General features: G+C 67.3%; 54 protein-coding genes and 1 tRNA gene (2 of these 55 cut by a window edge). 38 read left to right on the top strand and 17 right to left on the bottom strand.

Annotated features, from left to right (window positions below; genetic code table 11):
• Together NUV79_RS07820 and NUV79_RS07825 are read right to left on the bottom strand one after the other, a co-directional pair.
• Nucleotides 1-902, bottom strand: partial view of a DMT family transporter gene (locus NUV79_RS07820; RefSeq protein ID WP_257732506.1) — the 5' portion only. It extends 34 nt beyond the left edge of the window; only the first 902 of its 936 coding nucleotides appear in the window; the start codon lies at nt 900-902; its stop codon lies beyond the left edge, outside the window.
• 91 nt (nt 903-993) lie between these two features.
• Entirely contained in the window at nt 994-1,656 is a 663-nt protein-coding gene (locus NUV79_RS07825) for a glutathione S-transferase family protein (protein ID WP_257732507.1), read from the bottom strand.
• A 329-nt stretch (nt 1,657-1,985) separates the two neighbouring features.
• Between NUV79_RS07825 and mgtE the strand changes: the two genes are divergently transcribed.
• Nucleotides 1,986-3,353, top strand: a complete 1,368-nt coding sequence (gene mgtE, locus NUV79_RS07830; protein ID WP_257732508.1) for a magnesium transporter — start codon at nt 1,986-1,988, stop codon at nt 3,351-3,353.
• Between the two features lie 60 nt (nt 3,354-3,413).
• On the opposite strand, the gene NUV79_RS07835 is transcribed toward mgtE, so the two are convergent.
• On the bottom strand, nt 3,414-6,401 hold the full coding sequence (locus NUV79_RS07835; protein WP_257732509.1) for a PAS domain-containing sensor histidine kinase: 2,988 nt from the start codon (nt 6,399-6,401) through the stop codon (nt 3,414-3,416).
• A gap of 224 nt (nt 6,402-6,625) precedes the next feature.
• Here NUV79_RS07835 and NUV79_RS07840 point away from each other — a divergent pair, with 224 nt between their 5' ends.
• From NUV79_RS07840 to NUV79_RS07860, 5 genes are all read left to right on the top strand, one after another.
• The gene (locus tag NUV79_RS07840; protein ID WP_257732510.1) at nt 6,626-7,021 is read left to right on the top strand and encodes a phasin; all 396 of its coding nucleotides are present in this window, start codon (nt 6,626-6,628) and stop codon (nt 7,019-7,021) included.
• A 93-nt stretch (nt 7,022-7,114) separates the two neighbouring features.
• Nucleotides 7,115-7,975, top strand: coding sequence for a phasin family protein (locus NUV79_RS07845; protein ID WP_257732511.1), 861 nt, complete (start codon nt 7,115-7,117; stop codon nt 7,973-7,975).
• Between the two features lie 150 nt (nt 7,976-8,125).
• Nucleotides 8,126-8,202, top strand: a tRNA-His gene (locus NUV79_RS07850).
• Between the two features lie 184 nt (nt 8,203-8,386).
• Entirely contained in the window at nt 8,387-8,815 is a 429-nt protein-coding gene (locus tag NUV79_RS07855) for an Hsp20 family protein (RefSeq protein WP_257732512.1), read from the top strand.
• Between the two features lie 110 nt (nt 8,816-8,925).
• Nucleotides 8,926-9,192 (top strand): BQ00720 family protein, encoded by a 267-nt coding sequence (locus tag NUV79_RS07860; RefSeq protein WP_257732513.1) that lies wholly within the window; start codon nt 8,926-8,928, stop codon nt 9,190-9,192.
• Between the two features lie 18 nt (nt 9,193-9,210).
• Here the strand turns inward: NUV79_RS07860 and NUV79_RS07865 are convergent, their stop codons facing one another.
• Nucleotides 9,211-9,987 (bottom strand): alpha/beta hydrolase, encoded by a 777-nt coding sequence (locus NUV79_RS07865; RefSeq protein ID WP_257732514.1) that lies wholly within the window; start codon nt 9,985-9,987, stop codon nt 9,211-9,213.
• Nucleotides 9,988-10,093: 106 nt separating this feature from the next.
• On the opposite strand from NUV79_RS07865, the gene NUV79_RS07870 reads away from it, so the two are divergent.
• Together NUV79_RS07870 and infC are read left to right on the top strand one after the other, a co-directional pair.
• Nucleotides 10,094-11,311 carry a glycosyltransferase family 4 protein gene (locus NUV79_RS07870; RefSeq protein WP_257732515.1) on the top strand — a complete coding sequence of 406 codons (1,218 nt, stop codon included), beginning with the start codon at nt 10,094-10,096 and terminating at the stop codon, nt 11,309-11,311.
• Nucleotides 11,312-11,378: 67 nt separating this feature from the next.
• Complete coding sequence (infC, locus tag NUV79_RS07875; protein WP_257732516.1) at nt 11,379-11,972, top strand: translation initiation factor IF-3; 594 nt, start codon at nt 11,379-11,381, stop codon at nt 11,970-11,972.
• A gap of 58 nt (nt 11,973-12,030) precedes the next feature.
• On the opposite strand, the gene NUV79_RS07880 is transcribed toward infC, so the two are convergent.
• Complete coding sequence (locus tag NUV79_RS07880) at nt 12,031-12,627, bottom strand: TetR/AcrR family transcriptional regulator (protein ID WP_257732517.1); 597 nt, start codon at nt 12,625-12,627, stop codon at nt 12,031-12,033.
• A gap of 105 nt (nt 12,628-12,732) precedes the next feature.
• Between NUV79_RS07880 and NUV79_RS07885 the strand changes: the two genes are divergently transcribed.
• The 3 genes from NUV79_RS07885 (at nt 12,733) to rplT (ending at nt 14,738) form a co-directional block, all read left to right on the top strand.
• Nucleotides 12,733-13,941, top strand: coding sequence for an MFS transporter (locus NUV79_RS07885; RefSeq protein WP_257732518.1), 1,209 nt, complete (start codon nt 12,733-12,735; stop codon nt 13,939-13,941).
• Nucleotides 13,942-14,134: 193 nt separating this feature from the next.
• Nucleotides 14,135-14,335, top strand: a complete 201-nt coding sequence (gene rpmI / locus NUV79_RS07890) for a 50S ribosomal protein L35 (protein WP_047575639.1) — start codon at nt 14,135-14,137, stop codon at nt 14,333-14,335.
• A 28-nt stretch (nt 14,336-14,363) separates the two neighbouring features.
• The gene (rplT, locus tag NUV79_RS07895) at nt 14,364-14,738 is read left to right on the top strand and encodes a 50S ribosomal protein L20 (protein WP_047575636.1); all 375 of its coding nucleotides are present in this window, start codon (nt 14,364-14,366) and stop codon (nt 14,736-14,738) included.
• 74 nt (nt 14,739-14,812) lie between these two features.
• On the opposite strand, the gene NUV79_RS07900 is transcribed toward rplT, so the two are convergent.
• On the bottom strand, nt 14,813-15,532 hold the full coding sequence (locus NUV79_RS07900; protein WP_257732593.1) for an LOG family protein: 720 nt from the start codon (nt 15,530-15,532) through the stop codon (nt 14,813-14,815).
• Between the two features lie 171 nt (nt 15,533-15,703).
• Here NUV79_RS07900 and pheS point away from each other — a divergent pair, with 171 nt between their 5' ends.
• The 7 genes from pheS (at nt 15,704) to NUV79_RS07935 (ending at nt 23,865) form a co-directional block, all read left to right on the top strand.
• On the top strand, nt 15,704-16,786 hold the full coding sequence (gene pheS / locus NUV79_RS07905) for a phenylalanine--tRNA ligase subunit alpha (protein ID WP_257732519.1): 1,083 nt from the start codon (nt 15,704-15,706) through the stop codon (nt 16,784-16,786).
• Between the two features lie 28 nt (nt 16,787-16,814).
• Nucleotides 16,815-17,996, top strand: a complete 1,182-nt coding sequence (locus NUV79_RS07910; protein WP_257732520.1) for a ceramide glucosyltransferase — start codon at nt 16,815-16,817, stop codon at nt 17,994-17,996.
• Nucleotides 17,986-18,411 (top strand): ASCH domain-containing protein, encoded by a 426-nt coding sequence (locus tag NUV79_RS07915; protein WP_257732521.1) that lies wholly within the window; start codon nt 17,986-17,988, stop codon nt 18,409-18,411. The genes NUV79_RS07910 and NUV79_RS07915 overlap by 11 nt, the downstream gene beginning before the upstream one ends.
• Nucleotides 18,408-20,831 carry a phenylalanine--tRNA ligase subunit beta gene (gene pheT / locus NUV79_RS07920; RefSeq protein WP_257732522.1) on the top strand — a complete coding sequence of 808 codons (2,424 nt, stop codon included), beginning with the start codon at nt 18,408-18,410 and terminating at the stop codon, nt 20,829-20,831. Before NUV79_RS07915 ends, pheT begins: the two co-directional genes overlap by 4 nt.
• Before the next feature lie 234 nt (nt 20,832-21,065).
• Nucleotides 21,066-21,968: an alpha/beta fold hydrolase gene (locus NUV79_RS07925; protein ID WP_257732523.1), complete on the top strand. Its 903-nt coding sequence runs from the start codon at nt 21,066-21,068 to the stop codon at nt 21,966-21,968.
• On the top strand, nt 21,965-23,041 hold the full coding sequence (locus NUV79_RS07930) for a tartrate dehydrogenase (protein ID WP_257732524.1): 1,077 nt from the start codon (nt 21,965-21,967) through the stop codon (nt 23,039-23,041). Before NUV79_RS07925 ends, NUV79_RS07930 begins: the two co-directional genes overlap by 4 nt.
• 80 nt (nt 23,042-23,121) lie before the next feature.
• Nucleotides 23,122-23,865, top strand: a complete 744-nt coding sequence (locus tag NUV79_RS07935; RefSeq protein ID WP_257732525.1) for a TerC family protein — start codon at nt 23,122-23,124, stop codon at nt 23,863-23,865.
• A gap of 10 nt (nt 23,866-23,875) precedes the next feature.
• Here the strand turns inward: NUV79_RS07935 and NUV79_RS07940 are convergent, their stop codons facing one another.
• On the bottom strand, nt 23,876-24,370 hold the full coding sequence (locus NUV79_RS07940) for a 4'-phosphopantetheinyl transferase family protein (protein ID WP_257732526.1): 495 nt from the start codon (nt 24,368-24,370) through the stop codon (nt 23,876-23,878).
• A 227-nt stretch (nt 24,371-24,597) separates the two neighbouring features.
• Here NUV79_RS07940 and NUV79_RS07945 point away from each other — a divergent pair, with 227 nt between their 5' ends.
• The 4 genes from NUV79_RS07945 to NUV79_RS07960 all read left to right on the top strand — a co-directional run bounded on the left by NUV79_RS07945 (nt 24,598) and on the right by NUV79_RS07960 (nt 27,627).
• Complete coding sequence (locus tag NUV79_RS07945; RefSeq protein WP_257732527.1) at nt 24,598-25,329, top strand: AzlC family ABC transporter permease; 732 nt, start codon at nt 24,598-24,600, stop codon at nt 25,327-25,329.
• Nucleotides 25,316-25,633: an AzlD family protein gene (locus NUV79_RS07950; protein WP_257732528.1), complete on the top strand. Its 318-nt coding sequence runs from the start codon at nt 25,316-25,318 to the stop codon at nt 25,631-25,633. Before NUV79_RS07945 ends, NUV79_RS07950 begins: the two co-directional genes overlap by 14 nt.
• 126 nt (nt 25,634-25,759) lie before the next feature.
• Nucleotides 25,760-26,632 carry a branched-chain amino acid aminotransferase gene (locus tag NUV79_RS07955; RefSeq protein WP_257732529.1) on the top strand — a complete coding sequence of 291 codons (873 nt, stop codon included), beginning with the start codon at nt 25,760-25,762 and terminating at the stop codon, nt 26,630-26,632.
• Between the two features lie 17 nt (nt 26,633-26,649).
• Nucleotides 26,650-27,627 carry an NAD(P)H-dependent flavin oxidoreductase gene (locus NUV79_RS07960; protein WP_257732530.1) on the top strand — a complete coding sequence of 326 codons (978 nt, stop codon included), beginning with the start codon at nt 26,650-26,652 and terminating at the stop codon, nt 27,625-27,627.
• A 1-nt stretch (nt 27,628) separates the two neighbouring features.
• Here the strand turns inward: NUV79_RS07960 and murJ are convergent, their stop codons facing one another.
• The gene (gene murJ / locus NUV79_RS07965) at nt 27,629-29,155 is read right to left on the bottom strand and encodes a murein biosynthesis integral membrane protein MurJ (protein ID WP_257732531.1); all 1,527 of its coding nucleotides are present in this window, start codon (nt 29,153-29,155) and stop codon (nt 27,629-27,631) included.
• A 6-nt stretch (nt 29,156-29,161) separates the two neighbouring features.
• Nucleotides 29,162-30,121, bottom strand: coding sequence for a glycosyltransferase family 2 protein (locus NUV79_RS07970; protein ID WP_374678998.1), 960 nt, complete (start codon nt 30,119-30,121; stop codon nt 29,162-29,164).
• Between the two features lie 272 nt (nt 30,122-30,393).
• Here NUV79_RS07970 and NUV79_RS07975 point away from each other — a divergent pair, with 272 nt between their 5' ends.
• Nucleotides 30,394-31,227 carry a ChbG/HpnK family deacetylase gene (locus NUV79_RS07975; RefSeq protein ID WP_257732532.1) on the top strand — a complete coding sequence of 278 codons (834 nt, stop codon included), beginning with the start codon at nt 30,394-30,396 and terminating at the stop codon, nt 31,225-31,227.
• 114 nt (nt 31,228-31,341) lie between these two features.
• Entirely contained in the window at nt 31,342-33,027 is a 1,686-nt protein-coding gene (locus tag NUV79_RS07980; protein WP_257732533.1) for a methyl-accepting chemotaxis protein, read from the top strand.
• A gap of 216 nt (nt 33,028-33,243) precedes the next feature.
• Here NUV79_RS07980 and NUV79_RS07985 read toward each other — a convergent pair whose 3' ends face one another.
• Nucleotides 33,244-33,840 (bottom strand): superoxide dismutase, encoded by a 597-nt coding sequence (locus tag NUV79_RS07985; RefSeq protein WP_257732534.1) that lies wholly within the window; start codon nt 33,838-33,840, stop codon nt 33,244-33,246.
• A 287-nt stretch (nt 33,841-34,127) separates the two neighbouring features.
• Here NUV79_RS07985 and NUV79_RS07990 point away from each other — a divergent pair, with 287 nt between their 5' ends.
• On the top strand, nt 34,128-35,480 hold the full coding sequence (locus tag NUV79_RS07990) for a hypothetical protein (protein WP_257732535.1): 1,353 nt from the start codon (nt 34,128-34,130) through the stop codon (nt 35,478-35,480).
• Here the strand turns inward: NUV79_RS07990 and NUV79_RS07995 are convergent, their stop codons facing one another.
• Nucleotides 35,481-37,652 carry a S9 family peptidase gene (locus NUV79_RS07995; RefSeq protein ID WP_257732536.1) on the bottom strand — a complete coding sequence of 724 codons (2,172 nt, stop codon included), beginning with the start codon at nt 37,650-37,652 and terminating at the stop codon, nt 35,481-35,483.
• Nucleotides 37,653-37,980: 328 nt separating this feature from the next.
• On the opposite strand from NUV79_RS07995, the gene NUV79_RS08000 reads away from it, so the two are divergent.
• The 3 genes from NUV79_RS08000 (at nt 37,981) to NUV79_RS08010 (ending at nt 39,804) form a co-directional block, all read left to right on the top strand.
• Nucleotides 37,981-38,397 (top strand): Ros/MucR family transcriptional regulator, encoded by a 417-nt coding sequence (locus NUV79_RS08000; protein ID WP_257732537.1) that lies wholly within the window; start codon nt 37,981-37,983, stop codon nt 38,395-38,397.
• A 247-nt stretch (nt 38,398-38,644) separates the two neighbouring features.
• A complete protein-coding gene (locus tag NUV79_RS08005) occupies nt 38,645-39,013 on the top strand; it encodes a helix-turn-helix domain-containing protein (RefSeq protein WP_257732538.1) in 369 nt (122 codons plus the stop codon).
• Nucleotides 39,010-39,804 (top strand): DUF6456 domain-containing protein, encoded by a 795-nt coding sequence (locus NUV79_RS08010; RefSeq protein ID WP_257732539.1) that lies wholly within the window; start codon nt 39,010-39,012, stop codon nt 39,802-39,804. Before NUV79_RS08005 ends, NUV79_RS08010 begins: the two co-directional genes overlap by 4 nt.
• Nucleotides 39,805-39,810: 6 nt before the next feature.
• Here the strand turns inward: NUV79_RS08010 and NUV79_RS08015 are convergent, their stop codons facing one another.
• Together NUV79_RS08015 and NUV79_RS08020 are read right to left on the bottom strand one after the other, a co-directional pair.
• Nucleotides 39,811-40,239: a SufE family protein gene (locus NUV79_RS08015; RefSeq protein WP_257732540.1), complete on the bottom strand. Its 429-nt coding sequence runs from the start codon at nt 40,237-40,239 to the stop codon at nt 39,811-39,813.
• 39 nt (nt 40,240-40,278) lie between these two features.
• The gene (locus tag NUV79_RS08020) at nt 40,279-40,548 is read right to left on the bottom strand and encodes a hypothetical protein (RefSeq protein WP_257732541.1); all 270 of its coding nucleotides are present in this window, start codon (nt 40,546-40,548) and stop codon (nt 40,279-40,281) included.
• Nucleotides 40,549-40,874: 326 nt separating this feature from the next.
• Here NUV79_RS08020 and NUV79_RS08025 point away from each other — a divergent pair, with 326 nt between their 5' ends.
• Genes NUV79_RS08025 through NUV79_RS08035 form a run of 3 tightly spaced genes read left to right on the top strand, consistent with a single transcriptional unit; the run spans nt 40,875 to nt 43,619 of the window.
• On the top strand, nt 40,875-42,683 hold the full coding sequence (locus tag NUV79_RS08025) for a PAS domain-containing sensor histidine kinase (protein WP_257732542.1): 1,809 nt from the start codon (nt 40,875-40,877) through the stop codon (nt 42,681-42,683).
• A 15-nt stretch (nt 42,684-42,698) separates the two neighbouring features.
• On the top strand, nt 42,699-43,268 hold the full coding sequence (locus NUV79_RS08030) for a hypothetical protein (RefSeq protein WP_257732543.1): 570 nt from the start codon (nt 42,699-42,701) through the stop codon (nt 43,266-43,268).
• Between the two features lie 15 nt (nt 43,269-43,283).
• Complete coding sequence (locus NUV79_RS08035; protein WP_257732544.1) at nt 43,284-43,619, top strand: DUF1491 family protein; 336 nt, start codon at nt 43,284-43,286, stop codon at nt 43,617-43,619.
• A 24-nt stretch (nt 43,620-43,643) separates the two neighbouring features.
• Here NUV79_RS08035 and NUV79_RS08040 read toward each other — a convergent pair whose 3' ends face one another.
• A complete protein-coding gene (locus NUV79_RS08040; protein WP_257732545.1) occupies nt 43,644-44,774 on the bottom strand; it encodes a DUF2336 domain-containing protein in 1,131 nt (376 codons plus the stop codon).
• A gap of 169 nt (nt 44,775-44,943) precedes the next feature.
• On the opposite strand from NUV79_RS08040, the gene NUV79_RS08045 reads away from it, so the two are divergent.
• Both NUV79_RS08045 and NUV79_RS08050 read left to right on the top strand, forming a co-directional pair.
• A complete protein-coding gene (locus NUV79_RS08045) occupies nt 44,944-45,153 on the top strand; it encodes a hypothetical protein (RefSeq protein WP_257732546.1) in 210 nt (69 codons plus the stop codon).
• Nucleotides 45,150-45,914 (top strand): hypothetical protein, encoded by a 765-nt coding sequence (locus NUV79_RS08050; RefSeq protein ID WP_257732547.1) that lies wholly within the window; start codon nt 45,150-45,152, stop codon nt 45,912-45,914. The genes NUV79_RS08045 and NUV79_RS08050 overlap by 4 nt, the downstream gene beginning before the upstream one ends.
• A gap of 1 nt (nt 45,915) precedes the next feature.
• On the opposite strand, the gene NUV79_RS08055 is transcribed toward NUV79_RS08050, so the two are convergent.
• From NUV79_RS08055 to NUV79_RS08065, 3 genes are all read right to left on the bottom strand, one after another.
• Nucleotides 45,916-46,548, bottom strand: a complete 633-nt coding sequence (locus NUV79_RS08055) for a DUF1254 domain-containing protein (RefSeq protein ID WP_257732548.1) — start codon at nt 46,546-46,548, stop codon at nt 45,916-45,918.
• The gene (locus tag NUV79_RS08060) at nt 46,545-47,120 is read right to left on the bottom strand and encodes a DUF1214 domain-containing protein (protein ID WP_257732549.1); all 576 of its coding nucleotides are present in this window, start codon (nt 47,118-47,120) and stop codon (nt 46,545-46,547) included. The genes NUV79_RS08055 and NUV79_RS08060 overlap by 4 nt, the downstream gene beginning before the upstream one ends.
• A gap of 75 nt (nt 47,121-47,195) precedes the next feature.
• Nucleotides 47,196-49,418, bottom strand: coding sequence for a transglycosylase domain-containing protein (locus NUV79_RS08065; protein WP_257732550.1), 2,223 nt, complete (start codon nt 49,416-49,418; stop codon nt 47,196-47,198).
• Nucleotides 49,419-49,652: 234 nt separating this feature from the next.
• Here NUV79_RS08065 and NUV79_RS08070 point away from each other — a divergent pair, with 234 nt between their 5' ends.
• The 5 genes from NUV79_RS08070 to NUV79_RS08090 form a co-directional block, all read left to right on the top strand.
• Complete coding sequence (locus NUV79_RS08070; RefSeq protein WP_257732551.1) at nt 49,653-50,147, top strand: YcgN family cysteine cluster protein; 495 nt, start codon at nt 49,653-49,655, stop codon at nt 50,145-50,147.
• 187 nt (nt 50,148-50,334) lie between these two features.
• Complete coding sequence (gene ppdK / locus NUV79_RS08075; RefSeq protein WP_257732552.1) at nt 50,335-53,019, top strand: pyruvate, phosphate dikinase; 2,685 nt, start codon at nt 50,335-50,337, stop codon at nt 53,017-53,019.
• Nucleotides 53,020-53,028: 9 nt separating this feature from the next.
• Nucleotides 53,029-53,739 carry an HAD family hydrolase gene (locus tag NUV79_RS08080; RefSeq protein WP_257732553.1) on the top strand — a complete coding sequence of 237 codons (711 nt, stop codon included), beginning with the start codon at nt 53,029-53,031 and terminating at the stop codon, nt 53,737-53,739.
• A 228-nt stretch (nt 53,740-53,967) separates the two neighbouring features.
• A complete protein-coding gene (locus NUV79_RS08085) occupies nt 53,968-54,177 on the top strand; it encodes a cold-shock protein (RefSeq protein WP_047578161.1) in 210 nt (69 codons plus the stop codon).
• 281 nt (nt 54,178-54,458) lie between these two features.
• Nucleotides 54,459-55,331: the 5' portion of a DEAD/DEAH box helicase gene (locus tag NUV79_RS08090; protein WP_257732554.1), read on the top strand. It continues 621 nt past the right edge of the window; only the first 873 of its 1,494 coding nucleotides appear in the window; its start codon is at nt 54,459-54,461; its stop codon lies beyond the right edge, outside the window.

Below are 55,331 nucleotides of genomic sequence, written 5' to 3' on the forward strand. Positions count from 1 at the left end.
CGCATGATGCGGCCGTCGATGAGGGCGAGTCCGACGAAGATCGCCGCCATGCCGGCGAAATGGCGCGGCAGCAGGGCTTCGCCCAGAAGGCTCGAGCCGAGCAGGATCGCGCTGACGGGAATCAGGAAGGTGACGAGCATGACATTGCTCGGCCCGGCCGTGCGCATGATCCGGAAGAACAGCAGATAGGCCAGCGCCGTCGAGATCAGCGCCAGTCCGACGAGCGCGAGCAGGGCTTGCTGGGACGGCACCGGCAGCGTCCAGGGCGGGTGCATCACGAAGACGATCGGGATCATCATCAGCGTCGAGGCCGAAAGCTGGCCCGTTGCGGCGACCAGCGGCGACACCCCGCGGAAGCGCCGGCCGAGCAGTCCGGAGAAGGCGTAGGAGACCGCGGCGAGGATGCAGGCGATCTGCGCCGCCAGGTTGAAGCCGAGGCCGCTGATCGCGTCCGGCCCCATCAAGATGGCGACGCCGACTAGGCCGGCCAGCACGCCGCCGAGCTTCAGGCCGGTCGCCTTCTCGTTGCCGAAGCAATGCATCACCAGCACCGCGAAGATAGGTGTCGTCGCGTTCAGGATCGAGGCGAGCCCGCTCGCGATCTGCTGCTGGCCCCAGAGAAACAGGCTGAACGGGATCAGGTTATTGAGGATGCCCATGCCGAAGAAGGCGAGCCAGAGCTCGCGTCCGACTGCCATCGACTGCCCGGCGATGCGTACGGCCAGAAGCAGCGCCATCGCAGCGAGGCCGACGCGTACCTGCACCACCGCGAAAGGCGGCCATTCCGCGACGGTGAGCTTGTTGAAGAAGAACGAGCCGCCCCACAGGACCGATAGGATGATCAGCAGGAGCCATTCGAGCGGACCCATGCGCAGCGCGGGAGTGGGTGTTGGCTGTGTCATGGCGGAAGCTCTGCTCTTTGGCCGGGTCATCCCGCGTCAGTAGGTGGCCGGACAAGACCCGGCCACCCGTATTCTGCTGGCGTCGATCCGCTCAGGCGGCTTCGGCGTCGCGCGCTTGCCACATCGCCTGGAAGGCCGGGCGCGCATGGCAGGCGTCGAGCCAGGCCTTCACGCGCGGCGCGGCATCGAAGAGCTGGGTGGCGGGCTTCGCGTAGCGGATGATCTCCGCGACATTGATGTCGGCGACGGTGAAGCGGTTGCCCATCACGTAGCCGCCGTTCTCGGCCAGCGTCTTGTCGAGCACGGCGAACGGGCCGGGCAGGGCGGCGAGAGCAGCCTCGACCAGCTCCGGCTTGCGCTTCTCCGGCGGATAGGCCGCAAGGTGGAACTGCAGGTTGAGCGCATGGGTCTCGCATTCGGTCGCGGCCCAGAGCGACCACATTACCGCCAGCCCTTCCTCCTGCGCGTCCTTGGGCGCGAGCGGGCCGCCATGCTTGCGCGCGAGGTAGAGGTTGATCGCCAGCGATTCGTGCAGCTTGAAGCCGTTATCGTCGATGCTCGGGATATGGCCGTTCGGGTTGATCTTCAGGAAATCGGCGCTGCGGGTATGCAGCGGCACGCCCGGCGCGTTGGGATCGGGCAGGCGATAGGCCTGGATCACCGGCACATGGTTGAAGGGCAGGCCGAGCTCGTTGGCGAGCCAGACGACGCGCGTCGCGCGCGAGCGGTAACAGCCATAGATGGTCAGGGACATCGGCGGGATCCGGCGAGAGAGAGCGAATGGGAACGCCTCCGGCAGGGGCCGGTGCGTCGCGGCGACAATAGGCCGAGCGCGTTGCATCGGCCAATGCCAATCATCGTCGGATGCGGAGCAAAAAACCGTTTGACGCGCGCGCCTTGCGGGTGCATTGGCCTCCTGCTTCCGGCCTCTGCGGCCGGCTGCTCACAGGAAACCCCGACCCGATGCCAAGCGACAGTCCCAGCCGACAGTCGAAGCCGTCCGCCGCCGTCTCGCGCGCCTGACCGGGTCCCCCGGCTCGCCTGCGATCCGGCCACGACGGCCCGATCGCAAGGAACAGAGCCATGAATGATACCGCCGCCACCACGGACCTCCTTGCCGTGACGCTGGCCCAGACGCTGGCGCAGGAACACGTCGCCGACATCGTCGAGACGTTGAACGACCAGGACGACGCGACCATCGCGCATGTCCTGGCGGAACTGCCGTTCGAGCGCGCCGTCGAGGTGCTCGACCAGCCCGAATTCACTGCCGCCGCCGAAGCCTTGGCGCTGCTGCCGGACCGACGCGCCGGTGCGCTGCTCTCCGCCATGTCGGCGGATCGTGCGGCCGACGTCTTCCAGGAGTTCGACGAGGAGGTTCGACAACGGCTGAGCGGCCGCATCGACCGCCAGACCCGGTCCGACCTCAAGAAGCTGCTGGCCTATCCCGAACACAGCGCTGGCTCGATCATGACGACCGAGTTCGTCAGCGTGCCCTCGAACTGGACGGTGCAGCAGACGCTCGACCATATCCGCCGCGTCGAGCGCTCGCGTGAGACGGTCTACGCGATCTATGTGCTCGATTCCGTCACCCGCAAGCTGGTGCGTGCCGTTTCGCTGCGTCGCCTGATCAGCGGTGACCCGGAGGCTCCGGTCGAGTCGGTCGTGCCGGCGCACAAGCCGATCTGCGTCACCGCCGAGATCGATCGCGAGGAGGTCGCCCGCCTCATCACCAAATACGATCTGCTGTCCGTTCCCGTCGTCGACGCGGACGAACAGGTCATCGGCATCGTCACCTTCGACGACGTCATCGACGCGATGATCGCCGAGACGACCGAGGACGTGCAGAAGCTCGGCGGCATGGAGGCGCTCGACCAGCCCTATAACGAGATCGGCTTCCTCGCGATGATCCGCAAACGCGCCGGCTGGCTCTCGATCCTGCTGGTCGGCGAGATGCTGACGGCCTCCGTCATGCAGTTCTTCGAGGGCGAGCTGGAGAAGGCGCTCGTGCTGACGCTCTTCATTCCGCTCATCATGAGCTCGGGCGGCAATTCCGGCTCGCAGGCGACCTCGCTGATCATCCGGGCGCTGGCGCTGCGCGAGGTCACGCTGAAGGACTGGTGGCGGATCGCGCTGCGCGAACTGCCGACCGGCCTGACCCTCGGCAGCATTCTCGGCCTGATCGGCGTCGTCCGGATCATCGCGTGGCAATGGCTCGGCCTCTACGATTACGGGCCGCACTGGATCCTGATCGCGGCGACCGTCGGCGGCGCGCTGGTCGGCATCGTCACCTTCGGCTCGCTCGCGGGTTCGATGCTGCCCTTCGCGCTAAAACGGCTCGGCTTCGACCCCGCCAGCGCCTCGGCGCCCTTCGTCGCGACGCTGGTCGATGTCACCGGCCTGGTAATCTATTTCGGCGTGGCGGCGCTGATCCTGACCGGGACGCTGCTCTGACCAAATGAAAAAGCCCGGGGCATCCGCTCCGGGCTTTTTCGTATCAGCATCGCTGTTCGCTCAGCTCGCCAGCACCCGCTGCGGCGGGAAGGTGATCTCGACCAGCGTGCCCTCTTTCTTGACGCTGGTGATCGCCATCGCGGCGCGGTTGGCTTCGACCAGCGCCTTGGTCAATGGCAGGCCGAGGCCCGTGCCGCCGGCACGGCGCGTCGTCGGCACCTGCCGGAAGGGTTCGAGCGCGAGCCTGAGCTCGTCATCGTCCATGCCGATGCCGGTGTCGCGCACCCTGAGGATCGCCTCGCCCTGGTCGCCGAGCGCCGTCGAGATGATGACCTGCCCGCCGGCATCGGTGAACTTCACCGCGTTGGACAGCAGGTTGATCGCGATCTGGCGGATCGAGCGCTCGTCGGCGACGACCGGAGGCAGCTTCGGCGAGAGCCCCGAGCGCAGGACGACGCGGCCACGCTGCGCCTCCGGCTGGAGCAGCGACACCGTCGAGAGCGCAATGTCGTTCAGGTTGACGCTGACGAAGTCGAGATCGAGCTTGCCGGCCTCGATCTTGGCGAGGTCGAGCAGGTCGTTAACGAGGCTGATAACGTAGCCGCCCGACTGATGGATGTCGCGCAGGTATTCCTTGTAGCGCTCGTTGGCGATCGGCCCGAAACGCTCCTCGGCCATCACCTCGGCGAAGCCGATGATCGCGTTGAGAGGGGTGCGGATCTCGTGGCTGATCTTGGCGAGCACGTCGGATTTCTGGGCGCTCGCCGTCTCCGCCGCCTTGCGGGCTTCGACCAGCTCGCCCTCGGTCTTCTTCCAGGCGGTCAGGTCGCGCAGCACGGCGCAGAAGCGCGGCTCGCTGCCATGGGCGATCTGGCCCATGGTCATGAAAAGCGCGATCTTGCCGCCTTGGCGCACGCGGCCCTGCACCTCGCGCCCGTCGTTGAGCACCGAGGCGACGCCGCCGCCCTTCAAGCCTTCGAGATAGTCGAGCGCGGGCGCATGGCTCTCGCCGGCGAAGAGCAGGGTGAACAATTCGCCGGTGACCTCGCGCTGGTCATAGCCGAACAGCGCCTCGCCCGCCTTGTTCAGCGAGAGGATGCGGCCGCGATCGTCGACGGTGACGACGCCGTCGGTCGCGGTGTCCAGCATGGCGGTGAGCTCGCCGATACGGGCATCGCGCGCATCGGCATCGAGCCTGAGCGCCTCGACCCGTGCCGCCGACTCGGCTTCTTCCGCCGCGAATTCGGCCGCGAGCTCGGCTTCCTCCGCCTCTTCCGGCGTCAGCTCCTTTGCTTCGCTGCCATCCTCGCTGGGGCGGCGGAAGGCCATCAGCGTCGCCGGCTCGTCCTGCCAGCTTACGCTCGACAGCACGGCATCGACATGGACCAGATGGCCGAGCCGATCGATCAGCGTCATCGTGCCGCCATCGGTGCGGGCGGCCTCCTTGATCAGGCGGCTGACGTTGCCGCCCGCCTTCAGGTCGGCGAGGTCAGCATAATCCAGCAATTCGAGCAGCGTGCGGTTGGCATAAAGCGCCTCGTCGCCGCGATTGACGAGAACGGCGATCGGCAAACGGTCGAGCACGTCGGCATGCGAGTTGCGTTGCCGGGCAGGCGCAAGGCCTGGCTCCGACTCCGCGGCAACCTTCGCAGCCGGGGCCTCTTCCCTTTCCTTGACCTGCAGCGGCGCGACCGGCGGCAGGCGCGGCGCGCTCGGCTCGTCATCGCCGGCAAGCCTGGCGCCCAGCGCCTTGGCGATCTCGCGGAAGGCGTTGCGCTCGGCCGAGCTCAGATGCGATTTTGACGGTTCGAGCACCGGCCGGATCGCTGTCAGATGGCCGTTGCGCAGCGGCACGATCTTGCCGGGCGGCGAATCGGGCTCGGGCTCGGGCAGGGCAGGCGCTTCGGGAGCCGGCTCCGCCGCAGCTTCCTCCTGGGTTTGGTCGAGATCGGTCGACGCGGTGGCTTCGTCGGCCTCCTCGTCATCCTCGGCCAGATCCGGCAGGTCGCCCGTTTCAGGCTCGTCGATCGTCAGGTCTTCCTGATTCTCTCCGGCGGACGGTGCGAGCGTGCTCGTATCCTCTCCGATGGGCGGGGCTGCCGGGACAGTTTCGTCCATGGCGGCAAGATCGATCGCTGGCTGCGCAGCGTCGTCCCGAACCGCCTCGGCCACTGCCGGAGCGAGCTCCCCTTCCGCCGCGATATCGCTATCCGGCGCTGCGGCTTCCGCCTCGACCGCCGGGAAAGGACAGCGCTCGTTGAGCCGGGCGATGCCGAAGCCGCGGAAGCCGGCAAGCTGGCGCGTCGCATCGAGCACTGGCACGCCGGACAGCTCGACCGGCGCGGCCTCTCCGGGCGAATCGGTGCGCCAGAGCACGCTGTGGCCGCTCCAGGTCGCGGCCTTGGCGAATCGCTCGGTCAGCCCGCCGTCGCTGTCGGCGAAGGCGGAGCCGAGCAGGTCCTGCCAGCGCTGGCCGATCAGCCCGGCCGCCGCCTGTCCGGTGAGGCTGGCGATGTTGTCGGAGAGCTTGGTCAGCCGGCCGTCGCGGTCGCTCTGCCAGAGGAAGCGCACCATGGCCGGCTTGACGGGCGAGGGGGCCTCGTCGCGGGGAGGAGCCTCGACGGGCGCCGCAACGGCGGCGGGGGCAGGCTCGGCCTGGGCTGCCTGCGGAACCGTGATGCCGAGACGGCGCAATTCGGAAGCCTGCACGGCGATGGCGAGCGCGGTGCATCCGTCGGCGAGCGAAACCAGCTTGCTGCCGCAGGTGACCGGCACCGCGGCGAAGCTCGCGGTCAGACGCAGGCGTTCCAGGCGGATGCCATTGGCCGAGGCCAGGCCGCCAGCCAGCATGTTCAGGCGTTGCCGGGTCGGTGCCGGCAGGCTCGCTTGCCCACCGAGAAGGGCTTCGGCTGCCGCATTGACGAAATGGGGCTTCTCAGTGGCCGGGTCCCACAGCAGCAGGGCGCCGCCGGCGGCAAAGGATGCAAGGGCGGCGTCTTCAGCCGCCGCCACGCTCCACTTCGCCCAGTCCTCTCCGGCTTCGCTCATGCCCGCCTGCTCGTTTGATCCGTGCCCGTTATGCCTAACAAAGCCTTAATAGACCCCAAACGGCGGCAAATCCATGGAACCGAAGATCGCTCTCCCGCTTCTCATCGAAACAGCGTTAACATGGCCATCGTGGCCGATTGTCACGCTGTTGTCATTGCGCTGCAACAATGATATTGCAGTGCACAATGATCTAGGGATGGATCACCACACCACAGGAGGATTCGATGAACGGCAAGCTGCCTTATGAAGTGCCCACCGAAATGCGCGAGTTCGCCGAGCGCAGCGTCGAGCAGGCCCGCAAGGCGTTCGACGGCTTCATGGGCGCTGCCCATAAGGCTGTGGACAATGCCCACGGCTCGGCCGAGAGCGCCCGCGCCAACACCCAGGACGCGACCCGCAAGGCCATCGCCTATGCCGAGAACAATGTCGCGGCCGCGTTCGATTTCGCCCAGAAGCTGGTGAAGTCGAAGGATCTGACCGAGGTGATGCAGCATCAGTCCGACTTCCTGAAGTCGCAGGTCGCCGCGCTCCAGGGTCAGCTCAAGGACCTCGGCACCGCCGCGCAGGACGCCGCGACCAAGGCCGCCGAGACCGTCAGCAAGGCGACCAAGGGCCGCTGAGCCGAGACTGATTCGGCGCCGCATGGCGCCGCCATCGCTTTTGGCCGGACCCTGTGTCCGGCCTTCGCTGTTTGCCGCTGAAGGAGAGCTGTCATGGTCAAGCCTGCTCCGACCCGGACCAAGTCCAAGGTTCCGGTCAGCCTGTCCCCGGTGAAGGCGCTGACGTCCGCGCCCGCCGCGACGCCGCCATCCGCCGCGGCACCCGAGAAGCCGAAGGTCCCCGCGCAACCCGTTGCCGCCGCGCCTGCCAAGCCCTCGCCTGTGAAGGTTGCGGCCCCCGCGCCGTCGCCGGCTCCTGCCGCCGCGGCCAAGCCGGATCCCGTCAGCAAGCCCGCCCTCAGCAGCGCCCCGAAGAAGGTGGCGCCGGGCAAAGTCCGAGTCGAGAAGCCAGCGGCGAAGGTTGCCGGGCCTAAGGTCGCCGCGAAGGCAGCCAAACCTGCGGCAGCGGTGCCCAAGCCCGTCCCGGCGGTGTCCGCCCCCGCGGCCGCGAAGCCTGCGCCGATCAAGCCGGCAGTCGCCGAAGCGGCGCCCGCCAAGCCAGTCGTCGCCAAGCCTGCGCCTGTCGCGGCTGCGCCGGTTGCATCTGTCGCGAAGCCTGTGGAACCCGCGCCTGCTCTCGCACCGGTTGCCAAGGCGCCGCCTCCGCAGCCCGCCTCCCTCGATTCGCTGCCTTTGCCGCGCCCGCCCGAGGCGGCTGCCGTCATGACGGAAACGGCGATGAGCCAGGCTCTGACCATGGCGCGCGCCTTCGGTGCCTTGCAGGCCCGCATGCTCGACCATGCCTGCGCCGAGCTGGAAGCGACGCTGGGCGATGCGCAGACGCTCGCTCGCAGCAACAGCGCCTCCGAGGCGATCGCGCTGCAGGCCAAGGCGGTGCGGCGCAGCTACGAATCCTATGCCGAGCACCTCAAGGAGCTGGCGCGCGCCGCCAACGCCGCCCTGCGCAAGGACTGATCGAGCGGCGCATTACGGTGCTTGCGAAGGTGGCGCCGAAATTCCGTAGCCGGAGTTGAATTACGCGGTTGCAAAAGCGGGGAGTCGGCACTAGGGTCCGCGCCGCTGACGACCCCCGCCACGGCGGCCGGTCGCGAAGCCTGTGTTTGGGCAGCCATAGCTCAGTTGGTTAGAGCGCTAGATTGTGGATCTAGAGGTCCCCCGTTCAAGCCGGGGTGGCTGTACCATTCTTCCTCCGGACATCGTCGGAACATACCGCCCCGCGGGTTCGCCGGCTCAGTGCCGCCCCTTGAAGCGGCCTTCGCGCTTCGCCATATCTTGTCCAAGCGGAAGGGTTCGCCTTTCGCCTGCGGGATGCTGCCCGGCGGCGGGTCCCGATGTTCATGAGGCGCCTTTCGAGGGCCTGAAGCGATGACGCGTCCACCTAGCCTGTCCCACCCGTTCCTGCTCGGCTTCGACGATATCGAGCGTGCGCTCGATCGTGTCGCCAAGGGCGCGAGCGAGGGTTACCCGCCCTACAATATCGAGCGGCTACCCCGGACGGAGGACGAGCCCGATCGTCTGCGCATCACGCTGGCCGTCGCGGGCTTCGCGCGCGAGCAGCTGGAGATCACGCTGGAAGAGAACCAGCTGACGATCCGCGGCCGCCAGAGCGACGACAAGAATCGCCAGTTCCTGCACCGCGGCATCGCCGCCCGTCAGTTCCAGCGCAGCTTCCTGCTGGCCGACGGCATGCAGGTCCTCGGCGCCGATCTGTCGAACGGTCTGCTCGCGATTGATCTGGTCAGGCCGGAACCGGAACGGCTCATCCGGCGTATCGATATCATGAGCCGGGAGTAGAGGGCGGGGACCCGTCCAGCTTTGAAGGATGCGCCAGCGGTTTTCGCATCTGTTCATAATTGAAGGCGCAGTATCAGAACCGCATTCGCACTGCTCTGAAGGAGGGCGCGATGAAACAGGACAGGAATCTCATCCAGATCAACCCGCTGACCCCTGCGGAATTCGCCGCGCTCGGCACCGGCGAGGTCGCCTATCTCAAGTCGATGAGCTCGGACGAGCTGATGCGGATTTTCCCGCAGGCTCCCAAGATCGAGTCCGGCTTGCAGCTCTTCACCCTGCTCTCGGCCGACGGCGCGCCGATCCTCGTGACGGATTCGCGCGAGGCCGCCACGGCCAATGCCTGGGAGCATGACCTGCGGATGGTCAGCGTCCACTGACGCTGGCCAGCCCGGTTCTCAGAGCGCGGTCGCCATCCCGGCGACGGCCGACTGCAACCTCACGATATCGTCCGGCGTGGACAGGCGGTGATCGCCGTCCTTGATCAAGGTCAGGACGACGGGATCGCCGCTGAGATGCTCGACGAGCTTCAGCGCCCGGCGCCACGGCACGTCAGGGTCGCGCATGCCCTGCAGGATATGCACGGGGCAGCCGGCCTTGATCTCGCCGCCGAACATCAGATGCCGGCGCCCATCCTCGATCAGGGCGCGGGTGATCGGCGTCGGCTCGGGAGAGTATTCCGAAGGCCGCTGCCAGACGCCTTCTTCCATGATCGTCCGGCGGATCGAATCGGGCATCTGCGCCCACATCAGGTCCTCGGAGAAGTCGACGGCGGGCGCGATCAGCACGAGCCCGGCCGGCTGCAAGGCCGAGCCGAACAGCTTGCGGGCCGCGAGCAGGGCGATCCAGCCGCCCATCGACGACCCCACCAGGATCGGGCGCTGGCGACATTGGCTTTCGATCACCGCGAGCGCGTCGCCGAGCCAGTCCGACAGGGTGAAACTGCCGAAGTCGCCGTCGCTCTCGCCATGGCCGCCATAGTCGAAGCGTAGGCAGGTCCGGCCTGCGTCGCGCGCCCATTCGGCCAGCGCTTCGGCCTTGGTCGCGCGCATGTCGGACCGGAAGCCGCCGAGCCAGACCACCGGCGCGCCGGTTCCCTCCTGCAGGAGATAGGCGAGGCGGCGCTTTGAAAGCCCGTCTCCGACCTCAAGCCATTGCGGCGGCTGGCGCTCCAAGGCAAATCTCCTGTGGCGAATCATCTGGCCGCGGCGATTAGAGGCTGCGGCAGTCAACCGATGGGGGCATATTCGCCCCGTTAAAGAAATTCCAGACCGAGAGCGAATGTCCTTCAAGCCGGGTGCCCATCTTTCTCTGCCTTCGACCGAAACGCATCCGCTGGCGGGGCGGACGATCCTGCAGATCATTCCCGAGCTGGAAGCAGGCGGGGCCGAGCGCACTGCCGTCGACATCGCCAAGGGGCTGACCGATGCCGGTGCCCGCGCGCTGGTCGCGACCGAAGGCGGGCGCCTCGTTGCCGAATTGCAGGCCAAGGGCGGGGTCTGGCTGCCGTTTCCGGCGGCGTCCAAGAACCCGGTCGCGATGCTTTTCAACATCCGCAAGCTCGCGCGGCTCTGCAAGCAGGAGGGGGTGGAGCTGATCCATGCCCGCTCGCGCGCGCCGGCCTGGGTCGCGCTCGGCGCGGCGCGGCTGCTGAAGCTGCCCTTCGTCACCACCTATCACGGCTCCTATAACAGCCGCTCGGCGGTGAAGACGCTCTATAATTCGGTGATGGCGCGCGGCGACGTCGTGATCGCCAACTCCGTCTATACGGCCGGTCTGATCCAGGCGAAGCATCCGGTGGCGGGCGATCGCGTCCGGGTCGTCAATCGCGGCACCAATTTCTCGGCCTTCGCACCGGCTGCGGTCGGTGCCGAGCGGGTGCAGGCCCTGCGCAAGGCCTGGGGCGTCGAGCCTCACCAGCGCATCGTGCTGCTGCCCGGCCGCCTGACCAACTGGAAGGGCCAGCGCGTCCTGATCGAGGCCGCGCGCATCATGCGCGACGGCGGTGACACCGACACGGCCTTTATCCTCGCCGGCGATGCGCAGGGCAGGGACGGTTACGTCAAGGAACTCGACGCCCTGATCGCCAAGGCCGGGCTGGAAGGCCGCGTCAAGCGCGTCGGCCATTGCTCGGACATGCCGGCGGCGATGCTCTCGGCGGCGGTCGTCGCGGTGCCGTCGACCGATCCGGAAGCCTTCGGCCGCGTCGCGGTCGAAGCGCAGGCGATGGGTACGCCCGTCGTGGTCTCGGATCTCGGCGCCGTGCCGGAAACCGTGCTGGCGCCGCCGCAGGTTCAACCCGGCGAGCGTACCGGCTGGCATGTGCCTCCCGGCGATGCCGCGGCGCTAGCGGCCGGCTTGAACGAGGCACTGGCTCTGCGCCCTTCCGCCCGCGATGCGCTGGCGCGGCGGGCACGGGTTCATGTCGAGCGGCATTTCTCGCTGGAAGCGATGGTCGCGGAAACCCTCGACGTCTATTGCGCGTTGCTGGAGCGCTGACCCGCTTCCACAGTGGGAGATGGCTGCCGCAGCGGTGTCATGCATTGACATCGCCCGTCTTTGTGCAATGTGTCTGCAACAACGGCGCGAAGCGCGCCAAGTACAGGAGAATACCCCCATTCGTCGTCCCTACCGCGCTGCCCCGACCCCGACCAAGGAAGGTCCCCGCTCGAACCGCGATATCCGCGGAGTTCGCGAGGTTCAGCTCATCGACGATACCGGCGCCAACCGTGGCGTCGTGTCCTTTTTCGATGCGCTGAAGCTTGCCGAGGATGCCGGCCTCGACCTCGTCGAGATCGCCCCGAATTCCGTTCCGCCGGTCTGCAAGATCCTCGATTACGGTCGCTTCCGCTTTCTCGAGCAGAAGAAGGCCTCGGAGGCGCGCAAGAAGCAGCGCACCATCGAGATCAAGGAAATCAAGCTGCGTCCCGGCATCGACAAGCACGACTACGACGTGAAGATGAAGGCCATGCACGGCTTCTTCGAGGAAGGCGACAAGGTGAAGGTCACCCTGCGCTTCCGCGGCCGTGAGATGGCGCACCAGGACCTCGGCGTGAAGGTGCTGGAGCGCGTCAAGGTCGATACCGCCGAGATCGCCAAGGTCGAGAGCGACTGGCAGCTCGAAGGCCGCCAGATGGTGATGGTGCTCGCGCCCCGTTGAGGCGCGTCACCCGCGATCCCTAACAGATCGAGAAAAAGGGCGCCGCTGGCGCCCTTTTTCATGTCGCTTTTCTCAGCAGCCCGTCGAGCATCGCGTCGAAGGCCTCGGTAGCCCCTTCGAGCGCAGCCTCCGGATCGGGCGCATGCGCGATCCACTGCGCCGCATGCTGGGTCGCGCCAAAGATCAGTGTCGCCACCGCCTCCGGATCGAGCGGCGCCAGCACGCCCTCGGCGATGAGCGAGTCGAGGCTTCCGGCCATCATCCGGATGCAGTCGTTCTGGATCGGCCAGCTCCAGGGATCGCCGAGCACGGCCGGGCCGTCGCGCAGCATGATGCGCTGCATCTCCGGCTCCAGCGCCATGGCGAGATAGGCGGCGCATTCGTCGCGGAAGCCGGTCCAGCGATCGCCGGCCCTGGCTGAGACGGCGCGCAGCCTGACCGTCATTTCCGCATCGATCTGGTCGATGACGGCCGCGAACAGCCCCTTCTTGTCGCCGAAATGGTGATAGAGCGCGCCGCGCGTCAGCCCGGCCGCCGCCGTCATCTCGTCCATCGAGGCGGCCGCATAACCCACTGTGCCGAACGCCTCGCGGGCCGCGGCGATCAGGCTGGCGCGGGTTTCCGCGATCATGTCGGCACGAAGTCTGCGGGCCATCGCATCCCCATCACATACGCCTCGTATGTTAATTGACATACGGGGCGTATGCAATTACGCATTCACTCACATACGCGGCGTATGTCCGCAATCACGGTCCGAGCCATGCCTAACCCCTATCGCGAAATCTTCCAGGCGCCCGGCGCCTTCGCCTTCTCCGGGGCCGGCTTCATCGCCCGCCTGCCGGCCTCCATGGTCAGTCTCGGCATTGTCACCATGCTGTCGGAGCGGCGCGGCGAATATGCGATCGCAGGTGCGGTGGCGGCGACCTTCGCGCTCGCCAGCGCGCTGATCACGCCGCAGGTCTCGCGCCTCGTCGATCGCTACGGCCAGCGCCGCGTGCTGTTGCCGGCCGCCGCCGGCGGCGCGCTCGCCTTGAGCGGCCTCATGGTCGCCACCTGGACAGGCGCGCCGAGCTGGCTGCTCTTCGTCTTCGCGTTGCTGGCCGGCCTGATGCCGAGCATAGGCGCGATGGTCAGGGCGCGCTGGACCGAGTTCTATCGCGATACCCCGCAATTGCGCACGGCCTTCGCCTTCGAATCGGTGGTCGACGAGGTCATCTTCATCGTCGGGCCGATCCTGGCGATCGGTTTGAGCGTCGGCCTGTTTCCCGAGGCCGGGCCGCTTGCCGCCCTGATCTTCCTCGTCGTTGGCGTGCCCTTGCTTTGTGCGCAGCGGCGCACCGAGCCGCCGGTTCGCGCGTATGTCGCCGGCACGGACACTTCGGTCATCCGCGTCGGCGGCGTCCAGATCGTCGTGCTCGTGATGATCGCGATCGGCGCGATCTTCGGCACGGCCGAGATCACTGCCGTCGCTTTTGCGGAAGCGCAGGGACAGAAGGCCGCCGCGAGCCTGCCTCTGGCGGTCTATGCGGCCGGTTCACTGATCGTCGGCCTCGTCTTCGGGGCATTGCGGCTCAAGGCGTCGCTCGCCATGCAGTTCCTCGCGGCGATCGCGCTGGCGGCGGCGACGACCTTGCCGCTGCTGGCCGTGACCGGGCTCTACTCGCTGGCGCTGGTCTTCTTCATGGCCGGCGCGGCGGTCTCGCCGACGATCATCATCGCCATGGGCCTGATCGAGCGGCTGGTGCCGGCGCGCCAGCTCACCGAAGGCATGACCTGGGCGATCACCGGCATCAATATCGGGATGGCTGCCGGCGCCTCCGCCGCGGGCATCCTGATCGACGCCCATGGTGCCCAGAGCGGCTTCTGGATCTCGGTCGGTGCCGGTGTCGCCGCGCTGCTGGTCGTGCTCATCGGCTACAGCCGCCTGCTCGGCGCGCGAAGCGAAACGCTGGTCTGCGAAGCCGCCTGAGAGGCGGAGCGGGGAAACCTGGTGCGGCATTGCCGGCTTCGCACTTGCAATAGCGGCCGTTTTCTGCGATAGGCCCGGCCTTCGATCGCCCGGCTGATAAGGGCTGCCGTGGCGGTCGTGCTTTGCTTCCTGAAAGCAAGACATTGGCAACGCGTTCTCAAAGACGCGAAGCCTCGACCATTGAGGAGCTGAAATGCCCAAGATCAAGACCAAATCGGCCGCCAAAAAGCGGTTCAAGATCACCGGTACCGGCAAGGTGCTCTACGCCCAGGCCGGCAAGCGTCACGGGATGATCAAGCGGACCAACAAGCAGATCCGCAATCACCGCGGCACCACGACCCTCTTCGAGGGCGATGCTGCCAACGTGAAGAAGTTCTTCCTCCCCAACGGCTGACGCCACCTGACATTCCGGAGATCATGACATGGCTCGCGTGAAACGGGGCGTTACCGCCCACGCCAAGCACAAGAAGACGTTCAAGGCCGCCAAGGGCTTCTATGGCCGCCGCAAGAATACGATCCGCGCTGCAAAGGCGGCCGTCGATCGCTCGATGCAGTACGCCTATCGCGACCGCAAGAACAAGAAGCGCTCGTTCCGCGCGCTCTGGATCCAGCGTCTCAACGCTGCGGTGCGCGAGCACGGCCTGACCTATTCGGTCTTCATCGGCGGCCTGATCAAGTCGGGCATCGAACTGGACCGCAAGACCCTGTCGGCCATGGCCATCGACGATGCAGCCTCGTTCGCTGCGGTTGTCGAGACGGTCAAGGGCGTGCTGGGCGCCGAGGCCAAGGCTGCGTGACAAACACTGCCTGAGCAGCCTTGCAGTGCTGAATTGGAAAAGGCTGGCGGTGACGCCGGCCTTTTTCTTTGGGATCAGGTCTGTACGCTGCCGTTCTTCGGCGGGTTCCAGCCTTCGCCGGCGCCTTCGACGATCCGGTCATAGGCCTCCTCAGGCGAATCCACATAGCTGAACAGCTTCAGGTCGTCGGGCCGGATGAAGCCCGCCGCCGCCATCTGGTCGAGATTGAGCAGGCCCTTCCAGTAGCCGGAATCGTAGAGCACGATCGGCACCGGCCCCATCTTGCCGGTCTGGACCAGCGTCATGATCTCGAAGAGTTCGTCGAGCGTGCCGAAGCCGCCGGGGAAGACGACCAGCGCTGCCGCGCGCATCGCCAGATGCATCTTCCGCATCGCGAAATAGTGGAACAGGAAGGTCAGGTCCGGGGTCGACCAGGCATTCGGCTCCTGCTCGTGCGGCAGGGTGATGTTGAAGCCGATCGAGATCGCGCCGGCTTCGGTCGCGCCGCGATTGGCGGCTTCCATGATGCCGGGACCGCCGCCGGTGGCGATGACGTGATGGCGCCCGGCCTCGCCGTCGCGCAGCGCGCCGCCGCGCTCGGACGCGATCCGGCCGAAGGTGCGGGCGGCCTCGTACCAAGGATTGCCCTCGCGCACCCGCGCCGAGCCGAAAACGACGATGGTCGAGACGACGCCGCGCGCTCTCAGGCTGTCTTCCGCCTTCTGGTATTCCAGCATGAAGCGCGCGCCGCGCATCGAATCGCCGAGGATAAAATCCGGGTCGAGCGCGGCCATCCGGTAAGAGGGCGATTCCTTCTGGCGGGTATTGTCGGGCAAGGCAGCCTCCTGCTTCGGCGTCGGCTGTGCCGGTTGGTCCGGCAAAGCGTCGCTTCGCTCTGGCATATGCCGGCCGTTCCCGCTAGAACGCGCCCGTTCCCACGCCTTCAAACGCTTGCGACTGAATTCATGACCGATATCGCCACCCTGGAACGCGACGTCCTCGCCGCGATCGATTCTGCCGCCGATGAAGCCGCCATCGAGGATGTGCGCATCGGCGCCCTCGGCAAGTCCGGCTCGATCTCGGGCCTGCTCAAGACCTTGGGCGGAATGACGCCGGACGAGCGCAAGGAGAAGGGCCCGCAGATCAACGGCCTGCGCGATCGCGTGCAGGGCGCCATCGCCGCCCGTAAGGAAGCTTTGGGCGAGGCGGCTCTCGAAGCCCGGCTCGCTTCCGAGCGTGTCGATATCTCGCTGCCGGTGCAGGACGGTCCGGAGGCGCGCGGCCGCATCCATCCGATCAGCCAGGTCATCGACGAGATCACCGCGATCTTCGGCGACATGGGCTTCGCCATCGCGGAAGGCCCGGATGTTGAGACCGACGATCTCAACTTCACCAAGCTGAACTTCCCGGTCGGCCATCCCGCCCGCGAGATGCACGACACCTTCTTCTTCGCGCCCGACGCCAATGGCGAGCGCAAGCTGCTGCGCACCCACACCTCGCCGGTCCAGGTCCGCACCATGCTGGCGCAGCAGCCGCCGATCCGCGTGATCTGCCCGGGCCGGACCTATCGCAACGATTCCGACCAGACCCACACGCCGATGTTCCATCAGGTGGAGGGGCTCGTCATCGACAAGTCCGCCAATCTCGGCCACCTCAAGTGGATCCTGGAAGAGTTCTGCAAGTCGTTCTTCGAGATCGACGACGTGAAGATGCGCTTCCGCCCGTCCTTCTTCCCCTTCACCGAGCCCTCGATGGAGGTCGACATCCAGTGCTCGCGCAAGGGCGGTGAAATCCGCTTCGGCGAGGGCGACGACTGGCTGGAGATACTCGGCTGCGGCATGGTCCACCCGAACGTGCTCAGGAATTGCGGGCTCGACCCCGAGGTCTATCAGGGCTTCGCCTGGGGTATGGGCATCGACCGGATCGCCATGCTGAAATACGGCATGCCGGACCTGCGCCCCTTCTTCGAGGCTGACGTGCGCTGGCTCGCCCATTACGGCTTCCGCCCGCTCGACCTGCCGACGCTGACGGGCGGCCTCTCCTCATGACGGCAGCGGCCGGTCAGGGGAGGGCGCGATGACGCCTGCGGGCTGGGCGGCGACGATCGCCGTGCTGCTGGTCGTGATGAACCTGGCAAGCCAGGCCATCGCGCTCTGGCGGCTGCGCCGGCCCCTGCAGCGCTCTGCCCTGCTCGAAGAATTGCCTGCTGTCACCATCGTCCGGCCGGTGCGCGGCATCGAGGCCTTCAGCCGCGAGACGGCGGTCTCGGGGCTGGAACTCGACTATCCCAGCTACAGCACGATCTTCTGCGTCGCCGACGCCCATGATCCGATCATCCCGCTGATCGAGGAACTGATCGGCACCTACGGCACCGGGAAGGACCGCCTGATCGTCGGGGACGTGCCGGTCAGCGCCAATCCCAAGCTCAACAACTGCGTGCGCGGCTGGGAGGCGGCGACGACCGACTGGGTCATCCTCGCCGATTCCAACGTGCTGATGCCCAAGGACTATATCCAGCGCATGCTGGCCGCCTGGCAGCCGACCACCGGCCTCGTCTGCTCGACGCCGGCCGGCTCCCGGCCGCTATGCATTGGCGCCGAAGTCGAATGCGCCTTCCTCAACGCCTTCCAGGCGCGCTGGCAATATGTCGGTGAGGCGCTGGGCCTCGGCTTCGCGCAGGGCAAGTCGATGCTCTGGAACAAGCCCTTCCTCGACGCCAATGGCGGCATCGCCGCGCTCGGCGCCGAGATCGCCGAGGATGCCGCCTCGACCAAGCTGGTGCGCAATACCGGCCGGCAGGTCCATCTCGTCGGCCAGCCCTTCGAGCAACCGCTTGGCCGGCGCCGACTGAGGGACGTCGTGCAGCGCCAGTTCCGCTGGGCGCGCCTGCGGCGCGTGACCTTCCTGCCGTTCTTCGCGCTGGAAATCCTCTCCACGCCTTTCCTCGCCGCCGTGCTGGCCACCTTCGGCGCTTCGGCCATCGGCCTGCCGGCCTGGCTTGCGCCACTCCTCGTGCTGCTCGTCTGGTATGCCGGCGATATCGTGCTGTCCGCCAGCGTTGGCTGGTTCCTGAACTGGCGTACGCCGCTCGCCATGCTGGCACGCGACATCGCCTTCCCCGGCATCTGGGCCTATGCCTTCGTCGGCGGCGAGGTGAGTTGGCGCGGCAACGCCATGAGGATCAGCACCGATGGCGCCAACAAGCTCAACGATGCCCTGCCGAAGGCGCCGGCACAGGCGGGGCACGATGGACGCTGACCTGATCGCCTCCCTGCCCGAGCGCTATCGCGGCTGCCCGAGCTTTTCCTTCGGCGACAGCCCGGAGCTCGCGACCGAGCTTGCCGCGCTGGTCGTCAGCGGCCGCAAGATCGCGACGGTGAACACGCTCGATGCGCCCGATTGCCCCAAGCTCAACGAGCTCTGGATCGTGCTCGACGGCGCTGGGCGGCCCGTCTGCGTCATCGAGACGCTCGAACTGATCCCGCGGCGCTTCGATGAAGTTGACGAGGCCTTCGCCTTCGACGAAGGGGAGGGCGACCGCTCCCTGGCCTTCTGGCGGGAGGCCCACGAATCCTATTTCCGGCGCATCGGTGTCTTCAGCCCCGACATGCCCTTGCTTTGCGAACGCTTCCGTCTGGTGGAGGTATTCGCCCCGATGGACGTAGACGCATGAAGTTCACGATCTCCTGGCTCAAAGAGCATCTCGACACCGACGCCTCCGTTGCGGAGATCGCCGAGACCTTGACCCGCGTCGGCCTCGAGGTCGAGGCGATCGAGGATCGCGCCGCCGCGCTTTCGGCCTTCACCATCGCCTATGTCATCGAGGCGAAGCAGCATCCGAACGCCGACCGCCTGCGCGTCTGCATGGTTGATACCGGCGCGGGTGAGCCCGTGCAGGTCGTCTGCGGCGCGCCGAATGCGCGCACCGGCATGAAGGGCGTGTTCTCGCCGCCGGGCAGCTACATTCCCGGCAAGAAGGTCACGCTCGGCAAGGGCGTGATCCGCGGCATCGAATCGAACGGCATGCTGGTCTCGGAAGCCGAGCTCGAATTGTCCGACGATCATGACGGCATCATCGAATTGCCTGATGATGCTCCCGTCGGCCAGCCCTATGCCCCGTATGCCGGGCTCGACGACGCCGTGATCGAGATCGCGGTGACGCCGAACCGCGCCGATGCGCTCGGTGTCGCCGGCATCGCCCGCGACCTCGCCGCCGCCGGCCTCGGCAAGCTGAAGAACGCACCGATCCAGCCGATCAGCGGTTCCTTCCCGTGCCCGGTGAAGGTGAAACTCGATTTCGCTGAGGACGACCGGAAGCTCTGCCCGGCCTTCGCGCTGCGCCTCGTGCGCGGCGTCAAGAACGGCCCTTCGCCGGACTGGCTGCAGGCGCGCCTGCGCGCCGTCGGCCTCAGGCCCATCAACGCGCTGGTCGACATCACCAACTTCATGACGCTCGACCGCAACCGGCCGCTGCACGTCTTCGACGCCGCCAAGGTGAAGGGCAATCTCACCGTCCGCCGCGCCAAGGCGGGCGAGACCATCCTCGCGCTCGACGGCAAGACCTATACGCTCACCGACGAGCAGGTCGTGATCGCTGACGAGCATGGCGTTGAGTCGCTCGCCGGCATCATGGGCGGCGAAGCCTCGGGCTCAAGCGAGACGACCACCGACGTGCTGATCGAGAGCGCGCTCTGGGACCCGCTGAACGTCGCCCGTTCGGGCCGCGCGCTCGGCATCAATTCGGATGCGCGCTACCGCTTCGAGCGCGGCGTCGATCCCGATTTCGCAGGCCCCGGCCTCGATCTCGCGACCGCGATGGTGATCGAGCTCTGCGGCGGCGAAGCCTCCGAGATGGAATTCGCCGGCGAACTGCCCGCCAGCCCCGCTGCCATCGATTTCCCCTGGTCCGAGGTCAAGCGCCTCACCGGGCTAGACCTGCCGCAGGCTGAGATGCAGGCGGCGCTGACCTCGCTCGGCTTCGAGGTCACGGGCGCGGGCGACCGCGTCACGGTCGCTCCGCCGTCATGGCGCGCCGATGTCGGCGGCAAGGCCGATCTCGTCGAGGAGATCGTCCGCATCGCCGGGCTCGATCGCGTCGCCTCGACGCCGCTGCCGCGCATCAAGGGCGAGGTCGTCAAGCCGGTTCTGACCGTGCTGCAGAAGCGCACCCGCACCGCCAAGCGTACGCTCGCGGCGCGCGGCCTTGTCGAAGCCGTGACCTGGTCCTTCATCTCGCATGATCAGGCCAAGCTTTTCGGCGGCGGCTCGCCGAAGCTGGCGCTCGCCAACCCGATCGCGGCCGATCTCTCGGACATGCGGCCCTCGCTGCTGCCGGGCCTGATCCGCGCCGCGCAGAGCAATGCCGATCGCGGCTTCCCCGATGTCGCGCTGTTCGAGGTCGGTCAGGTCTTCAAGAGTGACGAGCCGGAAGGCCAGCTCATCGCCGCGACCGGCTTGCGCCGCGGCACCGCCCGTCTCGACGGCACCGGCCGTCACTGGGATGGCGGCGCCAAGCCCGTCGACCTGTTCGACGCCAAGGCGGATGTGCTCGGCCTGCTTTCGGGGCTCGGCATTCCGACCGGCGGTCTCCAGATCGTCGCGGGCGGCCCGACCTGGGCCCATCCCGGCCGCTCCGCCACACTCCAGTTCGGCCCAAAGGGCGTGATCGGCGCCTTCGGCGAGGTCCATCCCAAGATCCTGAAGGCGCTTGACGTGAAGGGTCCGCTGGTCGCCTTCGAGATTCATCTCGATGGGCTGCCGCTGCCCAAGGCCAAGCCGACCAAGGTGAAACCGAAGCTCGTGCTCTCCGACTTCCAGCCGGTGACCCGCGATTTCGCCTTCATCGTCGATAAGGCGGTGGCGGCCGGCGACATGGTCAAGACGGCGCAGGGCGCCGATCGCGCGCTGATCGCCAATGTCGGTGTCTTCGATCTCTACGAGGGCGCGGGCGTCGAGACCGGCAAGAAGTCGGTCGCTTTGGCTGTCACGCTGCAGCCGACCGAGAAGACGCTGACCGAGGCCGAGATCGAGGCCGTCGGCAGCAAGATCGTCGCCGAGATCGGCAAGCGCTACGGCGCGACACTGCGCGGCTGATAGCGCTATCTCGTCATGGTCGGGCTTGTCCCGACCATCCACGTCGTTGCTGGTCGAAGGTCGTGCTCAAGACGTGGATGCTCGCCACAAGGGCGAGCATGACGGAGCGGCTCGCTCGCACTCGCCAACCAGAACTCCCTTCCCACCATTGATCGACATTATGTAATAATCCATGCGCGAAATCCCTGGGCTATCAGGGTATGCGCTGACGCATTCTTGCATCTTCGCGGTCCTATGAGCCTCACCGAACGTCCCGTCACGGACAATCTGTTTCCCGGTTTTCGCCTGCTCGACGTCCAGACGTCGGGGCCGCGCATTCGCGTGCGGGTGGGCGGGGAGGGGCCGCCGCTGCTGCTGCTGCACGGCTATCCGCAGACCCATGTGATGTGGCGCCGGATCGCCCCGCTGCTCGCCCCGTATTTCACCCTGATCTGCCCGGACCTGCGCGGCTACGGCGATTCCGACAAGCCGCCGAGCGACGCCGAGCACACGCCGTACTCGAAGCGCGCCATGGCGCAGGACATGGCCGAGGTGATGAGCGTGCTCGGGCACGAACGCTTTTTCGTCGGCTCGCATGATCGCGGCGCCCGCGTCGCGCATCGCCTAGCGCTCGACCATGGCGAGCGCGTGTTGAAGCTCGCGACCCTCGACATCGCGCCCACGCGCGAGATGTATCGCGACACGACCGATGCCTTCGCCCGCGCATATTGGCACTGGTTCTTCCTGATCCAGCCCGCGCCGATGCCGGAGCGCATGATCGAGAGCGATCCGGACTTCTACTGGACGAGCCGGCGCGCCGCGGACATGCGGCTGTTCGAGCCGGAAGCGCTTGCCGAATACCTGCGCTGCTTCCGCGATCCCGCGATGATCCATGCGAGCTGCGAGGATTATCGCGCCGCCGCGACGATCGACATCGCACACGACGATGCCGATGGTGGCCGCAAGCTCGCCTGCCCGCTGCTGGCGCTCTGGGGCGAGCGCGGCGTCATCGGAAAATGCTTCGACCCTCTGGCCTTGTGGCGCGAGCGTGCGCAGGATGTGCGCGGCCGGGCTCTGCCGGGCGGACATTATCTGGCGGAGGAGGTCCCCGATCTCGTCGCCACGGAGTTCAAGGCCTTCTTCGGAGAGACCGCATGACCGGCACCAACCGCGTTTACCGCATCGCCGTGATCCCCGGCGACGGCATCGGCAAGGAGGTCATGCCCGAGGGCCTGCGCGTGCTGGAGGCCGCCTCGAAGAAATACGGCTTTGAGCTGCGTCTCGACCAGTTCGATTTCTCTTCCTGCGACTACTACGCGAAGCACGGCAAGATGCTGCCAGACGACTGGAAGGAGAAGATCGGCGGCCATGACGCGATCTATTTCGGCGCCGTCGGCATGCCCCAGCAGGTGCCGGACCATATCTCGCTCTGGGGCTCGCTCCTGCTGTTCCGGCGCGAGTTCGATCAATACGTCAACCTGCGCCCCGTCCGCCTGATGCCGGGCGTGCCCGGCCCGCTCGCCAATCGCAAGCCCGGTGACATCGACTTCTTCGTCGTGCGCGAGAACACCGAGGGCGAGTATTCTTCGGTCGGCGGGCGCATGTATGCCGGCACCGAGCGCGAGATCGTCATCCAGGAGACGGTTATGAGCCGCGTCGGTGTCGACCGCGTGCTGAAATACGCCTTCGAGCTGGCGCAGCGCCGCCCGCGCAAGAAGCTGACCTCCGCCACCAAGTCGAACGGCATCTCGATCACCATGCCCTACTGGGACGAGCGGGTGAAGGAGATGGCCAAGCACTATCCGGGCGTCGCCGTCGACCAGTACCATATCGACATCCTGACTGCGCATTTCGTGCTGAATCCCGACCGCTTCGATGTGGTCGTCGCCTCCAACCTGTTCGGCGACATCCTGTCCGATCTCGGCCCGGCCTGCACCGGCACGATCGGCATCGCGCCCTCCGGCAACATTAACCCGACCGGCGATCACCCCTCGCTGTTCGAGCCGGTCCACGGCTCGGCGCCGGATATTGCCGGGCAGGGCATCGCCAATCCCGTCGGCATGATCTGGTCGGGTGCCATGATGCTCGACCATCTCGGCGAGCATGAGGCTGCCAAGGGGATCGAGGCCGCGATCGAGCGCGCGCTCGGCGATGCCCGCACCCGCACGCGCGATCTCGGCGGCTCGCTCGGCACGGAAGCCGCCGGCAAGGCTGTGGAACAGGCGCTCTAGGGTGCTCGGCTACTTCATCAAAACACGCCGGCCTGATCCGGCTCTCTGACAAACTGCAAAAAAAAGGGGCAACCTGACCAATGGATTTCGCATCTTCCGCCTTTTGGACTTCACTGCTCCAGATCATCTGGATCGACTTGCTGCTTTCGGGCGACAACGCGGTCGTGATCGCGCTCGCCGTGCGCTCACTGCCGGAGAAGCAGCGTAAGGTCGGCATCTGGCTCGGCGCCGGTGCGGCGGTGGGCCTGCGCATCATCTTCGCGGTGGTGGTCAGCTACCTCCTGAACATCCCGTTCCTGAAGGTCGTCGGCGCGCTGCTGTTGTTCTGGATCGCCATCAAGCTCGCCAAGGGCGAAGAAGAGGCGCATGGCGAGATCGAGGCCAGCGACAATCTCTGGAAGGCGGTACGCACCATCGCCATTGCCGATGCGGTGATGAGCCTCGACAACGTGCTCGCGATCGCAGCCGCCGCCCGTGGCCATTTCGAGCTGTTCGTCTTCGGCCTGCTGCTGACGATCCCGCTGATCATCTTCGGCGCCCGCCTGCTCTCGTCGGTTCTCGAGCGCTTCCCGATCCTGATCTGGCTCGGCGCCGCCCTGCTCGGCTGGATCGCGGGCGAGATGCTGCTCAGCGACATGGCGGTGATGCAGTGGCTCCAGGTCCATATGCCGAGCTGGGTCCAGGCCGTGCCGGTCTCCGAGACGAACCCGGCCGGCCTCCTGCCCGCCAAGGTGCCGTTCTACACGGCGGCGGTGCTCGGTGCGGCCTTCGTCTGCATCGTCGGCTATTCCCTCAAGAAGAAGCCGATCGATCAGGCGGGCTGATGGCTTCAGCCTAGCTGGTAACGAAGATCGCGGCGGCCATGATCTCATGGCCGCCGTTTTTCATGGTGCGGAGAACACCGATGGCGTCTGTCGGGGCGGAGGCGTCCGCTACCCGAAACGCCTTCTCCGACAGAAGCGATACCGCGAAACTCTCCGGTGCCCGCCGGAAGCCCGATCCCAACGCCTTCACATAGGCTTCCTTCGCGGCCCAGAGGCGCGCGAAGCTCCGGGGGCGCTCGGCGGAGGCGACGGCGTCGAGAGCGCTGCGCTCGTCGGGATGCAACAGGTCGAGCGGCGGTGCAGCTCGCTCGTCGACCTGTTCGACATCGACGCCCAGCGGATGACGCGCCAGGCCGACGGCGACGATCCCGGCCCGTGTCGCCAATGAAAGATGCAGGCCGGCTTCCTGGGGGAGATCAAGAAAAGGACGACCGGCCGCGTCATGCGCGATGGCAACGGCTTCCTCCGGGCAGCCAAGCTGGCGCGCCACGATCCGCCGCGCCATGCCACGCCTCAGCGTGGAGCGCTCCGTCAGGTTGCGCGGAGCGGCATTCGTCCGGACGAGCCAGATCGCGGGCAGGGCAGAGGCGATGGCATCGGCGTCGTCGAACCAGTGCATGCCTCATCTGTAGTGCCCCTGCCGAAGGCTGTCGCGCCCTGCGCGGAATTCATGCAGCCGCGCCGTTCGTGCGCGTTGACCTTCGCGCCGGCTTTCACGCTTCTGGAAGGATCATGTCGCCCGACCCGAACACGCCGCCGGCCGTCCCGGACGCACCGATCACTGCCGCGGGCATGATGCTCGGCCTGCGCAAGGTCTCCGTGCTGATGCCGGGCATCGTCGTCTTCGCCGTCGCCTTCGGGGCTGCCGCGGCGGCGAAGGGGCTGAGCCTTTTCCAGACCTTGCTGATGAGCGGCTTCGTCTATGCCGGCGTCGCGCAGCTCGTCTCGCTGGAGCTCTGGCGCCCGGAATGGAGCTGGGGCGCCATCGCCGGCATCGCCGTGGTCACCGCGACCGTCAATGCGCGCATGGTCCTGCAAGGCGCTTCGCTGCAACCCTGGTTCGCCAAATATCCGAAGGCGCTCAATGCCTTCCACCTCTTCTTCTTCACTGATGCCAACTGGCTGATCGGCACGCGCTACCGCGCCGAGGGCGGGCGTGATCTCGGCGTTCTGGTTGGCGCGGGCTTGGCGCTCTGGCTGGTCTGGGTGATCGCCACGGGCGGCGGCTACATGCTCGGCGCGCTGGTCAGCGATCCGCGCCGCTACGGCATCGATCTCGTGATGCCGATCTTCTTCGCCGCGATGATCGTGCCGCTCTGGCGCGGGAAGCGCGGCATGGTGCCCTGGGTCGTCGCAGGCCTCGTCGCGCTGGTCACGGCCCGGCTCATCGACGGCTATGCCTTCATCATCGTCGGCTCGCTCGCCGGCGCGGTCACGGGAGCGTTCAGCGATGACGCTGCCTGATCCCGGCACCTGGGGCGCGATCATCGCCATTACCGCGATGGCGGCCGCGACCTATCTCTGCCGCATCTCCGGCGTGGCGCTGATGAGCATCATCCCGCTGACGCCCCATGTCCGGCGCGGGCTCGCGGCCCTGCCGGGTTCGATCGTGGTGGCGACCGTCTTGCCTCTGATCGAGCGGCTGGGTTGGGCTGCGGCGATCGCGCTGCTGGCCGCTGTCGGCACCATGATCCTGCGGCGCAGCGAGCTCCTGGCGCTGCTCGTCGGCATGGCCGCGATCTCCGGCCTGCGCGCACTCGGCTTCTGATCCATCACGCGGGCCGATTGCTTCCATCACATCCCGTCATCGCGATATGCGTCGCGGCATGTTGACGGCGAGCGGTGGGGGGAGGACGGTGCGGCTGAGTTAAATCGCCTATAATGGAGCGCCGTCATGGCATGGTATTCTCAGACGTGGACCTGGTTCGATGGCGCCTGGCATGAGGGCAACCCCGGCATCGTCGGTCCGCGCAGCCATGTGCTCTGGCAGGCCTCCTCGGTCTTTGACGGCGGCCGCTATTTCGATGGCGTCGCGCCGGATATCGACCTGCACGCTGCCCGCGTGAACCGCTCGGCCACCGCGCTCGGCCTGAACCCGACCGTCGAGGCCGACTTCATCGTCGGGAAGATGTTCGAGGGCGTCAAGAAATTCGCTCCTGGCACGGCGATTTACGTCAAGCCGATGTACTGGGGCGAGGCGGACGGCCCGTCCACCATCATGCCCGATCCGGAATCGACCCAGTTCGCGCTCTGCCTGTTCGAGGCGGCGATGCCGCAGCCGACGGCCGGCTTCTCGGTCACCAAGGGCGCCTTCCGCCGCCCGAGCTACGAGACCGCCCCGACGGATGCCAAGGCGGGCTGCCTCTACCCGAACAATGCCCGCGTGCTGAAGGTGGCGAAGGCCGCCGGCTTCGACAACGCGCTGGTGCTCGACATGCAGGGCAATGTCGCGGAGACCGCGACCTCGAACATCTTCCTCGCCAAGGACGGCGTGGTGAAGACCCCGGTCCCGAATGGCACCTTCCTGAACGGCATCACCCGCCAGCGCGTCATCAAGCTGCTGCGCGAGAGCGGCGTGCCCGTCGAGGAATGCAGCCTGCGCTACGAGGATTTCGAGCAGGCCGACGAGATCTTCATGTCCGGCAACTACTCGAAGTGCATGCCGGTGACCCGTATCGACAACCGCACGCTCCAGCCCGGCCCGCTCTTCCGCCGCGCCCGCGAGCTCTACATGGACTACGCCCACAGCAAGCCGAAGGCGGCCTGAGCCGGAAGGCTACATCCATGGCGCGCCTCGCCACGCGATTGACCGAACGCCTCGGCGTCGCCCATCCCATCCTGTCGGCGCCGATGGCGCTGGCAGGCGGCGGGGCGCTGGCTGCGGCGGTCACGCGTGCAGGCGGCCTCGGCCTGATCGGCGGCGGCTATGGCGACGCCAGCTGGATCGAGCAGCAATTCGCCGCAGCCGGCAACACACAGGTCGGCTGCGGCTTCATCACCTGGTCGATGGCCAGGAAGCCCGAGCTTCTGACGCAGGCGCTGGCGCACAAGCCGGCAGCGCTGATGCTCTCCTTCGGCGATCCGCGCCCCTTCGCCGACGAGATCGCGGCGGCGGGCGTGCCCTTGATCTGCCAGTGCCAGACGCTCGCCCATGTCCGGCAGGCGATCGAGGCGGGCGCTACCATCATCGTCGCTCAGGGCTCCGAAGCTGGCGGACACGGCGCCGACCGCGCGACGCTGCCCTTCGTGCCGGAGGCGGCGGACCTGATCGCCCGCGAAAGCCCTGATACGCTTCTGCTGGCCGCAGGCGGCATCGCCGATGGCCGTGGATTGGCCGCTGCCCTGATGCTGGGCGCTGATGGCGTTCTGGCCGGCACGCGCTTCTGGGCGAGTCGCGAGGCGCTGGTGCATGAGCGCCATCACGCTGCGGCCATCGCAGCCACCGGCGACCAGACCGTGCGCTCTTCCCTGCCGGATATCGCTCGCCAACTCGACTGGCCGAAGCCCTTCGATATCCGCGTCTCCGACAACGCCTTCATCGCGAAATGGGCTGGTCGCGATGCGGCGCTCAAGGGGGCCGTCGCAGCCGAAGGCCCGGCCTATCGCGAAGCCTTCATGGCCGGCGATCCTGACAAGGCCGCCGTCATCTTCGGCGAGGCAGCGGGCTTGGTCGCGGATATCCTCAGCGCCGGGGAGATCGTCGAGCGCATGGTGGCCGAGGCAACAGCCTTGCTCGGCGGCGCGAAGCGCTTCCTCGCTTGAGCTAGCGCAGCAACCTGAGCAGCCCCGTCACCTTGAGCAGGCCGCCCGCGAGCACGGCGTAGAGCACGGCCGCGACGGCGGACACCAGCAGGACCGCCATCAGGAGCGGCTCGAAGGGCAGGGCGGCCGTCAGCTTGAGCGCGAGCGGCTTGCCCCACCAGGCCAGCAGGCCGCAGATAGCCGCCACGCTGCAGATGATCGCCGCGAAGCCGGGCAGGCGCCGGTCGAGCGCGGTCAGGCCGCGTCGCCGCGCCAGCACGAAGAGTACGATCAGGTTGACCCAGGCGCCGGCCGCCGTCGCCAGGGCCAGTCCGGGTGCGCCCCAGTCGCGCCAGAGCAGGAGCTTGATCGCGACATTGCAGGCGATGGCCGCGAGCGCGACCAGCATCGGCGTCATCGTGTCGCCGCGCGCCTGGAAGGCCGAGACCTGCGTGCGGATCATCACGATCGCCGGCAGGCCGAGCGCATAGGCGAACAAAACCGCGCCGGCCGCCGCGCTCGCCGGTGCATCGAACTCGCCGCGTTGAAACAGCCCGGCGATCATCATCTCGGGAACAGCGACGAAGGCCGCGACGAAGGGCGCACTGGCGGCGAGCGAGATCGCGATGGCGCGGCTCTGGGCGCGATTGGCGGCGGCCTCGTCGCCCCGTGCGATGGCGCGGCTCATGGCGGAAAGCGCGACGGTGCCGACCGCGATCGCGATCAACCCGAGCGGCAGCTGGTAGAGCCGCTCGGCATAGTAGAGCGCGGCATAGCCGCCGCGCGGCAGCATCGAGGCGATGATGCCGTCGGTGAAGATCGCGATCTGCACGCCGGCCGAGCCGATCACGGCCGGCCCGAACACCTTGAGGAAATGCCTGACGCCGGCATCCATGCGCGGGCGCACCACCTTGCCGGAGACGCCGGCTCGCCGCGCCGCGACATAGAGCAGGATCCATTGCGCCACGCCGGAGATCGCGACGCCCCAGGCGGCGGCATGGGCCGCGCTCGGGAACAGGAAGGGCACGGCCAGCGCAGCGACGATGAAGACGTTGAGCAGGATCGGCGCGGCGGCGAAGGCGGCATAGCGCTCGACGGCATTGAGCGTCGCGCCGAGGAACGTGACCATGGTCACGAACAGCAGATAGGGGAAGGTGATCCGCGTCAGTGCGACCGCGAGCTCGAAGACCGCCGGGTCCTTGGTGAAGCCCGGCGCCAGCACGGTCACCAGCCAGGGCATCAAGGGCAGGGCCAGTGCCAGCAGGACGATCTGCACGATCAGCTGGATGGTGAAGAGCCGGTCGGCGAAGAGATTGGCGGCCTCGCGTCCCTCTTTCTCGGCGATCAGTGCATAGGTCGGCACATAGGCCTGGTTGACGGCGCCTTCGCCGAAGATCGCGCGAAAATGGTTGGGCAGACGCAGCGCGACCGAGAAGGCGTCCATGATCGCGCCGGCGCCCAGCACGGCCGCCAGCACGATGTCACGGACGAATCCGGTGATCCGCGAGATCAGCGTATAGCCGCCGACCGACAGGATGCTCTTGAGCATGAAGGCCTAGCGGATCAGCGGCGGCAGGGCATCGCCGCGCGGATGGTCGACGGTGCGGGCGTCGAAGCCGATACGCTCGCCGATCAGGTAGAGCGGCCGGCGCTTCACCTCGGCGAAGATGCGCCCGACATATTCCCCGATCATGCCGAGCGACAAAAGCTGGATGCCCGAGAAGAACATGATCGAGACGATCAGCGACGGGAAGCCGGGCAGGTCGGTGCCGAACAAGAGCGTGCGGAGCAGGAAGTAGACCGCGGAGAACGCAGCGATCACGGCAATGATCGCTCCCGACCAGGTCGCGATCTTGAGCGGCACGGTCGAGAAGGAGGAGAGGCCGTCGAAGGCGAAGGAGAACAGCTTGCCGTATCTGAACTTGGACTGGCCGTGCTCGCGCTCGGCGACATGGAAGGGCACGCCGATGGAGCGGAAACCGACCCAGGCGTAGAGCCCCTTCGAGAAGCGCGCCCGCTCCGGCAGGGCCCGCAGGGCATCGACGGCCTTGCGATCGAGCAGGCGGAAATCGCCGGCACCTTCCGGCAGCGGGGTTTCGCCGAAATAGCCGAAGAGCCGGTAGAACAGCTTGGCGAAGCCGCGTTTCATCCGGGTCTCGCCGTCGCGGTCGGTGCGCTGCCCGTAAACATTGAGATAGCCCTCGCGCCACTTGGCGAGGAAGGCGGGGATGGTTTCCGGCGGGTGCTGGAGATCGGCATCCATGATCACGACAGCGTCGCCCAAAGCATGGTCGAGCCCGGCTGCGATCGCGATCTCCTTGCCGAAATTGCGGCTGAAGGAGACGGCACTGATACGCGGGTCTGCGGCGTTGAGATCGCGGATCGCGGCCAGGGTCTCGTCGCGGCTGCCGTCGTCGACGAAGACGATTTCCCATGACGCGACTTCGCCGGTCAGCGCGGTCCGCAACCGTTCGACGAGCAGCGACAGGTTGGCGGCCTCGTTATGCACGGGCACGACGATGGACAGCTCGGGCCAGCGGGAGGCCCGAGGCGTACGTTGAACCGGCTGGGACCCGATATCCGACACGAACGACCTTTCAGCGAGGATGCATCGCCTCGCAGGCGAGGCGCGACGCACAGAACCGCAAAGCTTGCCGCCCGACAAGCCCGGAATGGCCTGCCCTTTCATTCCGGCGCGGTCGATCCGGGTTCGCCTCCACAAAAGGGTTGCCACGACCGCGGAAACGGGCGACGGCGGCTCTGGCGCGCATGGAGGGCGAGAACGCGATGGCGAATGGCTTTATCCTGTGTGCCGATGATTTCGCCATGACGGACGGCGTCAGCCGCGCGATTCTCGACCTGCTCGGGCGCGGCAAGCTGACGGCGACCGGGGCGATGACCAATCGCCCGCACTGGCGCCGGCTCGCACCCGAGCTCCGCGTTTTCGCCGACAAGGCCGATCTCGGTCTGCATCTCAACCTGACCTGTGCGTCACCGCTCTCGGCGATGCCGCAACTCGCGCCCGGCGGCACTTTGCCGGGTCTCAAGGACCTTGCACGCGCCGCCGCGCTCTCACCGGCTGTGCGCAAGGAAATCGCGGCGGAGATCATGCGCCAACTCGATGCCTTCGAGGAGGCGCTGGGACGCCCGCCAGATTTCATCGACGGGCACCAGCATGTGCATGTTCTGCCCGGCGTGCGGCGCGCGCTGCTCGATTGCCTCGCCCGGCGCTATCCGGCCGGCTCGCTTTATGTCCGCGATCCCGCGGACCGTCCGGTGGCGATCAAGGCGCGCGGCGTCGCGGTCGGCAAGGCTTTCGTCATCGCCGGTCTCGCTGCCGGTTTCCGCAACGCGGCGCTGCGACGGGGCCTGCGCGTCAATCGCGGTTTTTCCGGCGTAGCGCCCTTCGATCCGCAGCGGGATTTCGGCGCGGATCTCGCCCGCTTCCTGATCGCGCCGGGCTCGCGCCATCTCGTGATGTGCCATCCCGGCTTCATCGACGACGAGCTCGCCAGCCTCGATCCCGTCATCGCGACACGGCCTGTCGAGCACGCCGCCATCGCTGCCTTTGTACCGCCGCCGACCCTTCCGTTACGTCGCTTTGGCGCCCTGGAAGGCTGATCGTCGAGGGCACGCCCGCAAGCGATTTGTTTACCGGCATCGGCCATTCTGTCGCAGGATTGGAGGCGCCGCGCTTTGCCGCAGCTTGCGCCGGTTTCGGAGATGATCGGCTCGATGAAGGTGTTCAGGCGCGCAGCCGGCGCGGGAGAGCCGGCGCAGCCGGGCAGGCAAGGCCTTGGCTCCCTCAGTCGGCAGATCGCGGCGGCAGCGGTGGCGATCGTCGCCATTGCCGTCGTCTTCGTGGTGATGGCGATCGCCCGATACAACGACGCCCGCACGCGGGCCGACCTCGACCAGAAGGTCACGGCGCTGACTCTGATGGTGGTCAACGCCGCGCCGTCGCTGATCCTGTCGCGGGACAACAGCACGCTCGGATACATCCTCGCCTCGCTGCAGCGCGATCCCGATTTCGATGCCGGCATCGTCGCCGACGATATCGCGAGCCTGGCTTCCGCCGGGCGCACCGTCGAGGCACGCCTGTCGCTGACGCCGCGCTGGCTGGCCGAGCGGATCGGCGAAGAGCCCTGGAATGCGCTGCAGACGCGCAACGAGATCGACATCGAGGACGATGTCTACCTGACCAAGATCTATGCCGTCCGCGTCGGCAATCTGCAGAAGCAGATCGGCTACGTCGCCCTGCGCTTCGATAAGACGCGCCTCGTGGCACGCGCCGCCTGGGAACAGTTCGTGACCATGGGGCTCGGCTTGCTCATCCTGCTCGTGCTCGGCCCGCTGCTCTGGTTCTCCTTGTCGCGGGCGATGCGCCCCCTGCGCAGCATGACCAAGGCGATCGTCAGCATCTCCGACGGCAATCTCTCGACGCCGATCGACGCGCTCGGCCGGCGCGACGAGATCGGCGCGATCGCCCGCGCGCTCGGCGTCCTCAAGATCCGCCTCGCCGAACGGGCGACGCTTGAGGAAAAGCAGAGCGCGGCCGAGGTCGAGAGGATCGCGCGCCAGCAGGGCGTCGACCATGCGATCACCTCGTTCCGCACGGAGGTCGGCCTCGCGCTCGAGGCCTTCAAGAGCAACGCCGAGCGGATGCGTGAGGCCTCCGACGGCCTTGCCCGCGTCGCGGCCGAATCCTCGGAGCGTGCGGCCCGCGCGGCCGACAACGCCCATGGTGCCTCCGGCAACGTCGAGAACGCCGCGCAGGCGGCCGAGGAGATGGGCGCTGCCATTCGGGAGGTGGAATTCCAGGTCCGCCGCGTCCGCACCGAGATCGTCGAGGCGGCTTCCGTCTCGCGCGACACGGCGGGCTCCGTGCAGGCGCTCGACGAAACCGCTCGCGCGATCGGCGAGGTCGTCAACCTGATCCGCGATATCGCCGCCCAGACCAACCTGCTCGCCCTCAATGCGACCATCGAGGCGGCGCGCGCCGGCGAGGCAGGCCGTGGCTTCGCCGTGGTGGCCAACGAGGTCAAGTCGCTGGCGGCCCAGACGGCCGACGCGACCGACCGCATCGTGGCGCAGGTCGCCGCGATCCAGGGCGCGACCGGCGAAGTCGTCGGCTCGATCCAGAACATCGCCGAGCGCATGAACGCCATCGAGAAATTCGCGAACTCGGTGGCGACCTCGATCGAGCAGCAGGCCATCGCGACCGGCGAGATCGCCAGCGGCGTCGCCATGGCCAGCACCTCGGCTCTTTCGGTGTCGAGCGATCTCAGCGTGCTCGCCGACAGCGTCGAGGAGACCGGGCGTTCGGCCGAACAGGTGCGTGGTGCGGCGGGCGAGGTTGCCGACCAGGCGCAGCGCCTCGACTCGACCGTCGACCAGTTCCTGCGCAACGTCGCGGCCTGAGCGGCGGCTCGGCTGGGTTGGGCATACCTGTCATCCCGTGCGCGGTGCAGCGCGCAGCGTTGCGCCGCAGACACGGGACCGCGTGACGAGAAGGCGCCTTTCCGGGGGACGGTCCCGCATCTGCGCAGCGGCACTTCGCGCCGCGGCGCGTGCGGGAAGACACCCACAAAAAAACGGGGCCGTGAGGCCCCGTTCTCGTATCCGGCTACCCGCCGATTACTTGGCGGCGTCGAAACGCTCGGCCACGTAGTCCCAGTTCACCAGGCTTTCCAGGAAGGCCTTGAGATAGTCGGGGCGACGGTTGCGGTAATCGATGTAGTAGGAGTGCTCCCAGACGTCGACGCCGAGGATCGGGGTCGCGCCATGGACGAGCGGGCTCTCGCCGTTCGGAGTCTTGCTGACGGCGAGCTTGCCACCCTTGACCTCGAGCCAGGCCCAGCCCGAACCGAACTGGCCGACGCCGGCCGCGACGAAGTCTTCCTTGAACTTGTCGACCGAGCCGAACGAGTCGACGATCGCCTTCTCCAGCGCGCCCGGGATCTTGCCGCCGCCATTCGGCTTCATCCACTTCCAGAAGTGGAGGTGGTTGTAGTGCTGGCCGGCATTGTTGAAGACGGCGGGGTTCTTGCCATAGGAGCCCTTGACGATCTCCTCCAGCGACTTGCCCTCGAATTCCGTGCCCTTGATGGCGTTGTTGCCGTTGGTCACATAGGCGAGGTGGTGCTTGTCGTGATGGTACTCGAGCGTCTCCTTCGACATGAAGGGCTGGAGGGCATCATGGGCGTAGGGAAGATCGGGAAGGGTAAAGGACATGAGGCCTCTCCTCGGGCTGTGAAATCGCTTGAAATGAGAATGGCCTGCCAGGGGCAGGCTGAGCCGTGGAGGCCCTGCCATTCCCCGCGATAGTTAAGCGCCTGCGCGCCGGTCCACAACCGCTCCTGCTGCGAAAAGCATATGTCTTCTCGACAGGCCGCCACAATCGCGCCAGATTTCTCACCCTAAGCCCTCTCGATTGGAAACGCTCCCTTATTCAATGCGTTAGATAGTGACGCGACGCTCGCTACGGCCTGGCGCCGGTCAGGCCCTGCAAGGATACCGATTTGATCGCGATTTTTACCGTTCTGGGCCTGATCCTGACCGGCGGCGGCGCCTACGCCATCTATGACGGCTGGCCCTATCTGGTGCTTGAGCGGGGCTTCACCCAGGTCATCATCGGCTCGATCGCGAGTGGCTCCGGCCTGATCATGCTCTGCCTCGCCTGGATTCTGAAGGAAATCAGGGCAATACGGCGCGCGCTGGTCGAGGCGCTGGCGCCGCGTGCGGACCTGTCGGCTCCTGACGTCGCGGTGGCGGAGGTTGCGCCGGCCGTGACGGTCGCTATGCCGCGAGCCGAACATCCCTCGTTTTCACCTGCTGTCGCTCCTGTCGCCGTCGGTGCGGCGGCCGGCGCCTTGGCGACAGGCGCCGCGGCACACGCTCTGGCGGCCTCCGAGGCCGAAAGCCCCCCCGCTTCCGCTGAGACGCCGTCCTCGTCCGGTGACCGGGACCTGTTCGGCGCGCTCGTGACCCGGAATTTGCAGGAGCAGGAGGCGGTCTCAGGCGAACGGCCCGAGGAGGCTTCCGAGCCTGCGACGGCCTCGGCCGAGGAAGCCGAGCCGCTGCCCGACATGTTCGGAGAGGCGCTGTCCGCGGCGCCGCCGCAGCCCGCCCGATACCCCTTCACCTTCGAGCCGGATGAGCAAGGCTTGACTGAACCGGCCGCCGCGACGCTCGAAACGCCTGCTCAAGAGGAAACCTTCGTCGGATCGGATGAGCCGGGCGCCTCCGCCCACCTGTCCGCTGATGCCGAAGCGGACGGGCCGCCGCCGTCAGTCGAGCCGGAAGCCGAACTTGACGAGTTCAGTGCCTTGCGAGCCAGCCTGGCGGGGCATCTCAACGAGCCGGAGCGTGAAGCCGGCCGCGTCGAGCCCTCCTTTTCGGCGGAGTCGGACCCCTTCGCTGAAGCGGAGACCTGGATGGATCGCGCCTCGCCTCGCCGCGAGCCCTGGCTCGATTCACCGCCGGTCGAAGATCTGGAAGCCGTCGCGAACGAGGAGGCTCCGGTCTGGCCGCCGCGAACCGAGGCCCCCGTCTTCGATATGCCGGTCGAGCCTGTGACCGTTGATGCAGAGGCTGAAGCGGGGCCCGATTTGCCTGTTCGCGAAGATGCCGACGACGCCGAGCCGGAGGTAGAGCTCGCGCCGGCTGGAGCCGAGGATGTTCCGGCCGCGGCGGACAGCCGTCCCGCGTCCGACGAGGGCATCGTCGGCGCCTATCAGGTCGGCGATGCGCATTTCACCATCTATGCCGATGGCTCGATACGGGCGCGGACGCCCGATGGCGAGTACAGCTTCGCCTCGATGGACGAGCTCAAGGTCTATCTCGCCAGCGAGAAGAGCCGGCTGGGCGTCTGATCAGACGACCTTCGCCGCGTCCCAGCCTTCGCCCACCGTATGGATGGCGAAGGCATAGGCCAGCGCCGTTTCCTTCAGCGAGTCGAAGCGCCCGGCCGAGCCGGCATGACCGGCCTCCATATTGGTGTGCAGCATGACCGGCCCGCCGCCGGTCATGGTGGCCCGCAGCCGCGCGACCCATTTCGCCGGTTCCCAATAGGTCACGCGCGGATCGGTCAATCCGGCCATGGCGAGGATCGGCGGATAAGTCTGTGCCGTCACGTTGTCATAGGGCGAATAGCTGCGGATGGTCTCGAAGGCCTTCACGTCGCGGATCGGGTCACCCCATTCCGGCCATTCCGGAGGGGTCAGGGGCAAGGTGTCGTCGAGGATCGTGTTGAGCACGTCGACGAAGGGAACCTCCGCGACGATGCCAGCGAAGAGCTCCGGCGCCATGTTGGCGACGGCGCCCATCAGCATGCCACCGGCGCTGCCACCTTCGGCAACGATGCGGCCGCGCGCCGTAAAGCCGGCGTCAGTCAGTGCTTCGGCGGCGGCGATGAAGTCCGTGAAGGTGTTGCGCTTGTTCTCGCGCTTGCCGTCGAGATACCAGCGCCAGCCCTTCTCGGTGCCGCCGCGGACATGGGCGATCGCATAGACGAAACCGCGGTCGACCAGGCTGAGCGGCCGCGTCCGGAACGAGGCCGACATCGCCGAGCCATAGGAGCCGTAGCCATAGAGCAGGCAGGGCGCCTTGCCATCGAGGGCGAGATCGGCCCGGTGCAGGATCGAGATCGGAACGCGTGCCCCATCCGCTGCCGTGGCGAAGATGCGGCGCACCTTGTACTGCGCCGGATCATGCCCGGAAGGCACGTCCTGCCGCTTCAGCAAGGTCCGTTCGCCGGTGGCGAGATCGTAATCATAGGTTTCGGCCGGCCGCGCCATTGAGGCATAGATGAAGCGCAGCGTATCGGTCTCGAATTCGTAGCCGGCATCCATGCCGAGCCCATAGGCCTCCTCGTCGAAGGCGATGCTGCTCTCCATGCCGGTGGCGAGGTCGCGGATGACGATGCGCGGCAATCCATCCTCGCGCTCCAACCGGATCAGCCGCCCCTTGAGGCAAACGTGGTCGAGGATCAGGCGCCCCGGCTTGTGTGCGATCAGGTCGCGCCAGTCGGCCGGAGCCGGCGCATCGACGGGGGCTGTGACGATCTTGAAGTCCTCGGCACCATCGGCATTCGTGAGGATGGCGAAAACGTCGCCGTGATGCTCAAGGCTGTACTGGCGTCCCGGTTCGCGGGCTGCGACGAGAGCCGGCCGCGCATCCGGCCGGTCTAGATCGAGGATGCGCGTCTCCGACGTCTCGTGGTCGCCGATCGTGATCAGCAGGAAGCGGCCTGACTGGGTCTTGTCGATATCGACGAACATGCCGGCATCGGCTTCGTCATGCAGCAGTTCGTCGGCCTCGGCGGGCGTGCCGAGGCGGTGGCGCTTCACCCGCGACGGGCGATGATCATCATCGAGCGCGACATAGAAGAACGAGCGGGAATCGCTGGCCCAGATGATCTCGCCGGTTGTATCCTTGACGAGATCGGGCAAGTCGCTGCCGCTCTCCAGATCCCGGATATGGATCGTGTGCAGCTCCGAGCCCGCCTCATCGGCGCTCCAGCCGAGCAGGCGATGATCCGGGCTGTGCTCCGCGTCGCCGAGATCGAAGAAATCCTTGTCCTCTGCCAGGGCATCGGCATCGAGCATGATCTGCTCGCCTGCCCGGCCGCTCTTGCCTGCCATGCCGCGCGGCTTGCGGCAGATCAGCGGATGCTCGGCGCCCTTGCGATAGCGCGAATAGTACAGGAACGGCCCGTCCGGTTGCGGGACGCTCGAATCGTCCTCCTTGATCCGGCCGCGCATTTCCTTGACCAGCTCCTTCTGCAAGGTCCGGGTTGGTAACATCAGCGCCTTGCAATAGGCGTTTTCGGCTTCGAGATAGCTGCGGATGTCGGCAGGCAGAACCTCGGGTTCCCGCAGCACGTCCTTCCAGTTGGCGGCGCGCAGCCAGCCATAATCGTCGCGCAAGGTAACACCATGGACCCGGGTTTCCGTCGTCCTGATCTCGGCCTGCGGCGGCGACGGCAGGCGCCCCTGCCTGCTGGGCGCTTTGGTGGGGGCGTGACGGGCCTGATCCGTGCTCATGACGATCTCCGACTTGGGACGCGACAGGTAGAGGCGGCGGGAACAGCTTGCAAGACACTCGCGCTGCAGCGGCTTTGGTTTTGCCGGTCAGTGCAGCGCAGCATCCGAATGATGATTTGTTGAGCTTTGGGCGTCTCAATTGTTGAGATATGCTGGCTTGCGCAACTAAACAGTATCGAATAAACGCTTATCTCGATCAGTCCGCATTGTCCGATTCTGGGCCGATGGTGCTTGACCCACTATTGGTAGTATTTATCAGGCTGTCGGGTGCGAGGCGGTGGGCGATCAGCGTAGAACGTTACCAAGAACGATAAGGAGAGACATCGCCATGACCGAGACCGATGGAGCGGATTTCATTGAACTGACGGCGGATATCGTTTCCGCTTACGTCTCCAACAACTCCGTACCGGCCTCCGATCTGCCGGCCCTGATCAGCGAAGTTCACTCGGCGCTGAGCCGCGTGATCGGCGGCGCCGCGCCGGTGGTGCAGGTCGAGGCTCCCAAGCCTGCCATCCCCGTGAAGAAGTCGATCACGGCCGACTACCTGATCTGCCTGGAAGACGGCAAGAAGTTCAAGTCGCTGAAGCGCCACCTGCGCACGCAGTACAACATGTCGCCCGAGCAGTATCGCGAGAAGTGGGGCCTGCCGCCGGACTATCCGATGGTCGCGCCGAACTATGCCGAGGCGCGTTCTCAGCTTGCGAAGAAGATGGGCCTCGGCCAGCAGCGCCGCAAGCGCCGCTGAGAGACGGCTCCGGTGCAGGACGCGCCGCGCGGATGAGTGTCTTCGGCTGTTCAGCCAGCCGTAGGAATTGCTCAGGGTGTACCGACATGACAAAGCCGCCGATGATCTCGGCGGCTTTTTGTTGCGCCTCGCTGGACAGGGGCGGGGATAAGGCAGGCCCCGGGCTTGCTAATCCGAATATAAGAATATAATCCTATTCATGCGATGCCTTGCCGGCAGAGCCAGCGGAGTTGAATAGGAACATATCATGAACAATCGAGGCGGCCAACCGCAAGCTGTCCTGCGCGCAACGGCCGGCGCGCGCCTGGCGGAAGTGACAACCGTGGCGGCGGCCGGCATCCCGCTGGCCGGCCTGCGTTCCGCGAACCGGGGCCGGAAGCCGATCGCATTGGCCCGCCAGACGGCGATGTACCTCGCCCATGTCGCCTTCGGCCTCAGCCTGACCCGCGTCGGCATCTGTTTCGGCCGGGACCGGACGACGGTCCGCCATGCCTGCGCGCTGATCGAGGACCGCCGCGACGATCCGGGCCTGGAGTTCGGCTTGACGGCGCTTGAAGCCGCTCTCCTCGCCAACATGGCGAAGTTCGGTGGCCAGTTCGTGGAGGCCGGCCGATGACGGGCGAGATCGAACGCAACGAGCGCAATCGGCTCCTGAAGCACCTCGCTGGGCCGGGATGCTATGGCCTCGTCTCGCCTTTGGGTTGCGGCCGCATCGCGCTTTTCCGCACCGTGAACGGCACCAGCCTCGGCGCCGGCCACGTCTCGTCCGAAGCGGCCGCGGCATTGGAAGCCGAGGGCCTGGTAGCCTGGTCGGCCAATGGGGGGGCCTCCCGGCTTGGCCTTGCGATGTCGGAGCCGGGTTCGGCACCTATGAAGAAGACCCCGCCTGAGGCAGGCAAGATGCAGGCCCCCGCCATGAACGATCGCGAAAGCCCCCTGCTTTGGCTGCATCGCCGGCCGGGCAAGGACGGCAAGCCGCAGATCAGCGACGCGGAATTCGCGGCGGGAGAGCGCTTCCGGGCCGATGTCACCCTGGCGGGCATGCTACCGCGCACGACAATGAACTGGGACGCTGCCTTCACCCCGGAACAAGCCGGGGCAGGGCCGCGTGACGTTGCCGGCTCGTCGGATACGGCGCTTGCGGCGCGTCAGCGCGTCAGGCTTGCCTGTGATCGCCTCGGGCCGGAACTGTCGGGCCTAGCGATCGACATCTGCGGCTTTCTCAAAGGGCTCGATCTCGTCGAGAAGGAGCGCCGCTGGCCGCCGCGCTCGGCCAAGGTCGTGCTGCGCGTCGCGCTGGCGGCGCTGGTAACGCATTACGGCCTTGATCGCCGGAGACGACAGTCCGGATTACGCCGCTGGCAGGCAGAAGGCGCCCGGCCGAGCGAGTTCCCGGCGTCCGGCTGAATGCGTTCAGGCCGCAGCCGCCGTCTGGGCGTCGCGCTTGATGCGGTCGATCATCGCGCGCACGCCGTTCGAGCGCTGCGGCGTGAGATGAGCGGCGAGGCCGAGGCGCTCATAGATGGCAAAGGCGTCGGTGGCGAGGATGTCGGAAGCCTCCCGCCCGGAGAAGATCGCCAGCGCCAACGCCACCAGCCCGCGCACGATATGGGCGTCGCTGTCGCCGACGAAGCGCAGCCGCGTCTGCGGCCCGCCGCCGCCTTCGCGATGGGCGACGAGCCAGACCTGGCTTGCGCAGCCGCGTACCTTGTTGACATCGACATGGTCCGCCTCCGGCAGGGGCTCGAGGCTCTTGCCGAGTTCGATGAGGTAGCGATAGCGATCGTCCCACTCGTCGAGCAGTTCGAAATTCGCGACGATGTCGTCGAGGCTTGTCGTCATGCCGGCCTCTTCCCGCGATTGCGGGAGGGCGTCAAGCGGTCAGCGCTGTGCGCCCTGCTTCCCGACCATGGCTGTCGCGGCGGCGTTCAGGATACGCTCGCGCAGGACCGGGTCCATGCCCGCGAGGATTTCGGCTGCCTCGCGCGCCGCTGTCAGGCTGCCGGCCACGGTGCGGCCCTCGGCGCGAACGGTGTCCGTGACCTGCTTCACGGCCTGCGGCAACGCGGCATCGGCCGGCTTGCCGCTGTGCACCGGCGAATTCACGGCGATCATGCCGATGATCGCGATCTTGCGCAGCAGATGGGCCATGTCGGTCTCCTTCGCCGGCGCCTTCCTGTGCGCCGCGAGATCAACCTAGACCGGGATATCGAAAAATCGCGTCATTCCGAACGCTCAAATGCGAGTCGAATGCGGTCGATGATCTTCAGGTTCCATTCACCTTGCCATGAACATCGGTCGAGCCGGGAAAATCGCGCGAAATTGAGGTAACTATATGAAAAATAGCCGAAAAAATTGATCCTTAGATCTGGCGTGGTCTTTCGGTGCGGGGCGCCTTAAGCCCCGCTTAAACCGGCCATGGCGAGATTGAGCCAAGCGGATGGGGGTATCCGCAAGAGTAAGGCGTTGCGTTCCGTATGGCGATGACAGCATTGAGGACACAGGCGGCGGCACTGGTGCATGCATCGGTGCAGTCGGACCCGGCGGAAAGGCAGCGTCACGAACGTTTCGTTCTGTCGCGCCTGCTCGTCGGCGGCGGCATGCTCGGCCTCGCTCCCGCTTATCTCGCCTGGCGCGGCGCACCCGGCGCCTTCGAGGCGGCGATGATCGTCGCTGCCGCGCTCGCGGTCCTGTCCGTCGCCTTCGTGTCCCGCACCGGCCGCCTCGGCGCGGCGCATGCTCTGTCTTCTGCTGCCCTGTCGCTCTTCATCGTGGCACTGGCCGGCGCGACCGGCGGCGTATCGTCGCCGTTGCTGCTCTGGCTAGCTGTCGTGCCGGTCGAGGCGGCTTTCTTCGGTTCGCGCGGCTTCATGCTGCGCGCCGGGTGGATCGCCGTTGGAGCGCTGTTCGCGGCCATGGGCTTGCATTGGCTCGGAGCCTTCACTGAGACGACGCTCTGGACTGGCGAGGCCGTGCCGCTTCTGGCCGTTTCGGCGCTCGCCCAGGCCCTGGTCGTGACCGCCGTCCTGCTGCGCCGGCGCCATGCCGAGGAGCGCGAACAGCGCGTCGCCGATGCGCGTTCGCAGCTTCTGCTCGATCATGTCGGCGATCTCGTCACTTGGCATGATGCCAGCGGCGCGGTCGTCTTCGCCAATGCGGCGGCACGCACGCTGGCCGGTGCCGATCCGCGCGAATTGCTCGGGCGCGGCCTGTTCGAGCGCGTCCATATCGCCGATCGGCCGCTTTTCTTGAAAGCGCTGAGCGATGCCGCGCATGGCCAGGAGGGCGTGACGGTCTGCTTCCGCACGCTCTTCGTGCCGCGCGAGGGTGTGGGCGAGGCCCGCCTGCCGGTTTCGCTCTGGCTGGAGATGCAGGCCTGCCGCGTTGCCGGCGCCGCCGCCGCCGATGGTGCTGCCGTCGTCTGCGTGATGCGTGACGTCACCGCGCGCCGCGCCGACGAGGAGACCCGCGAGCGCGGCCATGCCGAAGCGCTCCGGGCCAACGATGTCAAAGGCCAGTTCTTGGCGACCGTAAGCCACGAATTGCGCACGCCGCTCAACGCCATCATCGGCTTCTCGGAGATGCTGAGCGCCGAGGACAACGGCTGGCTCGATGCCGAAAAGCGCCTGGAATACGCCCGCATCATTCACGCTTCCGGCCATCACCTGCTGGAGGTCGTGAACACGCTGCTCGACATCTCGAAGATCGAGAGCGGCGCCATGACCATCGAGCGCGAGCCGCTCGACCTCGCTGCGATGGCGCAGGATTGCTGCGCGCTGATGGCGCTGCGCGCCGAGACCGGCGGCATCGCGCTGGAGCGTGTGGTCGGCCCGGTGCTGCCCGCGATGGAAGGCGACCGGCGCGCGCTGAAGCAGGTCGTGCTCAACCTGCTGTCCAACGCCATCAAGTTCACGCCGGCCGGCGGGCGGGTGACGCTCGCCGTCGTGCGCGATGGCGACACCATCGACCTGTCCGTCTCCGATACCGGCATCGGCATCGCCGCCGCAGACCTGCCGCGGCTTGGCGATCCGTTCTTCCAGGCCAAGGGCGCCTATGACCGGGCCCATGAGGGGACCGGGCTTGGCCTCTCCGTGGTGCGCGGGCTCGTCGGCCTGCATGGCGGCCGCCTGACGGTCGAGAGTGCGCCGGGCGTCGGCACGCGCGTCTCGGTCCGGCTGCCGGTGGGCGGCACCGAGAGCGTCGAGCAGCCTGCCAAGATCGTGACTTTCGCCCGGGCTCCGCGCCGGGGCCTCGAAACCAAAGAACCTCTCCGCCTGACCGCTTGAAGACGAGCTGACGTAATGTCGATGACCATGGCAGCCCGCGCCCATTCCGGCGCATCTCTCTCCGCTCCGGTGCGCCGGGCCCAGCCGGCGCGCCGCAAGACGTCCTGGCTCGGCCGTGTCGCGCGCGTCGCCGGCAAGCGGCCGGGCAGGGCGCTCATCCTGTTGACCTTCGGTATCGTCTCGGTCGCGATCGTCGCCAATGCGCTGATGTTCCAGAAGGCGCGCCATCCTGCCCCGATGCTCTCGGCGTCCACGCCGGTCTCCCAGTCGCGGACGACGACTGAGCGCCGCGCCGAGCCGGCGGCTGCTCCCGCCCCGTCCCCGGCGGTGGAAGTGCCTGCGCAGCCGATCCGTCCGCCGGCGCGCCCCACCGATCTCTCGCAGACACAGGCCGCCCGCGAGGCGCAGCCGCGTCCGCCTGCACCCGTCCAGGCTGCGCCGCGCGCTGCTGCCCCGGCCGCTGCTCCCCGCGCCGCGGCGGCTCCCGCGCGCGATCCCATCGCTGACCTGATCAACGGCGGTGACCTGCGTCCGCCGGCGGATGTGAAATCCGCCAACCGCTCTGGCACGGCGCCGCGCACTTGATCCGGGGCGCCTGAGATGGCGCGCCTGACCAGCGATTTCTGGGTTTCGGCCTATTTGCGGCAGGCGGGGCTGGAAGGTCTCGTCGCCGTGCTGCGCCGTCGCGGCGCAAGCGAGGCAGGCGCCATTTTCGTCAAGCTCGACCGGTTGGACGGCACCGCCGCGCTCTATGGCCCGGCGCCGCAGGCTCTGGCCGATGACGATGGCGAGCGCCGTTTCCAGCTCCTGCTCGATGCCGATCCGCTCGCGATCGAGGATCGCGTCGATCGCGAATTGCGTTTCGACGGCGATCTCTGGCTGGTCGAGATCGAGAACCGCGCCGGCGACCCGCGGCTCCAGCTCGTCGAGAGCTGACAGCGCTCGCTGACGCGCGACGGCTCAGCCTCGATCGCGCCGGCCGATCTTCCCGAGAACCTCCGACATGGCCGGCTGAACTTCCGGTCGGGCATTGCCGGCGCGCGAGGGTGTTCCGCTCGGGTCCATGGCCGGCTGGTGCTGGCCCCGCCGCTGCGGCGCGGCAGTGGTCGTGCCGGCGATGTGCATGGCGAGGCGGTAGGCGATGGCCGGCCTCACCGAGCGCATCAGCGCGACGAGCGCGAAGATGCGCTCGACCGAATGGGCGGTCTCGTCGCCGAGGCGGATCAGGAAGCGGGTCGCTTCCTCGACAGTGGTGCCGCTTGCTGTCAGCGCCAGCGCCGCGAGGTCCCGCGACGTATCGCCGGCCATGGCGGCGGCCAGGGTCGTGCCGCCGCCAAGGTGCTCGGCGATGGCGGCAAAGGCGGCGCCACGATCCTCGGCCGCAAGGTCGAGCCAGCCGGCGAAGACCGGACCGCTGAGGGCAGGGCGCCTTTCGCTGGGATGCAGGGCCTCGCGCGCCATCAGCGATTCGAGGACCGCGAGGCGCCTCTCCGCACCGGCATGGAGGAAGAGCGGCGCGAGCTCGAGATTGGACAGGTCGGGGCGCGCCAGCAGGCCGGGCCGATAGGCGGGCTCCGTCCGCGCTCGCGCGATCAGGCTGTCGACGGCCGCGCGCGGCATCGGGGCATTGTGATTGGCGATCAGGGCGAGGTCGAGCGCGTGGCTTTCATCCGCCACCAGCATGAGGACGGCCTGGGCCGTGAGGTCGGAGCGGACGGCGAGCGCTGCGCGCATCGCCTCGTCCCCGGTTTCGACGAGGCGTTCGATTTCAGCCGCAGGGACGGGCATGCCATGGCGCAAGAGCTCGGCCAGCACCGCGCCGCCCTTCGCCGCGAGCCCGGCCAGGACCGGTGCGGGCGTATGCGGCCAGCCGGCGAGCTTGCGCGCCAGAATCAGCGCCGTCGCTTCGTCGATGCCCGGCAGCAGCGCCTCGGCCATCTCGCTGAAGGCGGCGAGATCGGCAGGCGAGGGCTGTGGCGACGACAGCAGCAGATCCGCCTTCACCCGCAGCGAGATCGGGCTGAGGTCGAGCCCGCCATCCCGCGCGAGGCGGGCGAGGTCGGCGAGTTCCTTGGAGACGGATGCAGGCATGTGGGGCTCGGACCGGGAAACCGAAGATGCAGCACTATTAATCCCCACCCGTTAAGGCTGCGTTAACCATGTCCGGGCCTGATGAGCTTGCGGGGCCTTGCGACTCGGTGCTGCCCGCACCTCGCCTGCCTTCGCGTTGCAACTCTGGCGCTGGACAAGGAGGCGCATCATGGCCGTCGTCATCCCCTTTGCGCCGCAGCGGCGCCCGCAGCCGGCTTCGGCCTCATTCCCTCCGTCGCAGACGGCGGAAATCCTGTTCTTCACGGGCGTTCGCTACGAGCGCGCGCCCGAAGCCCGACCACAGGCCGCCAAGGCTTCAGCGACCGGGCGCGTCCGCAAGGCCGCGGCACGCAAGAGCGCCCGCAGGCAGCCTGCGTGACACAGGGGCCGGCCAAGCTGCTGCTCGCCTTGCTGGCGGCTGCGTCGGTTTCGGCCTGCACCGCCACCACGGGCGATCTCGGCCGTCCGCGGCCGACGGTCTGGACGCAGCTGATCGCGCCCGAAGCGGGTTTCTGGTCGGCCACCATGCGCGGCGAGCAGGCATCCTATTTCCGCCTGACCGATGACGAGGAGCAGATGCGCGATCGCGCCTGGCGCTTCGTCATGCCTTCCAGCCCGAACAGCGTCTTCCAGGGCGAGGTTTCCAATCTCGCCCATACGCGCATCCTGCCGGTCGCGGCTCAGTCGACCGATGTCTCCGACTATTTCCGCGGGTTGACCTCGATCTCCTTCGCCTCTCAGGCCTCGCGCTACAACCGGCTGGCGGAGGACGCCAATGCCGACCGCCTGCTGATCGGCCCGTTCCGCGCTAATGCGGGGCGCGTCGTGAACATGGACCGGGTGCGCATGCGCACGGCCGAATCGTCGCCAGATGTCGCGCCCGACAAGCAGGAGCCGGCGATGGCGCGCGTTGTCGAGAACGAGGGGCTGGTCTTCTGGGTCTGCGAGCGCGTCGATTTCCGTATCCGCAGCTACCGTTACGCGCTGGCCAATCTCGTCGTCGAGATGCCGTCGCGTGAGGCCGTGAAGGCCGAGCGCGCGATCATGGCGCTGGAGATGGAAGCCAAGCCGCTCTGTCAGATGCCGCTCAACGGCGCCTTCGGCGAAGGCGGCAAGCGTCCCGTTGTCTACAAGGGCTGAGCTAGTTCGCAGCTCCACAGGCGACGCCTGTCGCGAGCGCCTCCGCATCGACCCGGTCGGAGGGTAGGCGCTGCAGGACACGCGCGACGATCAGGCCCTGCTCGGTATCGGAGACGATGCGCAGCTCCCGGCTGGTCTCGCCCTCCTCGTCGGCGGCGATGCGCTCGTCGCGCTGGGCCTCGGTCATCACCAGGAATTCCAGCATGCCGCGGATCGCCGCCCGGTCGGTGATCGCATAGAGCACGCCGCCGCCTTGCCGGTGCAGCGTCAGGCCGAGCGGTAGCGTGCCGGTGCGGGCGACGATCCGCATCGGCCCGGCCGAGAGGTCGTAGCTGCAGATGGCCGTGACGACATTGGGGTCGGCCTCGCGCAGGGCCGGCAGGCCGCGGCTGTTGCCGGGTGAGGGCACCGGCTCGGCATGGCCCTCGGTGCCGAGCTCGCGATAGGCATGCGCGGCGTCGTGCCGGGAGAGGGCGGGAATCGTCAGCACCGTCACGATATGCACGATCGCCGCGAGGATGAGCCCGGCCAGCGTCGTCATGACGAAGCGCGCGAACCCGGCGCGCAGGCGCGGCCGCCAGCCGGCGAAAGGCGCATCGCGCCGTTCCGGCGGATCGTGGCCGACGGCGCTCATCGGCAATCGACGCGCGAGACGCGCGGCAGGTTGCTGGCGCGCGTCTCGCCGGTCTGGCTGGAGATCGGCGTATCGTAGAGCCGCAGGCGGATCTGGAAGCGTCCGCTTGCTGGCAGGGGCAGCCAGTTGCCGGCCTCGGGGGTGGAGGACGCGGCGATGGCAAGGCCGCCATCCTCCGGGCGGACGATCTCTGAATCGGTGAAGCTCGTGCGCTCCAGCGGCAGGCGGAAGGGCAGCCCGTCGCTATCGGTGATGCCGATGGTCCAGCCGCGCGTCGTCGGCGTCGCGCCGGAGAGCCGGTAGCGGCAGCGCCCGTCCAGCGTCTGCCCCGCATCGTCCCGCTCGGCGATCAGCTCCAGTCCTTCGCCGGAGCCAAACGGCAGATGGACGCCGCGGGCGAGATAGGCGCGCATATAGGGATCGACCTCGCGGCTGCCGCTGCGCGGCCAGGCCGTCCAGGCGCCGACCTCGACCTTGCCGATGGCGGGGCGCCCGGCAACGGCCCAATGCGCGGAGCCGAGGCCGAGCCCGGCTCCGAGGGCGAGGATATAGGCGAGATCGAGAATCCGCACGTCGTCCTTCCGCCTGGGAGAGGCATCCGCGGCGGAGTTGATCCGCCGCACCCGCTGACGTCAACAGCCGTAGCCTCAGCGCACCCGCGGTTCGTTGCCCGATATCTCGCGGCTGCCGACCTGGATGGGGCGGTTCGCGACGCGTCGCGGCTCGACGGCCTTGAACATCGAGCCGACGGCCGAGAGCACCTCGAAGGACTGGCGCGGCATATGGCCGGCGCCGGGGCCGGATACCGTGCTGGCTGGCGTCGCGGCACTGCCGGCCTTGGCGACCGCCGCGCCCTTCGGATCGATAGCGGGCACGCCGGGAATGGGCTTCAGCTCCAGCCCCTGGTGGGCGAACTGCATGATTTCCTTCCACGTCATCGCCGGCAGCGAGCCGCCGGTCATGTTCGCGGTCTCGGCGGAATTGTCGTTGCCGAACCAGACGGCGCCGACGAGGTTGCCGGAATAGCCGACATACCAGGCGTCCTTGTAGCCGTTGGTCGTGCCGGTCTTGCCGGCGGTGATGACTCCGTCGAGCGCGGCGCGACGCGCCGTGCCCTCGGTCGGCACCTTCGAGAGCATGAAGTTCATGTCCTGCGCCACCAGCGGGCTCAGCACCTGCTTCGGCTCTGGCTCGTCGCGGTCGTGACGGTAAATCACGTCGCCCTGCGAATTGGCGATCTCGATCGCGGCATAGGGCTTGGCCCGGCGCCCGCCATTGGCGAGCACGGAATAGCCGGCGGCCATGTCGATGACCGTTACCTCGCCCGCGCCGATCGGCAGCGAGACCGTGTCGGTCAGCGGCGTGGTCAGGCCCATGGCATGGGCCGTCTCGATGATCTTCTTGCGGCCGATCGTGGCCGCGCGCGCCTCATGTGTCTCGCCGGTGGCGCGGCCGATGGCGATCGACATCTGCACGGGGATCGTATTGATCGACTTTGCCAGCGCCACCGTCAGCGGCATCGAGCCGGCATAGGAGCGTCCGTAATTGTTCGGGCACCAGTTGCCGATGCAGACCGGCCGGTCGGTGACGATGGTATTCGGCTTGTAGAGCCCGGCCGAGAGCGCGGCGGCATAGACGAAGGGCTTGAACGAGGAGCCGGGCTGGCGCTGGCCCGCGGTCGCGCGGTTGAACTGGCTCGCGCCATAATCCCGCCCGCCGACGATGGCACGCACCGCCCCGTCCGGGTCCATCACGACGGTCGCAGCCTGCTTAACCCGATAGCCGGGGCCGTGCTGGCGCAGGATGGACTCCACCGCCTCGTCGGCGCGCTCCTGGATCGCGGAATCATGCGGCGTCTTCACCGTCAGCACGCGATCGGCGCCGAGCTTGCCCTCGGATGCAAGTTCCTTCACCGCATCGAAGGCCCAGTCGAGATAGTAGTCGGGGCTGGAATCGCGCTTGCGGTCGATCGGCGTCGCCGGATTGCGCTTGGCGCTGTCGACCTGGCCGGCGGTCATGAAACCGGCATCGACCATGGCGTTGAGCACATCGTTGGCCCGCGCACGTGCGGCGGGCAGGTTGACATGAGGGGCGTATTTCGTCGGCGCCTTGAACAGGCCGGCGAGCATGGCGGCCTCGGCCAGCGAGACGTCCCGCACCGACTTGCCGAAATAATACTCCGCCGCGGCCGCCGCGCCGAAGGTGCCCCCGCCCATATAGGCCCGGTCGAGATAGAGCTTGAGGATTTCGTTCTTGCTCAGCCGCGTCTCCAGCCACAAGGCGAGGAAGGCCTCCTTGATCTTGCGGTCGAGCGAGCGCTCATTGTTGAGGAAGAGGTTCTTGGCGAGCTGCTGGGTCAGCGACGAGCCGCCCTGGACGACGCCGGAGGCGCGCGTATTGACCAGCAGCGCCCGCGAGGTGCCGATCAGATCGATGCCGAAATGGTCGTAGAAGCGGCGATCTTCGGTGGCGAGCACGGCCTTGAGCAGATGGTCCGGCATCTCCTCCAGCTTCAGCGAATCGTCATGCCGGGCGCCGCGATGGCCGAGCGGCGCACCGTAGCGATCGAGGAAGGTGACGGCGAAGACCTGGTTCTTCAGCGCCTCGTCATTACCGATGCGGAAAGAGGGCAAGGCCAGCATCAGCAGGATGATGGCGCCGACGATGCCGATATTCAGCCCTTCGCTGGCAAACTCAGCGGCGACGCGCTTGCCGCCGCTGACGGTCAGCCGGTCGGCAACGCTGCGGATGCGCTCATGGATTTCGCCCGCGCGGCGCCCGGCGCCCCACAGGCTGGCGTCCAGCCACGAGTCGGCGGCCAGCGCGAAGCGCTTCAGCCGCGTCCTCCAGCCCGCCTTCCTGAACTCCATGGCCGTCCCAGGCTTTCCGAATGGCCCCCGTCTAAGTCCTGCCGCGTGCCCGCCGTCTTGGCAACAGGTGAGCGCCAGGGAATGGACACATAGGCATGTCCGGCGCCCGGATAAGAGGCGGGACGGTAAATTTCATCCCTGGGACCGTAAACTGCGCCGAAGGCTGTGCCATCGCGACCAAGGGGGGACCGCGACGGTCTTCCATCTTGGCCTCCGTCGGCGCATAAGCCTGCCATGACGCGAAACCCGCCGAACGAGCAGCCCTTCTGGCTGACGACGCCGCTGGAGGCGATGACGACGGAGCAATGGGAATCGCTCTGCGACGGCTGCGGCCGCTGCTGCCTCGTCAAGCTGGAGGATGAGGATACCGGGCGCATCTTCGCCACCGATGTCGGCTGCCGCCTGTTCGAGGCCGGCACCTGCCGCTGCAGGGACTATCCCAACCGCTCGCAGAAGGTGCCGGATTGCGTGACGCTGACGCCCGAGGAGGTGCGCACGCTGCCCTGGCTGCCGCCGACCTGCGGCTACCGCCTCGTCGCCGAGGGCAAGGACCTGCCCTGGTGGCATCCGCTGGTCTCGGGCGATCCCGAGACGGTGGTCGCGGCCGGTGTCTCCGTGCGCGGCCGCGTCTTCGCCAACGAGGACGAGGTGCCCGAGGAGGAGGTGGCCGAGCGCATCGTCAACTGGCCGCTGCGCTGGCCCCGGGCCGCGCGGGGGAAGGGAGCCTGACGCAACCCAGCCGTGCTATTGCGCTGCATCAGCCGATGCTGCACACGCTCATTGATTGTTCATGTCGTTTTCGGCATGAGCGCCTCATCCCAGCGGTCGATGACCCCGAGTCATTGGCGGCACGCACACGAAACTTTCACGCCGGCGCGGCGTTTGCCTCGTCCGGTTGAACAGAAGAGGCTATGTGATGGCAGGCGGGAAGTGGGTCTACACCTTCGGCGACGGCAAGGCCGAGGGTGAGGCGGGAATGAAGAACCTGCTCGGCGGCAAGGGCGCGAACCTCGCCGAGATGAGCAATCTGGGCCTGCCCGTTCCGCCTGGCTTCACCATCACTACCGAGGTCTGCACGGCCTATTACGACAACGGCAAGAGCTTCCCGGCCGAGCTCGACGGACAGGTCAAGGCCGCGCTCGCCGGCATGGCCAAGCTCACCGGCAAGACCTTCGGCGATCCCGCCAATCCGCTGCTCGTCTCGGTCCGCTCCGGCGCCCGCGCCTCGATGCCGGGCATGATGGACACCGTCCTCAATCTCGGCCTCAACGACGAGACGGTCGAGGCCGTCGCCAAGGCCTCGGGCGACGAGCGCTTCGCCTGGGACAGCTATCGCCGCTTCATCACCATGTATTCCAACGTCGTGCTCGACGTGGACCATGGCCTCTTCGAGGAGGCGCTGGAGGATTACAAGGAGCGCAAGGGCCTCCATCTCGACACCGATCTCAAGGCGGCCGACTGGAAGCTCTTGGTAGGCAAGTACAAGGAGATCGTGAAGAAGGAGCTGGGCTCCGACTTCCCGCAGGAGCCGGAGAAGCAGCTCTGGGGCGCCGTCGGCGCCGTCTTCTCCTCATGGATGAACGCCCGCGCCATCAAGTATCGCGAGCTGAACGCGATTCCCGCGAGCTGGGGCACGGCCGTCAACGTCCAATCGATGGTGTTCGGCAATATGGGCGACACCTCCGCGACCGGCGTCGCCTTCACCCGCAATCCTTCGACCGGCGAGAACGCGCTCTACGGCGAGTTCCTGATCAATGCGCAGGGCGAGGACGTCGTCGCCGGCATCCGCACGCCGCAGGACATCACCGAGGCCGCACGCATCGAGGCGGGCTCCGACAAGCCCTCGATGGAACGGGAGATGCCGGAGGCCTATGCCGAGCTCTGCCGCATCTACGGTATCCTCGAGAAGCATTACCGCGACATGCAGGACATGGAGTTCACCATCCAGGAGGGCAAGCTCTGGATGCTGCAGACCCGGTCCGGCAAGCGCACCGCCAAGGCGGCGCTCCGCATCGCGGTCGAGCTTGCGACCGAAGGCTTGATCACGCAGGAGGAGGCGGTCGGCCGCGTCGAGCCCGGCGCGCTCGACCAGCTCCTGCACCCGACCATCGATCCCAAGGCCGAGCGCCGCGTGCTGACCACCGGCCTGCCGGCCTCGCCCGGCGCCGCCGCCGGCGAGATCGTCTTCAATTCCGACGATGCCGAGGCCGCCAAGAAGGCCGGCCGCAAGGTCATCCTCGTCCGCGTCGAGACCTCGCCCGAGGATATCCACGGCATGCACGCAGCCGAGGGTATCCTGACGACCCGCGGCGGCATGACCTCGCATGCGGCGGTCGTGGCGCGCGGCATGGGTAAGCCTTGCGTCTCCGGTGCCGGCCAGATCCGCGTCGACTACGCCAAGGGCACGCTTTCCGTCGGCCCGACCACGCTGAAGGCCGGCGATTTCGTCACAATCGACGGCGGCAACGGCCAGGTCCTGCTCGGCGAGATCAAGATGCAGAAACCGGAGCTTTCCGGCGAGTTCGCGACCCTGATGGGTTGGGCCGACAAGGTTCGCCGTCTCAAGGTCCGCGCCAACGCCGAGACGCCGGAGGACGCCAGGACCGCGCGGGAATTCGGCGCCGAGGGCATCGGTCTCTGCCGCACCGAGCACATGTTCTTCGAAGGCGACCGTATTCAGGCCGTCCGCGAGATGATCCTCGCCCATGACGACAAGGGCAGGCGCGCCGCGCTCGCCAAACTCCTGCCGGTGCAGCGCCAGGACTTCGTCCAGCTCTTCTCCATCATGAGCGGCCTGCCGGTGACGATCCGCCTGCTCGATCCGCCGCTGCACGAGTTCCTGCCGCATGGCGACAAGGAGATCGGCGAGGTCGCTGCCGCGCTCGGCGTCACGCCGGACGCGCTGAAGCACCGCGCCGCCGAACTGCACGAGTTCAACCCGATGCTCGGCTTCCGTGGCTGCCGCCTGGCCGTCGCATTCCCGGAGATCGCCGAGATGCAGGCCCGCGCCATCTTCGAGGCGGCGGTGATCGCCGCCAAGGAAACCGGCAAGTCGGTCATCCCGGAGGTGATGGTGCCGCTCGTCATGGGCAAGCCGGAGCTCGACCTCGTCAAGGCCCGCATCGATGCCATGGCCAAGGCCGTGATCGAGGAGAGCGGCACGAAGATCGACTATCAGGTCGGCACGATGATCGAATTGCCGCGCGCTGCCCTGCGCGCCGCCGAGATCGCAGAGAGCGCCGAATTCTTCTCCTTCGGCACCAATGACCTGACGCAGACGACGCTCGGCATCAGCCGCGACGATGCCTCCTCCTTCCTCGGTTCCTACACGGCCAAGGGCCTGCTCGACGCCGACCCCTTCGTCACCATCGATCAGGACGGCGTCGGCGAACTGGTGAAGCTCGCCGCCGAGCGCGGCCGCAAGACGCGGGCCGGCATCAAGCTCGGCATCTGCGGCGAGCATGGCGGCGACCCGGCCTCTATCGGCTTCTGCGAGAGCGTCGGCCTCGATTACGTCTCCTGCTCGCCCTTCCGCGTGCCGATCGCCCGCCTTGCGGCGGCGCAGGCGGCCTTGGGTGCGATCAAGGCCAAGGATGGCTGAGAACCCGTCATGGCATCGAAGCTCACCACCATCGGCTTCGATGCCGACGACACGCTCTGGCAGAACGAGCAGTTCTTCCGGATGACAGAGGATCGCTTCGTCGCGCTGCTTGGCGAGCATGGCGAGGCGGCCGAGATTTCCGGGCGCCTGCTCGAAGCCGAAAAGCGCAATCTCGGCTTCTACGGTTTCGGCATCAAGGGCTTCGTGCTCTCGATGATCGAGACGGCGATCGAGATCACGCGGGGACAGGTCCCTGCTTCGGTCATCGGCGAAATCCTCGCCGCCGGCCGCGAGATGGCGGCCCATCCCGTCGAGACGCTGCCGCATGTTCAGGAGACGCTTGCAGCGCTTTCCGGTGACTACAGGCTGGTGCTGATCACAAAGGGCGATCTTTTCGACCAGGAGCGCAAGCTCGCTCAGTCCGGCCTCGGCGATTTCTTCCATGCGGTCGAGATCGTCAGCGACAAGAAGCCGGATACCTATGGCCGCATCTTCGATCGCCATGGTGACGGGGCAGGGCGGGCGATGATGGTCGGCAATTCCCTGAAATCCGATATCCTGCCGGCATTGGAGGCCGGTTCCTGGGCGGTCCATGTGCCGCATGAATTGACCTGGGTGCTGGAACATGCCGAGGAGCCGGCGGGGCATGATCGCTATCGCAGGATCGGCGACCTCGGTGGGCTGACGGCGATTCTACGGGAACTTGGCCCGGCCGCCTGATTCCGGCAGGTTCGGGGCCCTTGCTGGACCCTTCTTGCATTTCGTGCTATCCGCACCGATGTATGACGAGATGCGGCCGGGTTCTGGCCAATCCTCCGCGCGGGCAATCCGGTCGGCGGGCACGATTCAGATCCACCACACATCGCTACAATACCATTGCAAGGCGTCCGCGCGTCGAGCTCTGGGTCGCAACGATACGCGGATCTGAAACGTAAGGATTCCAGAACTATGGAAAAGGGCACCGTGAAGTGGTTCAACGCCACCAAGGGCTACGGCTTCATCACCCCTGAGAACGGCGGCCAGGACGTGTTCGTCCACATCTCCGCTGTCGAGCGCGCGGGTCTCCGCGAGCTGCGCGACGGCCAGGTCGTCTCCTACGAACTCGTTGCCGATCGCAAGACCGGCAAGACCTCGGCCGGCAACCTCGTCGTCGCCTGAGCTGATACTGATCGACCGGGAGAGCCTGGATCATCGCGCGTCCGATAGGACGCGGTCACGATGATCGATCTCTTAGTTATCGCAGCGGATTTCTCCGAAAAGTGGAAGCCACTTTTCGGTCCGATGCTATAGCGGCTCCGGTCCACGACAAGCCTGCCGGCGCTGTGGCTAGCGGTTCGCCGGCAGGTCCGACTATTTGTGAATTCAGGCCGGATGCGAGCCTGCGGCGCAGCCGAAACCCACATGCGCCCCTCGCATCGCGGCGTCCGGAAAGATCCTTCTTGACCAAGTTTACCGATCTCGGCCTCGCCGAGCCCCTTCTCAAGGCGCTCGCGGCCGAGGGCTATGAAACGCCGACGCCGATCCAGGCGCAGGCGATCCCCCATATTCTGCAGGGCCGCGACCTGCTCGGCGCCGCCCAGACCGGCACCGGCAAGACCGCTGCCTTCTCGCTGCCGATGCTGCATCGCCTGCTCGCCAAGCCGCGTCAGATGCCGGCCCGCTCGGTGCGTGCGCTCATCCTGTCGCCGACGCGCGAACTCTCGGCTCAGATCGAAGCCAGCATCCGCACCTATGCCCGCTACACCTCGCTGAAATCGACGGTGATCTTCGGCGGCGTGCCCGTCGGCAAGCAGATCCGCGCGCTCGGTGAGAAGGTCGACATCCTCGTCGCCACGCCCGGCCGCCTGCTCGACCTCGTCGATCAGCGCGCCGTCTCGCTGCGCGAGATCGAGTTCCTCGTCCTCGACGAGGCCGACCAGATGCTCGACCTCGGCTTCATCCACGCGCTGCGTCGCATCGCGACCCTGATCCCGAAGGAGCGCCACACGCTGCTCTTCTCGGCGACGATGCCGAAGCCGATCCGCGAGATCGCCTCCGCCTACCTGACCGATCCGGTCGAGGTCGCGGTGGCGCCGGTCGCGACCACCGCCGAGAAGATCGACCAGCGCGTGATCTTCACTGAAGCCCACGACAAGCCGGCGCTGCTGGCGAAGACTCTGAACGTGCCCGAGCTCGAGCGCGCCATCGTCTTCACCCGCACCAAGCACGGTGCCGACAAGGTCGTGCGCCAGCTCGGCGCGTCCGGCATCGAGGCGGCCGCGATCCACGGCAACAAGAGCCAGAGCCAGCGCGAGCGGGCGCTCGGCGCTTTC

This window comes from Allobosea sp. 47.2.35 (assembly GCF_024655635.1).
GTDB lineage: Bacteria > Pseudomonadota > Alphaproteobacteria > Rhizobiales > Beijerinckiaceae > Allobosea.

Bases quoted from the DNA above. Each gene is read 5' to 3' on its own strand.
- NUV79_RS07825 (WP_257732507.1), bottom strand. From the start codon at position 1,656: ATGTCCCTGACCATCTATGGCTGTTACCGCTCGCGCGCGACGCGCGTC.
- mgtE (WP_257732508.1), top strand. From the start codon at position 1,986: ATGAATGATACCGCCGCCACCACGGACCTCCTTGCCGTGACGCTGGCC.
- NUV79_RS07835 (WP_257732509.1), bottom strand. From the start codon at position 6,401: ATGAGCGAAGCCGGAGAGGACTGGGCGAAGTGGAGCGTGGCGGCGGCT.
- NUV79_RS07840 (WP_257732510.1), top strand. From the start codon at position 6,626: ATGAACGGCAAGCTGCCTTATGAAGTGCCCACCGAAATGCGCGAGTTC.
- NUV79_RS07845 (WP_257732511.1), top strand. From the start codon at position 7,115: ATGGTCAAGCCTGCTCCGACCCGGACCAAGTCCAAGGTTCCGGTCAGC.
- NUV79_RS07855 (WP_257732512.1), top strand. From the start codon at position 8,387: ATGACGCGTCCACCTAGCCTGTCCCACCCGTTCCTGCTCGGCTTCGAC.
- NUV79_RS07860 (WP_257732513.1), top strand. From the start codon at position 8,926: ATGAAACAGGACAGGAATCTCATCCAGATCAACCCGCTGACCCCTGCG.
- NUV79_RS07870 (WP_257732515.1), top strand. From the start codon at position 10,094: ATGTCCTTCAAGCCGGGTGCCCATCTTTCTCTGCCTTCGACCGAAACG.
- infC (WP_257732516.1), top strand. From the start codon at position 11,379: ATGTGTCTGCAACAACGGCGCGAAGCGCGCCAAGTACAGGAGAATACC.
- NUV79_RS07880 (WP_257732517.1), bottom strand. From the start codon at position 12,627: ATGGCCCGCAGACTTCGTGCCGACATGATCGCGGAAACCCGCGCCAGC.
- NUV79_RS07885 (WP_257732518.1), top strand. From the start codon at position 12,733: ATGCCTAACCCCTATCGCGAAATCTTCCAGGCGCCCGGCGCCTTCGCC.
- rpmI (WP_047575639.1), top strand. From the start codon at position 14,135: ATGCCCAAGATCAAGACCAAATCGGCCGCCAAAAAGCGGTTCAAGATC.
- rplT (WP_047575636.1), top strand. From the start codon at position 14,364: ATGGCTCGCGTGAAACGGGGCGTTACCGCCCACGCCAAGCACAAGAAG.
- NUV79_RS07900 (WP_257732593.1), bottom strand. From the start codon at position 15,532: ATGGCCGCGCTCGACCCGGATTTTATCCTCGGCGATTCGATGCGCGGC.
- pheS (WP_257732519.1), top strand. From the start codon at position 15,704: ATGACCGATATCGCCACCCTGGAACGCGACGTCCTCGCCGCGATCGAT.
- NUV79_RS07910 (WP_257732520.1), top strand. From the start codon at position 16,815: ATGACGCCTGCGGGCTGGGCGGCGACGATCGCCGTGCTGCTGGTCGTG.
- NUV79_RS07915 (WP_257732521.1), top strand. From the start codon at position 17,986: ATGGACGCTGACCTGATCGCCTCCCTGCCCGAGCGCTATCGCGGCTGC.
- pheT (WP_257732522.1), top strand. From the start codon at position 18,408: ATGAAGTTCACGATCTCCTGGCTCAAAGAGCATCTCGACACCGACGCC.
- NUV79_RS07925 (WP_257732523.1), top strand. From the start codon at position 21,066: ATGAGCCTCACCGAACGTCCCGTCACGGACAATCTGTTTCCCGGTTTT.
- NUV79_RS07930 (WP_257732524.1), top strand. From the start codon at position 21,965: ATGACCGGCACCAACCGCGTTTACCGCATCGCCGTGATCCCCGGCGAC.
- NUV79_RS07935 (WP_257732525.1), top strand. From the start codon at position 23,122: ATGGATTTCGCATCTTCCGCCTTTTGGACTTCACTGCTCCAGATCATC.
- NUV79_RS07940 (WP_257732526.1), bottom strand. From the start codon at position 24,370: ATGGCGCGGCGGATCGTGGCGCGCCAGCTTGGCTGCCCGGAGGAAGCC.
- NUV79_RS07945 (WP_257732527.1), top strand. From the start codon at position 24,598: ATGTCGCCCGACCCGAACACGCCGCCGGCCGTCCCGGACGCACCGATC.
- NUV79_RS07950 (WP_257732528.1), top strand. From the start codon at position 25,316: ATGACGCTGCCTGATCCCGGCACCTGGGGCGCGATCATCGCCATTACC.
- NUV79_RS07955 (WP_257732529.1), top strand. From the start codon at position 25,760: ATGGCATGGTATTCTCAGACGTGGACCTGGTTCGATGGCGCCTGGCAT.
- NUV79_RS07960 (WP_257732530.1), top strand. From the start codon at position 26,650: ATGGCGCGCCTCGCCACGCGATTGACCGAACGCCTCGGCGTCGCCCAT.
- murJ (WP_257732531.1), bottom strand. From the start codon at position 29,155: ATGCTCAAGAGCATCCTGTCGGTCGGCGGCTATACGCTGATCTCGCGG.
- NUV79_RS07975 (WP_257732532.1), top strand. From the start codon at position 30,394: ATGGCGAATGGCTTTATCCTGTGTGCCGATGATTTCGCCATGACGGAC.
- NUV79_RS07980 (WP_257732533.1), top strand. From the start codon at position 31,342: ATGAAGGTGTTCAGGCGCGCAGCCGGCGCGGGAGAGCCGGCGCAGCCG.
- NUV79_RS07985 (WP_257732534.1), bottom strand. From the start codon at position 33,840: ATGTCCTTTACCCTTCCCGATCTTCCCTACGCCCATGATGCCCTCCAG.
- NUV79_RS07995 (WP_257732536.1), bottom strand. From the start codon at position 37,652: ATGAGCACGGATCAGGCCCGTCACGCCCCCACCAAAGCGCCCAGCAGG.
- NUV79_RS08000 (WP_257732537.1), top strand. From the start codon at position 37,981: ATGACCGAGACCGATGGAGCGGATTTCATTGAACTGACGGCGGATATC.
- NUV79_RS08005 (WP_257732538.1), top strand. From the start codon at position 38,645: ATGAACAATCGAGGCGGCCAACCGCAAGCTGTCCTGCGCGCAACGGCC.
- NUV79_RS08010 (WP_257732539.1), top strand. From the start codon at position 39,010: ATGACGGGCGAGATCGAACGCAACGAGCGCAATCGGCTCCTGAAGCAC.
- NUV79_RS08015 (WP_257732540.1), bottom strand. From the start codon at position 40,239: ATGACGACAAGCCTCGACGACATCGTCGCGAATTTCGAACTGCTCGAC.
- NUV79_RS08020 (WP_257732541.1), bottom strand. From the start codon at position 40,548: ATGGCCCATCTGCTGCGCAAGATCGCGATCATCGGCATGATCGCCGTG.
- NUV79_RS08025 (WP_257732542.1), top strand. From the start codon at position 40,875: ATGGCGATGACAGCATTGAGGACACAGGCGGCGGCACTGGTGCATGCA.
- NUV79_RS08030 (WP_257732543.1), top strand. From the start codon at position 42,699: ATGTCGATGACCATGGCAGCCCGCGCCCATTCCGGCGCATCTCTCTCC.
- NUV79_RS08035 (WP_257732544.1), top strand. From the start codon at position 43,284: ATGGCGCGCCTGACCAGCGATTTCTGGGTTTCGGCCTATTTGCGGCAG.
- NUV79_RS08040 (WP_257732545.1), bottom strand. From the start codon at position 44,774: ATGCCTGCATCCGTCTCCAAGGAACTCGCCGACCTCGCCCGCCTCGCG.
- NUV79_RS08045 (WP_257732546.1), top strand. From the start codon at position 44,944: ATGGCCGTCGTCATCCCCTTTGCGCCGCAGCGGCGCCCGCAGCCGGCT.
- NUV79_RS08055 (WP_257732548.1), bottom strand. From the start codon at position 46,548: ATGAGCGCCGTCGGCCACGATCCGCCGGAACGGCGCGATGCGCCTTTC.
- NUV79_RS08065 (WP_257732550.1), bottom strand. From the start codon at position 49,418: ATGGAGTTCAGGAAGGCGGGCTGGAGGACGCGGCTGAAGCGCTTCGCG.
- NUV79_RS08070 (WP_257732551.1), top strand. From the start codon at position 49,653: ATGACGCGAAACCCGCCGAACGAGCAGCCCTTCTGGCTGACGACGCCG.
- ppdK (WP_257732552.1), top strand. From the start codon at position 50,335: ATGGCAGGCGGGAAGTGGGTCTACACCTTCGGCGACGGCAAGGCCGAG.
- NUV79_RS08080 (WP_257732553.1), top strand. From the start codon at position 53,029: ATGGCATCGAAGCTCACCACCATCGGCTTCGATGCCGACGACACGCTC.
- NUV79_RS08085 (WP_047578161.1), top strand. From the start codon at position 53,968: ATGGAAAAGGGCACCGTGAAGTGGTTCAACGCCACCAAGGGCTACGGC.